Annotated in this window: 49 protein-coding genes, 1 tRNA gene and 1 pseudogene (1 of these 51 running past the window's edge); 27 read left to right on the top strand and 24 right to left on the bottom strand. The window is 39.3% G+C overall.

Annotated features, from left to right (window positions below; translation table 11 throughout):
- Positions 1-111, top strand: partial view of a Dps family protein gene (locus tag BKL51_RS09610; protein WP_077466466.1) — the 3' end only. 372 nt of this gene lie to the left of the window's left edge; 111 of the gene's 483 nt are visible here — the last part of the coding sequence; its start codon lies beyond the left edge, outside the window; the stop codon is at positions 109-111.
- Between the two features lie 47 nt (positions 112-158).
- Here the strand turns inward: BKL51_RS09610 and BKL51_RS09605 are convergent, their stop codons facing one another.
- Genes BKL51_RS09605 through recB form a run of 3 tightly spaced genes read right to left on the bottom strand, consistent with a single transcriptional unit; the run spans position 159 to position 6,398 of the window.
- Entirely contained in the window at positions 159-806 is a 648-nt protein-coding gene (locus BKL51_RS09605) for a GrxB family glutaredoxin (RefSeq protein WP_077466465.1), read from the bottom strand.
- A 1-nt stretch (position 807) separates the two neighbouring features.
- Positions 808-2,766: an exodeoxyribonuclease V subunit alpha gene (recD, locus tag BKL51_RS09600; protein ID WP_077466464.1), complete on the bottom strand. Its 1,959-nt coding sequence runs from the start codon at positions 2,764-2,766 to the stop codon at positions 808-810.
- Positions 2,766-6,398, bottom strand: coding sequence for an exodeoxyribonuclease V subunit beta (recB, locus tag BKL51_RS09595; protein ID WP_077466470.1), 3,633 nt, complete (start codon positions 6,396-6,398; stop codon positions 2,766-2,768). Before recB ends, recD begins: the two co-directional genes overlap by 1 nt.
- 135 nt (positions 6,399-6,533) lie before the next feature.
- Between recB and BKL51_RS09590 the strand changes: the two genes are divergently transcribed.
- Both BKL51_RS09590 and BKL51_RS09585 read left to right on the top strand, forming a co-directional pair.
- A complete protein-coding gene (locus tag BKL51_RS09590; protein ID WP_077466463.1) occupies positions 6,534-9,269 on the top strand; it encodes a YdbH family protein in 2,736 nt (911 codons plus the stop codon).
- A complete protein-coding gene (locus BKL51_RS09585; protein ID WP_077466462.1) occupies positions 9,253-9,456 on the top strand; it encodes a YnbE family lipoprotein in 204 nt (67 codons plus the stop codon). The genes BKL51_RS09590 and BKL51_RS09585 overlap by 17 nt, the downstream gene beginning before the upstream one ends.
- Positions 9,457-9,485: 29 nt before the next feature.
- On the opposite strand, the gene BKL51_RS09580 is transcribed toward BKL51_RS09585, so the two are convergent.
- Genes BKL51_RS09580 through BKL51_RS09570 form a run of 3 tightly spaced genes read right to left on the bottom strand, consistent with a single transcriptional unit; the run spans position 9,486 to position 12,167 of the window.
- A complete protein-coding gene (locus tag BKL51_RS09580) occupies positions 9,486-9,842 on the bottom strand; it encodes a DsrE/DsrF/TusD sulfur relay family protein (RefSeq protein ID WP_077466461.1) in 357 nt (118 codons plus the stop codon).
- A gap of 60 nt (positions 9,843-9,902) precedes the next feature.
- Positions 9,903-11,198 carry an NCS2 family permease gene (locus tag BKL51_RS09575; protein ID WP_077466460.1) on the bottom strand — a complete coding sequence of 432 codons (1,296 nt, stop codon included), beginning with the start codon at positions 11,196-11,198 and terminating at the stop codon, positions 9,903-9,905.
- Positions 11,199-11,213: 15 nt separating this feature from the next.
- Positions 11,214-12,167, bottom strand: a complete 954-nt coding sequence (locus BKL51_RS09570) for an oxidoreductase (RefSeq protein ID WP_077466459.1) — start codon at positions 12,165-12,167, stop codon at positions 11,214-11,216.
- 57 nt (positions 12,168-12,224) lie between these two features.
- On the opposite strand from BKL51_RS09570, the gene ybaK reads away from it, so the two are divergent.
- Entirely contained in the window at positions 12,225-12,704 is a 480-nt protein-coding gene (ybaK, locus tag BKL51_RS09565; RefSeq protein WP_077466458.1) for a Cys-tRNA(Pro) deacylase, read from the top strand.
- Positions 12,705-12,816: 112 nt separating this feature from the next.
- Here the strand turns inward: ybaK and fabA are convergent, their stop codons facing one another.
- The gene (gene fabA, locus BKL51_RS09560) at positions 12,817-13,350 is read right to left on the bottom strand and encodes a bifunctional 3-hydroxydecanoyl-ACP dehydratase/trans-2-decenoyl-ACP isomerase (RefSeq protein WP_077466457.1); all 534 of its coding nucleotides are present in this window, start codon (positions 13,348-13,350) and stop codon (positions 12,817-12,819) included.
- Positions 13,351-13,532: 182 nt separating this feature from the next.
- Entirely contained in the window at positions 13,533-15,296 is a 1,764-nt protein-coding gene (locus BKL51_RS09555; protein WP_077466456.1) for a Lon protease family protein, read from the bottom strand.
- A gap of 128 nt (positions 15,297-15,424) precedes the next feature.
- On the opposite strand from BKL51_RS09555, the gene matP reads away from it, so the two are divergent.
- Positions 15,425-15,874, top strand: a complete 450-nt coding sequence (gene matP, locus BKL51_RS09550; RefSeq protein WP_077466455.1) for a macrodomain Ter protein MatP — start codon at positions 15,425-15,427, stop codon at positions 15,872-15,874.
- A gap of 85 nt (positions 15,875-15,959) precedes the next feature.
- On the opposite strand, the gene cspD is transcribed toward matP, so the two are convergent.
- The 6 genes from cspD to BKL51_RS09520 form a co-directional block, all read right to left on the bottom strand.
- Positions 15,960-16,169, bottom strand: a complete 210-nt coding sequence (gene cspD, locus BKL51_RS09545) for a cold shock domain-containing protein CspD (RefSeq protein ID WP_018355702.1) — start codon at positions 16,167-16,169, stop codon at positions 15,960-15,962.
- A gap of 144 nt (positions 16,170-16,313) precedes the next feature.
- Positions 16,314-16,472, bottom strand: a complete 159-nt coding sequence (locus tag BKL51_RS09540) for a YoaH family protein (RefSeq protein ID WP_077466454.1) — start codon at positions 16,470-16,472, stop codon at positions 16,314-16,316.
- Positions 16,473-16,476: 4 nt separating this feature from the next.
- Entirely contained in the window at positions 16,477-17,187 is a 711-nt protein-coding gene (truC, locus tag BKL51_RS09535) for a tRNA pseudouridine(65) synthase TruC (RefSeq protein ID WP_077466469.1), read from the bottom strand.
- Positions 17,187-17,501, bottom strand: a complete 315-nt coding sequence (locus tag BKL51_RS09530; RefSeq protein WP_077466453.1) for a YqcC family protein — start codon at positions 17,499-17,501, stop codon at positions 17,187-17,189. The genes truC and BKL51_RS09530 overlap by 1 nt, the downstream gene beginning before the upstream one ends.
- Before the next feature lie 93 nt (positions 17,502-17,594).
- The gene (locus BKL51_RS09525; protein ID WP_077466452.1) at positions 17,595-17,864 is read right to left on the bottom strand and encodes an acylphosphatase; all 270 of its coding nucleotides are present in this window, start codon (positions 17,862-17,864) and stop codon (positions 17,595-17,597) included.
- 239 nt (positions 17,865-18,103) lie between these two features.
- Positions 18,104-18,835, bottom strand: a complete 732-nt coding sequence (locus tag BKL51_RS09520) for a GntR family transcriptional regulator (protein ID WP_077466451.1) — start codon at positions 18,833-18,835, stop codon at positions 18,104-18,106.
- 196 nt (positions 18,836-19,031) lie between these two features.
- Between BKL51_RS09520 and malQ the strand changes: the two genes are divergently transcribed.
- From malQ to BKL51_RS09455, 13 genes are all read left to right on the top strand, one after another.
- Positions 19,032-22,805: a 4-alpha-glucanotransferase gene (malQ, locus tag BKL51_RS09515; protein ID WP_077466450.1), complete on the top strand. Its 3,774-nt coding sequence runs from the start codon at positions 19,032-19,034 to the stop codon at positions 22,803-22,805.
- 11 nt (positions 22,806-22,816) lie between these two features.
- Positions 22,817-23,608, top strand: a complete 792-nt coding sequence (locus BKL51_RS09510; RefSeq protein WP_077466449.1) for an endonuclease/exonuclease/phosphatase family protein — start codon at positions 22,817-22,819, stop codon at positions 23,606-23,608.
- Between the two features lie 10 nt (positions 23,609-23,618).
- On the top strand, positions 23,619-25,283 hold the full coding sequence (locus BKL51_RS09505) for a PTS transporter subunit IIBC (RefSeq protein ID WP_077466448.1): 1,665 nt from the start codon (positions 23,619-23,621) through the stop codon (positions 25,281-25,283).
- Between the two features lie 286 nt (positions 25,284-25,569).
- Complete coding sequence (locus BKL51_RS09500) at positions 25,570-26,238, top strand: DUF2057 domain-containing protein (protein ID WP_077466447.1); 669 nt, start codon at positions 25,570-25,572, stop codon at positions 26,236-26,238.
- A 65-nt stretch (positions 26,239-26,303) separates the two neighbouring features.
- A complete protein-coding gene (gene yccS, locus BKL51_RS09495; RefSeq protein WP_077466446.1) occupies positions 26,304-28,451 on the top strand; it encodes a YccS family putative transporter in 2,148 nt (715 codons plus the stop codon).
- A gap of 215 nt (positions 28,452-28,666) precedes the next feature.
- Complete coding sequence (gene rsxA, locus BKL51_RS09490) at positions 28,667-29,245, top strand: electron transport complex subunit RsxA (RefSeq protein ID WP_077466445.1); 579 nt, start codon at positions 28,667-28,669, stop codon at positions 29,243-29,245.
- A 98-nt stretch (positions 29,246-29,343) separates the two neighbouring features.
- Positions 29,344-29,928 (top strand): electron transport complex subunit RsxB, encoded by a 585-nt coding sequence (rsxB, locus tag BKL51_RS09485; RefSeq protein WP_077466444.1) that lies wholly within the window; start codon positions 29,344-29,346, stop codon positions 29,926-29,928.
- Positions 29,929-31,854: an electron transport complex subunit RsxC gene (rsxC, locus tag BKL51_RS09480; protein ID WP_077466443.1), complete on the top strand. Its 1,926-nt coding sequence runs from the start codon at positions 29,929-29,931 to the stop codon at positions 31,852-31,854.
- A 3-nt stretch (positions 31,855-31,857) separates the two neighbouring features.
- Positions 31,858-32,937: an electron transport complex subunit RsxD gene (gene rsxD, locus BKL51_RS09475; RefSeq protein WP_077466442.1), complete on the top strand. Its 1,080-nt coding sequence runs from the start codon at positions 31,858-31,860 to the stop codon at positions 32,935-32,937.
- Positions 32,937-33,563, top strand: coding sequence for an electron transport complex subunit RsxG (gene rsxG / locus BKL51_RS09470; protein ID WP_077466441.1), 627 nt, complete (start codon positions 32,937-32,939; stop codon positions 33,561-33,563). The genes rsxD and rsxG overlap by 1 nt, the downstream gene beginning before the upstream one ends.
- Position 33,564: 1 nt before the next feature.
- Complete coding sequence (locus BKL51_RS09465) at positions 33,565-34,278, top strand: electron transport complex subunit E (RefSeq protein WP_077466440.1); 714 nt, start codon at positions 33,565-33,567, stop codon at positions 34,276-34,278.
- A 201-nt stretch (positions 34,279-34,479) separates the two neighbouring features.
- Positions 34,480-35,115 carry an endonuclease III gene (gene nth, locus BKL51_RS09460; RefSeq protein WP_077466439.1) on the top strand — a complete coding sequence of 212 codons (636 nt, stop codon included), beginning with the start codon at positions 34,480-34,482 and terminating at the stop codon, positions 35,113-35,115.
- Positions 35,116-35,159: 44 nt separating this feature from the next.
- The gene (locus BKL51_RS09455) at positions 35,160-36,533 is read left to right on the top strand and encodes a sodium-dependent transporter (RefSeq protein WP_077466438.1); all 1,374 of its coding nucleotides are present in this window, start codon (positions 35,160-35,162) and stop codon (positions 36,531-36,533) included.
- A 38-nt stretch (positions 36,534-36,571) separates the two neighbouring features.
- Here the strand turns inward: BKL51_RS09455 and BKL51_RS09450 are convergent, their stop codons facing one another.
- From BKL51_RS09450 to ppk1, 5 genes are all read right to left on the bottom strand, one after another.
- Positions 36,572-38,509: an ABC transporter ATP-binding protein gene (locus tag BKL51_RS09450; RefSeq protein ID WP_077466437.1), complete on the bottom strand. Its 1,938-nt coding sequence runs from the start codon at positions 38,507-38,509 to the stop codon at positions 36,572-36,574.
- Positions 38,510-38,642: 133 nt separating this feature from the next.
- Positions 38,643-38,996 carry a 50S ribosomal protein L20 gene (gene rplT, locus BKL51_RS09445; protein ID WP_005596075.1) on the bottom strand — a complete coding sequence of 118 codons (354 nt, stop codon included), beginning with the start codon at positions 38,994-38,996 and terminating at the stop codon, positions 38,643-38,645.
- Between the two features lie 65 nt (positions 38,997-39,061).
- Positions 39,062-39,259 carry a 50S ribosomal protein L35 gene (gene rpmI / locus BKL51_RS09440; protein WP_034613912.1) on the bottom strand — a complete coding sequence of 66 codons (198 nt, stop codon included), beginning with the start codon at positions 39,257-39,259 and terminating at the stop codon, positions 39,062-39,064.
- A gap of 202 nt (positions 39,260-39,461) precedes the next feature.
- Positions 39,462-40,004, bottom strand: coding sequence for a translation initiation factor IF-3 (infC, locus tag BKL51_RS09435; RefSeq protein ID WP_143530589.1), 543 nt, complete (start codon positions 40,002-40,004; stop codon positions 39,462-39,464).
- A 653-nt stretch (positions 40,005-40,657) separates the two neighbouring features.
- A complete protein-coding gene (gene ppk1, locus BKL51_RS09430; RefSeq protein WP_077466435.1) occupies positions 40,658-42,727 on the bottom strand; it encodes a polyphosphate kinase 1 in 2,070 nt (689 codons plus the stop codon).
- Positions 42,728-42,937: 210 nt separating this feature from the next.
- Here ppk1 and yedE point away from each other — a divergent pair, with 210 nt between their 5' ends.
- Complete coding sequence (yedE, locus tag BKL51_RS09425) at positions 42,938-44,206, top strand: selenium metabolism membrane protein YedE/FdhT (RefSeq protein ID WP_369801915.1); 1,269 nt, start codon at positions 42,938-42,940, stop codon at positions 44,204-44,206.
- Between the two features lie 28 nt (positions 44,207-44,234).
- A complete protein-coding gene (yedF, locus tag BKL51_RS09420) occupies positions 44,235-44,504 on the top strand; it encodes a sulfurtransferase-like selenium metabolism protein YedF (RefSeq protein WP_077466433.1) in 270 nt (89 codons plus the stop codon).
- 53 nt (positions 44,505-44,557) lie between these two features.
- On the opposite strand, the gene BKL51_RS09415 is transcribed toward yedF, so the two are convergent.
- Entirely contained in the window at positions 44,558-46,696 is a 2,139-nt protein-coding gene (locus tag BKL51_RS09415; RefSeq protein ID WP_077466432.1) for an alpha-galactosidase, read from the bottom strand.
- A gap of 12 nt (positions 46,697-46,708) precedes the next feature.
- Entirely contained in the window at positions 46,709-48,076 is a 1,368-nt protein-coding gene (gene melB, locus BKL51_RS09410) for a melibiose:sodium transporter MelB (protein ID WP_233127116.1), read from the bottom strand.
- A 234-nt stretch (positions 48,077-48,310) separates the two neighbouring features.
- On the opposite strand from melB, the gene melR reads away from it, so the two are divergent.
- The 6 genes from melR (at position 48,311) to BKL51_RS09380 (ending at position 53,240) form a co-directional block, all read left to right on the top strand.
- On the top strand, positions 48,311-49,246 hold the full coding sequence (melR, locus tag BKL51_RS09405; protein ID WP_077466430.1) for a transcriptional regulator MelR: 936 nt from the start codon (positions 48,311-48,313) through the stop codon (positions 49,244-49,246).
- Positions 49,247-49,287: 41 nt separating this feature from the next.
- Positions 49,288-50,004, top strand: a complete 717-nt coding sequence (sfsA, locus tag BKL51_RS09400; RefSeq protein WP_077466429.1) for a DNA/RNA nuclease SfsA — start codon at positions 49,288-49,290, stop codon at positions 50,002-50,004.
- A 302-nt stretch (positions 50,005-50,306) separates the two neighbouring features.
- Entirely contained in the window at positions 50,307-50,966 is a 660-nt protein-coding gene (locus tag BKL51_RS09395) for an amino acid ABC transporter permease (RefSeq protein WP_077466468.1), read from the top strand.
- On the top strand, positions 50,956-51,624 hold the full coding sequence (locus BKL51_RS09390; RefSeq protein ID WP_077466428.1) for an amino acid ABC transporter permease: 669 nt from the start codon (positions 50,956-50,958) through the stop codon (positions 51,622-51,624). The genes BKL51_RS09395 and BKL51_RS09390 overlap by 11 nt, the downstream gene beginning before the upstream one ends.
- Positions 51,625-51,634: 10 nt before the next feature.
- Positions 51,635-52,399, top strand: coding sequence for an amino acid ABC transporter ATP-binding protein (locus tag BKL51_RS09385; protein ID WP_077466427.1), 765 nt, complete (start codon positions 51,635-51,637; stop codon positions 52,397-52,399).
- Complete coding sequence (locus BKL51_RS09380) at positions 52,383-53,240, top strand: cysteine ABC transporter substrate-binding protein (protein ID WP_077466426.1); 858 nt, start codon at positions 52,383-52,385, stop codon at positions 53,238-53,240. The genes BKL51_RS09385 and BKL51_RS09380 overlap by 17 nt, the downstream gene beginning before the upstream one ends.
- Before the next feature lie 670 nt (positions 53,241-53,910).
- Here the strand turns inward: BKL51_RS09380 and uvrB are convergent.
- Positions 53,911-55,947 carry an excinuclease ABC subunit UvrB gene (uvrB, locus tag BKL51_RS09375; RefSeq protein ID WP_077466425.1) on the bottom strand — a complete coding sequence of 679 codons (2,037 nt, stop codon included), beginning with the start codon at positions 55,945-55,947 and terminating at the stop codon, positions 53,911-53,913.
- A 402-nt stretch (positions 55,948-56,349) separates the two neighbouring features.
- Here uvrB and BKL51_RS09370 point away from each other — a divergent pair.
- Positions 56,350-56,425, top strand: a tRNA-Asn gene (locus BKL51_RS09370).
- Between the two features lie 97 nt (positions 56,426-56,522).
- On the opposite strand, the gene zevB is transcribed toward BKL51_RS09370, so the two are convergent.
- Entirely contained in the window at positions 56,523-57,494 is a 972-nt protein-coding gene (gene zevB, locus BKL51_RS09365) for a zinc transporter permease subunit ZevB (RefSeq protein ID WP_077466424.1), read from the bottom strand.
- Between the two features lie 3 nt (positions 57,495-57,497).
- Positions 57,498-57,671: pseudogene (gene zevA, locus BKL51_RS09360) on the bottom strand (zinc transporter binding subunit ZevA); the annotation flags it as partial.

The following is a 57,671-nucleotide window of genomic DNA, read 5'->3' as shown; positions in this document are numbered from 1 at the left end:
GCAGGTGATGCGGATGATGAAGGTACCGCCTCTCAAATGAGCGACTACATCAAAGAGCAAGAAAAACTTGTCTGGATGTTCCAAGCGGCTTGTCAAACTTGCCATGCATAATTGATAAACTATGAAAAAAACCTGCCGACTGGCAGGTTTTTTGTTTATTAAATTGCCCTATCAAAATACAATGCTATGCAACTCTGTTCGGACATTTTCTCCAAATATGTCGTAACTTCAGCTGGAAATTGAATATCACGTACACAGGTTAAATTACGCAACATTGGGAAAACTATAATATCTTCCAATGAAAGTTCCCCATTCAATGCAGAAGTGGATTTAATCAGTGGCTCAAGATTTTCCAAATCCTGATGTAAGCGAACAAGATAGTTTGCCGTTTCATCTAAATTCTGTTGAAAATCCCCGATTGATTCGGTTTTCTTTTTAGTAAAATAATTCACCGCGCTTTGAGTTTTAAATTCCGGCAAGCCGATTTTCACAAAGCGCGGACTTAGCAAATGATTGTAATAACTACCGACCGTTTTCGTCCAAGTATCAATTTCAGGACGAAGTTGTTCGGAAAGCATTTTTTCACCGACATTCTCATCCACATAACGGACAATATCTAAACTTTCCGGCATTGCCGTTCCATCCTCTTTAATTAAAATCGGTACTACTTTTTTACCCACTAAACCGACCGGAGTCGTTTCATCATCATTGGCTAAAATAACCAATTCAAAAGGGATATTTTTCAAGCCGAAAATCATTCTTGCACGCACACAAAATGGGCAATGATCATAAGCATATAATTTCATATTAATCTCCTGTTTGAATGAAATTTTCTAACAGTTTACCTAATCCACTCTGCCGTTTTACTGTTTCGCGTACTGCCATTTTCCAAATTTTTTCATCGGCAAAAACCCTGAGTGATTGCTTGGCTCGGGTCACAGCGGTAAATACCAATTCACGGGAAAGCACAGGGTTAGGCTTTGTCGGTAGTACCATCAGCGTGTGATCAAATTCCGAACCTTGAGATTTATGGATCGTCATCATAAATGCCGGCTCATGAGCAGGAATACGGCTGGTTAGTACTTCACGATCGCCAAACCAGACCTTCCCCTTTGCCAAACATAATCCAATATCGCCATTATACAGGCGTACATTATGATCGTTTTCGGTAATCATAATCGGCTTGCCGATATACCAATCTTGCTCATTGTGAAACCAAATAAGATTTGCCCGACGTAGGGCTAACGCTATTTCTTTATTTAGATTTTCTACGCCCAATGCACTGTTACGAAGTGCGGTCAAAAATCGGGTTGAATTAAAAAGGGATTGGATCATCTCCGCATAAGTTTTGCCGTCTCCAAGACGACTATTAAAATCTTTATTCTGTCCCCGTAACTCATGTAATGCCGTTAGATAAACACGATAATTTTCTACCGCACTTTGTACTACTTGCTGCACAAATACCGAATCATCTTGTTCGACATCAAAACAATCAAAACACAATTCCCGAGGATATTCCGAGAATAATGCCAGACTTTCTTCCCCTCTACCCAGCTTAATTTGTTCGGCAAGTTTACCAATGCCGGAATGTTTATCAAAGCGACGACTAAAAGTAAGATGACATAAACAATCACGCATAGGATTGACAATTGCGGCACACGGCACATTATAACCTGTAGTTTGATATAAATAATCGGCTTGTTTATCGCTATAAGGCTGTGTTGCCCACTGCGCCAATTCGCCCAATACGGCACCTGCTTCCACGGAAGCAAGTTGTGCTTGATCCCCCAATAAAATCAAACGGGTTTCCGGTTTTAAAGCATTAACTAATTTTGCCATTAATGGCAAATCAATCATTGAGGTTTCATCCACCACCAATACATCCAGTTGCAAAGGATTATGTTCATTATGACAGGTATTATCGTTAAATACATTCATTCCAAGCAAGCTATGTAACGTTGTCGCTTTTTGTGGGATAGATTGTAATAAGCACTCGGATAGCGCCATAGATCCCTTTAAACGCTGTAAAGCATGCTGAATTGATTCTTCCAAACGAGAGGCGGCTTTCCCTGTCGGAGCGACTAATTTAATGTGTAATTGATACCGATATAACTCTTGCAAAACAAGCAATAAACGGGCAACCGTTGTTGTTTTTCCCGTACCGGGACCGCCGGTAATTACACTAAACACGCTTTTAATTGCAGTTGCAACGGCAACTTTTTGCCAATCAATCGCGCCAATTTTTTCTATATCCTCTACTTTAGAGGGGAAATAGACCAACAATTTTTGGCGGATATCATCATAAGAAAAAGCTAAAGTGCGGTTATTTTTCAATGTATTTTTAATATATTGCGCCACACGATATTCATCTTGCCAGATACGATAAAAATATAAGGCGTTAAATTGAAATATCATAGGAGCAACTTGATTATGCGGAGTTTGGCTAAAAGCAATATGACCGCGTAATTCCGCCTGCCACTGTTCTACGGGCAAATAATTGATTTTTTGCCAAATTTCCGCCAAATAATTTTTTTCGGTAACACGATATGCCAAACCGAACAAATTTCGTTCCAATGCTTTATCTAATTCAATACAGGTATTTCCTTGCGCATAATGCCAGCTACAAAGTGCGGCAAGTAACACCGCCAAATTTTTAACCGTTTCGGGCTGATTAGCCGGCTGTTTATCCCCAATAAGTTTGGCAAAATAGTAGTCGGCTAAACTGATAATCCCCTGCTCATTAAGCATTCGTAATAAGCTCAACATCAAAAGATCTCCTCTAATTCATAAATGAGTTGCATCTCGGGGCGATCGAAAAATATGCCGGATTGGGTTTCTCCGTTCATTCCTCGTAGGAAAAGATAAAATACACCGCCAAAATGACGCTCATAATCATAGTTGCGATCCGCTGTCTTTAAATAACGATGCAATGCCAATGTATAAAGTAAATATTGCCAATCATAATGATGATGCAACATCGTTTTTTCTAGATTGTCCGAGGCGTAATCACGTCGTTTATCACCAAGAAAATTGGATTTATAATCCAGCAAATAATACTTATCTTGATGGCGAAAAACTAAATCAATTGTCCCCCGTACCATGCCTTGAATATCCTCAAACTGTAGCGCCTCACTCGACAAATGATGATGTCGCTTTAATGCCCGATTAAAGGCGACCACATCAAAATGATCACGAATAGCCAAATAAAAAGCCATTTCTTTAATGTAATCGCTTTTGTCTAACTCATTCAGTTTCAAATTAACGGATTCGGACAACGGTGTCTGCACGATTCCTTCAAACCATTGTCGTAAGGGAGGAATAAAGGATTCGTCTAATTGTAATTCTTGGCAGAGTTTTTCTATTGTTGTCACATTATTCAGCGCATTAAATTCATTTTTTTCTAAATAACGATGGAGCAATGTCCCAACTTGTGTACCACGTGGAAAATCAGAAACAATTTGTATTTTTTCATCAGAAAGTGCGGTAAATATTTCGGAAGAATTTTCCAATGTGAGTTGTGTATCGTAATCTTTTGTTTCATCAAAAACAGCAGTATTTTTCGCCGCACTTTCATTAAGATAATTTTTCCAACGGTGTGCTTGTTCAATCCCGGTAAAACTCGTTACTCGCCAATTTTGTTCGATTTCACCGTAAAATTCCGCAACCGAAAGCTCGCCTTCGTGATGAGATAAAACTAAAGGCGGCAATTTATTTAATTTTTCTGCCGATTCAATCAATACTCCACCGGACATTTGACTGCCGAATGTTTCAAGCAACGGTGCGGTTAAATAACTTTGCGACAACACCGGATTCTCGCCGATTTCCCCTTGGGTTAGCAGATAAAGTAACGGATTCCATTTTTTATCAAACCGTGCCGGTAAAGCAAACGCCATTTGATATTTTGCCCGAGTTAATGCCACATAGAGCAAACGCAATTCTTCCGAAAAAGTTTCTTTATTTATCAATGCCGAATGCTGATTTTCCATATCCCACAAAATCGCATCTCGATCTTTTGAATAATAGAGATTAATCTCTTTTTTAGCAGATTTTGTCGGATCACGGCTCGGCACGGACAAAAACGGTAACCACACTAAATCATATTCCAATCCTTTTGATTTATGGATCGTCACAATTTTCACAAGCTGACGCTCGCTTTCCAAACGAATTTGCGCTTCTTGTCTGATTTCTTCTTGAATTTGTTTTTCAAACCAACTCAATAACGCCGACTCACTATCATTCAAAGTCGAAGCTTGCTGTAAAATTTCGCTAAGATGTAAAAAATCCGTTAAATCACGCTCGCCGCTCGCCAGCCCGAGTAAACGCTCGGCAATTTTTTGTTCGACTAAAAGTCGATGCAGCATTGGCAATACCCCTTGCTGTTTCCAAGTTTGTCGGTACTGTGCAAAACCGTCCGCCCAACGTTGCCAATCTTGTTCATTATGATGAATTTGATGAATTTCCGTTGCACTTAAACCAAAAAGTGTGGTGGCGATAGCATTTAAAATAGAACGTTCCGTTACATTCAAACAGGCTTTCAAAACAAGCACTAATTCTTTGGCGACACGGCTGTCAAAAACGCTGTTTTGATCGGATAAATAAACGGAAGCAATACCCAACTGCTGCAACTCTGTTTTAACCAGTGCGGCTTCATTTTTATCACGCACCAATACAGCAATATCCGCTGCTTGTAAAATTTTACTATCCTGTATTTCTCCTTGCGCGGCCCCTTTAAAAACAGCCTGATTTTCAACCGCACTTTTTATCCAATGTTGAATGGAAACGGCACAGGTGCGAGCAAGTGCTGTTTTATCCGTTTTTTCACTCTCATTCAAATAAAAGCGATAAGCCGGCTCTTGTTCGCCATTCAAATAAAATTGACGATGATCCGTTCTTGCACTAACCGGTGCAAATTCAATATTGTTATAAATAAACGGCGAGTGAGGAAAATCGAATAATCTGTTTATGCCTTCCACCACCCGTTGTTCAGAGCGGTAATTTTTCATTAAATTAAAACGTTCATCCGCCTGAGCGGCAGCTTTAAGATAAGTAAAAATATCCGCTCCACGGAAACGATATATCGCCTGTTTGGGATCGCCAATCATAATGAAACCGGTATTTTTAATCGGGTTTTCACGATAAATCTTTGAGAAAATAGCGTATTGTTGCGCGTCCGTATCCTGAAACTCATCAATCATGGCAAAAGGATATTGAAAACGGATCATTTCCGCTAATTGATCGCCTTGTGTTTGTTGTAGGGCTTCACAAAGTAACCGCAATAAATCATCAAAGGATTTTTCTTGATGGTTAAGTTTATATTCAAGCAGTTTCTGTTGAATACCTTGGCGATAATGGTAAAGAATAAGTTTGTACAGTAATTCGGGGGAAATAGTATGTTGAAATTCTTCAACCAGACGATCCAATTTTTCTAAAATAGGGGAACAATTGGGCTGTTTTTCCTTTGCCGCATTGGCATTCAGCGCAGATTGCGTAAAGTATTTTATAATATCTTCGCTTAATGAATGATCCGTTGTATTTTTTGCCCAAGCCGCTACCCGTGCATAATAACCCGGCAAGTTGTTAGACCTATATTTATTGCCGTTTAATCGCTTATTTTGAAGTTCTTGCGCAATGAAATCCTTAATTTCCGCCTCATTTTCTTGCCATGTTTGCTTTAATTTATCAAGGATATTGCGTTGCTCCGCCACTTTGTGAAAAAGCCTTTCAAGGGGTAAGGTTAGCAGATCGGACGCTTCCAATTCCGCATCGAAATTTTTTCCAATATCATTTTTAAGCACCGCTAATACACTATCCGGCGATATGAATTCTTGTGCAATAAAATTGGCAATCTCAAAGGGCTGCGGGTAAAAATGTTCACGCCAAAATTCATTGGCAAATTGTTTCAATAAATCCGACTGATCTTTCACCAATTTCAAATTAAAATGAACGCCGGAATGAAAAGCGTATTGCATTAATATTCGGCGACAAAAGCCATGAATGGTGAAAATCGCGGCAAGATCCATATTTTGTTCCGCTAATTTTAAACGCTGAACGGCAAGAGTAAGATCATTGATATTTTGAGAAAGTGCGATCAGAAATTCATCATTTTTAAATACGCTTTCCGCTTTTGTTTCTGCATAAGCGGACAATTTTTGAATGGCATCCGTAATGCGTTCACGGATTTTTTGCTTCAGCTCTTCCGTCGCCATTTCCGTAAACGTCACTACCAAAATTTCCTCCACATTCAACGGGCGTGAAAAATTCCGTTCTCCCGCCTGTAGCAAAAGTCTGAGGTATAAAGAACCGATAGTGTAGGTTTTTCCCGTACCGGCCGAGGCTTCGATCAAATTGACTTGGTTTAGGGGTAAAGTGACGGGGTCAAGAGGCGTTGATTTTGTCATTGCTTCGAAAAATGTGGAATTAAATGGCATTATTTTAGGCAGTAATTATCGGTTTGGCTATGTATAAATTGATTTTTTAATCGCGATTATTTCGTTACAATAAGCCGCAATAAAAAAGAGGATAATTGAAAAAATATGCGTAAGGGTCGTTGTTGTGCCTTATTGGTATTGATATTTGTAATCGGGATAATTTCTTTGCCGTGGTGGATCCCATCAAAACAACTTGAACGGACGATAAATTATTTCCTTGCGCCTGACTATTCCGTGCAATTATCCGATGAGTGGACTGTAAACAATAGAGGGTTAAAACTCCCCGCTTTGCGAATCAATGTCGGAAAATGTACGCTGGCTAATCTTCATAATCTTCAACTTAACAATTGGTTTTCACCAAATTTAATCGTTAACAAAGCCTCTGTCAATAGTGCTTGCATTCAAAATATGCCAAGTCGTAACGACAAAACACCGGTAAAATTGACCGCACTTTTTGCCACAATTCCAACCTTTGAGATCAATATTAAACAGTTTCAACTCTCAAATGCCGATGAGCTTGTTCCGCCTCTTTTTCATGATCTTCTCAATGCCGATATTTCTGCAACGGTAAATCATCAGCACGATCAGTTTCACCTAAATTTTTCCGCCCAAAATCAGAAAGGATTAATATTACAACATCAATCGACCCTTTCCCAACAGGATAACCATTTCATTTGGCAAGGTAAAACCGATTATCAACCGGAAGAAAAACAACATTATCAATCTCATTTTAACCTTCAATTAAATGATGAAATTCTACAAATACAGCCCAAAGGCGAAATAACCTTAACTTGGCAAAACCCCAATTTTGCTGTTGATCACGGGGAGGCAAAGCTTTCTTGGCAGGGAGAAAAGGGCCTGATTAAAGCACAAGATCTCACGCATAAATCACCATTGTTGGACGTGCCGTTTATTTTTACACAGAACGGGCTAGAAATTTCGTGGGGAACTTTTTATTGGATATTTGACGGTTATCAACCTATCAAAGGCTTTTTAGGATTGTCTCTACGCACTCCGCCAAAAGGTTGGCTTCCCTTTGGTATTGATACCAATATTATCGTACAAACTTTCGGTGAATATGGAAAAGGCGAGATTGTGATTTCCGGTGAAAATGGCGAAATTGGCGGTGGAGATAACCAAGATCAGATCCGTTTTAATTTAAAAACGCGAGGCGATTTACGCTATAACAATACGGTGGCGCAAACGAACTTAGCTTATCATCTGGGCGGTTCATTTGGTGATCCGTTACTTCGTTTTAACAAAGGGTCTATTTTTAAAATGGATAATCAGCAACAGGATAGCAATATTCATGTTCGTCTGCCATTAGATCATATACAAATTGGTAAATACGGCTTAAACGGTCAATTACAAGCAAGTTTAAAAGGTTTCACACCGCAATTTTCCACTATTGATTTAAAATTAGACGGAAAAGCGGACGAATTTATTGCAGGGATCAAAACCGTCTTTGAACTACGCGATCCGCAACAAAAATTACAGGATGCCGAACGGGATGCAAATAACCGTTGGGATTGGAGAATTAACGGTAGCGCTTATTGGAATACCTTAAACACACCGATAAAACTACAAGGAATCGGCTTTTGGCAAGGTGATCATATTGAATTAAATCAACTTACCGCCTATTCCGATAAAATTCGGACAAATGGTATAACAATGGCACCGCTCTCGCTGGAATTAAAGGATCGTTTGTATTGGGATTACGAAAAATCCCACATTCGCGGTTTGTTACAAGTCAAAAGCGACTGGATTAACTTTGATTACGGCGGTGCTTTCACTCAGCCTGTTTTTGGTGTCGGTATTGATGGGGAAAGTATCGAACGTTTCAATATTGCTGGTGATTTAAAAGCGGGTACGCTAGGCCCGATTGATCTGTTCGCCCATTATGAAAATCAAAGGCTAACAGGCAAAATCAGTTGGAAAAAACAATCGGTAAGCGCATTCCAATCGCTTTTCCCTCAACAGTGGGGCTGGTTAATTCACAATGGACATATTAAAGGTACGAGTAATTTCAACATTGATCATAAAGGAATTACGATAAAAGGGGATATGCGACTGTATAATCTCGGTCTTTCCTTTCCTGACGGTGAAATTAAAGATCTAGACATTCGTTTCCCACTTAATTATCAGAATAATATTTTACAAAATTCAGCGAATAATCCGATTAAAGTTTCTGTTCGCAATATGCGCAAAGGGGCATTATGGCTGAATGACGCAACATTTAATTTATTCGGTACTTATCCGAATTCTCACGCCAAACCACTTACATTGAGTAATGTAAAAATCGGTTTATTTGACGGTGAATTAACCATAGACAAACTCAATTTTCCGCAACATCAAATCGCAACGCTAACATTCCGCAATATTGCTCTCAATCAGGTCATGACAATGGCACAGTATAATCAAATTCATTTGGAAGGACGTGTGAATGCGACCTTGCCTTTTTGGCTCAATCATTCAGCCTGTTTAATTTGTGACGGCACATTACAACAAGCCGATAAAATGCGAATTAAGCTAAATGATGAGGTAGCTAACGGGTTGAAAAAAGGCGGTTTAACCGAAAGCATTTTGGTTAATTTATTAAAAGAAATGGAGCTTCAAAACGCCCATGCGAATATTCATCTTGCCCCGAACGGGCAAATGAATTTACGTGCCAGCATTAAAGGTTTCAACCTCAATAATCCAAACCATGCCCCGATTACATTAAACTATCATCACCAAGAAAATATGTTCGAATTATGGAATATGATAGACTACGGTGCGCAATTTGAACAAAATTTACAATATCGGCTTTATCAAGATTTAGAACATGAAAAAACACGTTAAAAATCGACCGCACTTTTTATTTATCTTTGTAACCCATAGCTTGCTGACGGGCTGCACCCCTACTATCCAACTTGATACCCCAAAAGAAGGCATCACGATTAATATGAATGTGGTGGTGGATCATAATATTAGTGTCACGATGGATGAAAAAACCAAAGCTGTAATGGCGGAAAGCGATAAAAAATAATGGCTTACCTCTGTAAGCCATCTTATTTCTTAAAAATTTAGTACTTTATCCGCTTCCATCGTCCAATCGGCGAGCTCTGCCAATGTACCGATTTCTACACCTTCAGCCAAAGGTAAATTTGTCATACCCCGTGCATTGGTACAGGTTTTGCAAAGTTTTACGGCTGCCCCTTGAGCGGTTAAAATTTCTAACATTTGCTGTAAATGATAGCCTTCCGCCGGATTTTGTTTTGCAAGCCCGCCGCTAACCGCATCCGACATCAAAAACAGTTTCAAATTGACCGCACTTTTATGCTGTTCTTGTAACTGTAAAGCAAGGCGCAAAGCGCTAAAAAAATGTTCGTCGCCATAAGGCGAGGAATGAATAATGAAAAGGATGTTCTGCATAATCACTCTCGTCGTTTTCCCTCAAATACAAAAAGGGCGAACTTTCGCTCGCCCATAAAATTATCCCACCCAAACAAATTTCGCCACAAATAAAAGTGAAACCACCCAAACCGGGGCATTAATCTCCTTGATGCGACCTGTGCAGGTTTTCATTATACAGTAGCTGATAAAACCAAATGCAATACCTTCCGTAATAGAGTAAGTAAAAGGCATCATGGCAGCGGTAATAAATGCCGGAGCGGCTTCGGTTAAATCATCCCATTGCACACGAATTAGGCTGGATGCCATCAAAATACCGACATAAATCAATGCCCCCGCAGTTGCATAGGCCGGCACAACGCCGGCAAGCGGTGAAAAGAAAATGGTAAGTAAAAATAACACGCCGACCGTCACAGCGGTTAATCCCGTGCGTCCCCCGACCGACACGCCCGCACCGCTTTCAATATAAGTACTAATCGCAGAAGTACCGATATAAGAACCGCCCACCGCACTGATACTATCAACCAATAGGGCTTGTTTCATTTTTGGAAAACGTCCTTTTTCATCGCTAATGCCCGCTTTGTCGGTTACACCTAATAACGTACCGGAAGAATCAAATAGGTTTATCAATAAAAATGAGAAAATAATACCCAGCAATGCGGTATCTAACGCACCGGCGATATCGACTTTGCCAACCACCGCATCTAACGCTGGCGGCATTGAAATCACACCGTGAAACATTACCGATTCATCCAACCAAAGCGCCAGCCCCGTGACGACCGCAATAGAAATCAATACACCGGAAAAAATATTGCGGGCAGCCAATACAACGATAATGAAGAAACCGAGTACACCGAGTAACACTTTATCATCATGCAAATCACCGAGTGCCACTAATGTAGCTGGATTAGCCACCACAAGCCCCATATTTTTAAACCCAATCAATGCAATGAAAAAACCGATCCCGGCCCCGATTCCTACGCGAATACTTAACGGAATGGACGCCATTAACCAATAACGAATTTGCAAAAGCGTTAGGACGAATAAACCGACGGAACCCCAAAAAATGGTTCCCATGCCGATTTCCCAAGCATAACCCAACTTCCCAACGACCACATAAGCGAAAAAGGCATTCAACCCCATTGCCGGCGCAAGTGCGATCGGCAAATTACTAAATAATCCCATTGCAATCGTACCAATACCGGCAATTAAGCAAGTGGTAACAAAGACAACTTGTTTATCCATTCCTGCATCACCTAATATCGAAGGGTTGACAAATACAATATAAACCATAGTAAAAAAGGTGGTGATACCCGCAATAATTTCAGTTTTTGTAGTTGAACCTTTTTCACGCAACTTAAAGACTCGTTCTAACATAATTGTTCCTTAAAATTAATAACCTTGATGATAAATAACTTCGAATAATTTGACTGAAAGACGAGCGAGATTAAAACGTTGGTCATCTGCCACCGTCCAAAATTCAATACCGTTTTCAACCGCACTTAACGGATTAATATGTAATTTTACCTGAGTTTCCCCGCTTTCTCTTTCACCATTTATTACCGGTGTAATACTTGTATCATGGTATTGTAAAAGTTCATTATCTTGCGGTTGAAAATCCGTCTCATAATCCCAAAGTGCGGTCACTTTTTGTGCCATACCATAAAATACCGGTACTTGCACAGCATGAAATAGCACAGAATTGCATTGAGGAAAAATCTTTTGAAATTGTTCTGACAAAGCCATTGTTTTTTGTGGATAGACATCAAACGCTAACCGCTTTTCATCGTCATCTAACGGGATACCATTCAATAAACGTGCTGTTTGTCCTGCTAATTTACTAACGGTTTCACTGTTCTGATAAGAAGCAGGAAGCAAGGAAGTAGCAAAAATTTGAGTAATATTGGTTGTTTGCAATAATGGAGAAATCGCCAAAGCAAGTTGGCTGACTTGAGGATTCGGCAAACTCACAATGTTACGTTGTCTTAATTCAACTAAATCACCCTCATTAATTGTCGGTACTACAACAGGTACATCGGAAAGTGCGGCGCATACGCCCTTCATATCAATGATAACGCAACCGCTTTCAGCTGCAATCGCAATAGAGGCTAGTTGTTCAACATCACCGGAAAAAAAGAGATAATTAATCTCAGACCAATTCATTTCTTGTGCAGAACACTGTACAACACTTTTATTGTTAAAACGCACGCCTTGTTCTTCATCAAAAGGGGAAATTTCTACAACTGATACGCTACCTATCGTCAGTTTACTTTCTTCAAGGGCTTCAGCAATTTTCTCACATAATTCAAATTCTGCCGCAATGGCAATATTTAGGCTTGCATCCATTTTTTTCTCCGCTATAAAATAAGCGACCCATTCTACAAAAAAAAGGCTAAAAATAAAATGACACCAGCAATCGATTTACTCAAAAAACAAAAAATTCCTTTTATTCTTCATATTTATGAGCACGATCCCAATAATATCCATTTCGGCGAAGAAGCTGCGGAAAAATTAGGTATCGATCCCCATCGTTCTTTCAAAACCTTACTTGTGGCTGAAAACGGAGATCAAAAAAAGCTTGCCTGTTTTGTTTTACCCACATCAGATATGCTAAATTTAAAAAAAGCAGCCAAAGCAATTAATGTCAAAAAACTAGAAATGGCAGACAAAGATATTGCTCAAAAAAGCAGCGGATATTTATTGGGAGGAATTAGCCCTATCGCACAAAAGAAACGTTTGAAAACAGTCATAAATTCAACCGCGCTTGAATTTGAGACCATTTATGTTTCTGGAGGAAAACGAGGATTAAGTGTAGAGCTTACCCCGAGCGATTTAGCCAATTTATTGGATGCTAAGTTTGTGAGTATAATTGATGAAGAATAAGAATTGGGAATAATGAAAAAGGGACAAGCCATCAGCTTGTCCCCAAAAATAAATTAAGCGTATCCTTCGCTTTAAATTGCTACGACCAATATTTTTTATCGTTTCCTGACCATTAAAAAGTAGAGGTATCTTGAAACAACCCGACTTTCAGATCCGTAGCGGTATAAATAACGCGTCCATCGACTTCGACTTCCCCATCAGCCATTCCCATGACTAATTTACGGTTAATCACCCGTTTTATATTAATACGGTAAATCACTTTTTTTGCTGTAGGTAAAATCTGACCAGTGAATTTAACTTCCCCAACACCTAGCGCGCGCCCTTTCCCTTTGCCGCCGATCCAACCTAGAAAAAAACCTACCAATTGCCACATAGCATCTAAACCTAAACATCCCGGCATTACCGGATCGCCAATAAAATGGCAACTAAAAAAAGGTAAATTCGGATGTATATCCAATTCTGCCTCAATATAGCCTTTTCCAAAAGAACCGCCCTTTTCCTCCATTTTTACAATACGATCCATCATTAACATCGTTGGGGCGGGAAGTTGCGGCCCTTCATCACCAAATAATTCACCACGACCGGATGCAAGTAAATCTTCATAGCTATAACTTTCTTTTTTATTTAGTGTACAACTGTTTTGCATTTCTCTTCCTTTAATTTATTTTGTTCCAACAAACCTTGATATTAAGCATTCTAAAAGGAATAAGAAAGACTGTAAATAGATAACACTTGTTAGCTGAACTTGTCCGATCAGTTTTGTACAGAATGAATAATAGACATTATATAAAAAATAAGAGCGAACACTTGTTCGCTCTCAATATATAATCACCGAAAAAAATTAAATAAACTTTTTTTGGGCGGTTCCGCACGAAAATCAATTCGCCGCTGGATAAGGCGGGAAATCGGTGTTTTACGATCTTCGTAAATTTTATTTTCCTCTTGCAATAGATCACGTTGAAAGATTAATTCACAGGTTTGATAAATATCTTCCACCGGAAAAATAAAAAACTCGCCATTTTTGACCGCACTTACCACTTCATCGGAAAGACTCAGTTGCTGAATGGTTGTTGCCGGAATAATTACCCCTTGCTTTCCGCTAAGTCCTCGTCGTTGACAAATCGTGAAAAATCCCTCAATTTTGTCGTTTACCCCCCCTACCGCATGAACAAGTCCAAACTGATCAATTGAACCGGTTACCGCAATATGCTGCGGCAAAGGTAATTCAGCTAAGGCACTGACAAGCACGCAAAAAATTGCCAACGATGCACTGTCTCCATCAATTTCACCATAGGATTGTTCAAAAACAAGAGAGGCGGAAAATGGTAGCTGAGAGGGTAATTCTAAAATATTCGACAAACAGGCTTGTGCAATCATCATTCCTTTACCGTGTAAATTTCCGGCAAGTTCATTTTTACGTTCGACATCTACCACTTCCCCTTCGCCAAATTGCACGACACAGCTAATACGTGACGGCTCGCCAAATACTACCGGTGTACCGGGATATTCAATCACTGATAAACCATTAATCTGCCCGACAATCTCCCCTTCTGTTTCTACATAAACCTGTTCATTGAGAATATCGGCATAGGTTTGCTCTTTTAAAAAGCTGTGTTGTACCCTTTGCTGTTGAAAAAATGCTTCAAAATCAACCGCACTTAGTGAGTTTTTTTGTGCAAGTGTCGCTGTATTAAGTAATATATTCTTCAAGATTGCAGGCGAAACATTAATTAAAAATCGATTTTCACTTTCCCTTACAAGGAATTGATACAATTTATTCAATGCTGAAAAATCCAAAACTAACTGATTTTCTTCCGCTATACAATGAACATAGCCGACCCAATTTTTTTGTTCACTGATATCCGTTACCGAAAGATAACTTTCAATTTCGGCATAATCTGTAAAATTGTATAAATTTTCTTCCAGCTCCCCTAATGTGGCAAGCTCCATGCGATTGCCTAATACAATGACTTTGGTTTCAAGCGGATAACTTGGAATTTCACAAGGTAGTGTTTTAAAAGGATGCGCAGAATACCAATCGAAACGTTTGGTTTGTAAAATATGTTTTAAACGTTGCCATAAATCAAATTGTGCCAACAATGTCGACGCACTCAAAATCAGTATGCCTCCATTTGCACGGTGAATTAAGCCCGGATGAAGTTGAATATCTTGTGAACCGGGATGCACTCTGACACTGCCAAAGAGCCGAAACTGATCATAATGCAATGCGCTTAGCACTTCACCTGAAGCGGCAAAATTATCTTCCAAAGATTGTGCCGGCTCAATTTCAATACGGGGAAATGAGAAAGAATCCCCTTGTTCCACTATGTAACGTACCCCAAAAATCGACCGCTCTTTAGGCAACATTTGCCGTATTAACGGCATAAGCAAAGAAGTATAATCTACCTGATCATCTGCTTTTAATACCATAAGGGAACGGTTTGGATTACGCAAAAACAAAGAAAGGGCGTTTTTGATATTTGGCTGTAAAGCCCAAAAATCAAGGGGTTGAGTAGGGTGTTCAGTATAGGCTAACAGGGGTTGTAGAGATTCCCAATTAAGGGATTGTTCTTGAAAGAAAGATGAACTCACTGGCAATTTCTCATTAGTAAAATTAGTCGCATTATCGCACATTTACGTATATTGTAAAAATCAGCTGGAAAAATTAATTTAAAACACGTATATTAGACGAGTTACCACGTCACTAAATATTACATATTATGAAATATCAAAAATTAGAAAATCAAGAAGCCAACTGGAAATGGATTTACTTGATTAGAAAATATCGTGAAGGTGAAAATATCACGCGCTACAAAGAAAAAAGTTTACAAGAATCTGTTGTAGCAGAATTATTGGAAAGTCAGAATTATCCGGAAAAGATTGAAAATTGGATCAAGCAGCATCTTTCTACGGCACTACCGATTAAACTGGATCAGGCTATTCGAGCAAGACGAAAACGTTTTTTCAATGCAGAAAAACAATCTACAAAAAAGAAATCCATTGATTTGGAATATGCGGTTTGGTTACGCCTTTCAAAATATTCACGTAAAATGAATATGACCCTTTCAGAAACGATTACTTATATGATTGACGAACGTGAAAGTAAAGCCCTATATGAAAGCCAAATGTCAGCAATGAAAAATAGCCTTAAAAATTTATTAAACCAATAAAAAAGACAGGGTGGTAAACCTTGTCTTTTGAGTTAAACTAAATAGAGGAGTTTAAGAGCGCAGTTTAATTCACGCTCCCGTTTTTTTATTCCACAATTGGAATAATCTTTGTGGCATGAGATCCTTTATCGCCGTGAATCACTTCAAACTGCACTTTTTGCCCCGCTTTTAATGAACGGTAACCGTCCATTTCAATCACAGAATAATGTGCAAAAATATCAGCTTCTACGCCTTCTGCGGAAATAAAACCAAATCCTTTTGCGTTATTAAACCACTTAACAATACCAATTTCCATTGTTGACCTCTTAGGCTTCGCCTATACAATCATAAAACAAATAAGACGTGCGCCTTATCACCCTATTGCGCGCTATCTTCAAATATTTTGATTTTTTACGCAACAAACAATATTAAAAAGTGTTATGGAGATCACAAAATATTTTTATTTTTCAGTATGTTTCGCCGATTTTTCATATAATTCACGTAATTCTCTCGCTACAATTTGAATTGCTTCGCCACTATTTATTCCTTTTGCCATTAATTCTTGAATTTTTTCAACCGCTTTTTGTTGTTCTTCGTGTGTTAATTGAATATCTAACATAAGTTTACCAACCAAATTTTATTATTAAATTTTGCCATTGCTCATCCAATGGTGCATGAATCGTGATTTTTTCCTGCGAAATAGGATGAATAAAACATAATGTCTCCGAATGCAACAACAAACGTTTACAGCCCGTATTTTCCGTCAAAGCCCGATTTTGATGCAAATCACCATATTGAGTATCGCCTAAGATAGGATGAAAAATATGCTTACAATGTCGTCGCAGCTGATGCTTTCTTCCCGTATGCGGAATTAAGCGTACCAAAGAATAGCGCGAAGTCTTATAACGCCCTGCCGGATAAGGCATTTCTATAATCTTTAGACATTCATAATCCGTTACCGCCTCTTGTGCAACTTTGTCTTCCTTTGCAAACTTATCGGCAATTTTATCAAGTTGAATTTTCAACGGATAATCAATTCTATTCGCCCCTACTAAATAACCACGCAACACCGCTAAATAGGATTTTTTCACCTTTTTTTGTTCAAATTGCTGACACATCAAATTTGCAATTTCACTATTTAAGGCAAACAGCAACACACCGGATGTCGGGCGATCCAAGCGATGAATAGGAAATACGTGACATCCGATTTGATCACGTAATGTTTGCATAACAAATTGTGTTTCATGAGGATCTAACCAGCTACGGTGTACTAACATCCCGGCAGGTTTATTTACAGCAACCAACCATTCATCTTGATATAAAATCTCTAGGATCATTGGTTCTGCAATAATTTTTCTAATTCCAATAAAGGGGCTAGTAACAACGTAAGCCCATCGAATTCTTTTAATGCTTCCTCAATGTAAGGTGAAATAGCAATTTGGCTCGGTAGTGGCGCACCACTCTCCAACAAAGCATACATACGTGGAATAAACACCCATTGCAACCATTCTTCCGGAGCCATCATATCAAGCGAAAAAGGTTCTTCGCTCAAAAAAGCTTCCCGTGCAGGTGGCGAAGATTGCCACAAATTCAAGCTTTGCATGGTTTGTTGGAGCAGATCAAGATGAAGTTTGGTTTGATTACGCATAATCGTCCTTATAATAAATAATGGAATCTGTTGCTTAAAAAGCGGTGTATTCTACGTAAAATCACGTTGTTAGGCAAAAAAGTGCGGTCATTTTTAATCGCGAATCACTGAAAAATCTTCATCTGAGATTTCTTTATGTGCATTCACTATCACTCGCTCAATTTTTGCCGTTATAGGACCTAATCTCAACCATTGTTCAAAAGCCGCCAACTGTTCTTCACTACCCTGCGCAATGGCTTCTACCGAACCATCATGACGATTTCGTACAGAACCTTTAATCCCTAATTTTCTTGCTTCTTTCCAAGTAAAATAACGAAATCCGACACCTTGCACACGGCCATAAACAAAAAATTGTTTTGTCATATTATCAATTCTCCCAACCTAACATAAAATACGATAAATAAAACAAAATGCGCTCAAAACTATCGCTGTTATGTAGCTGTTGTACAAAGATTTAACCGATTGAAAACAACAAAATACCTATTGAAATTTTAATTTAATAGGGATTTTTTATGACAAAAGTCATTTGATCCCCCAACCGGCTAAATATCTCGTTTCCTCAAAATTTATAAGACGCAAATAAAACGGTCAGATCAATCATATCATTCTGATGATGAATGTTTTACATTCCGTTTCGCCATGGTAGCAAAAATAATTTTATCAGGACGATAACTAATACTACCATACTGAAACGGACGGCCATCCGCCAAATAAGTCGTACTGGTTACACTAACAACCATCTCGTATTCACCAAGATCCAAGGTACTTTTTTCTTCTTCATTAGCATAACGAAAGATAATTTTTCGTTGCGAGTGACTAATTTTTAAACCTAATTCGCTTTCTAGATAGTGATAAATAGATTGCTCCGCAATGTCACGGTTAATAAAAGGCACGATACGGCGATCAAAATAAGAAAGTTCATATTCCACATTTTCCCCATCAATTTCACGTATTCGGCCTATACGGTAAAAATCAATTTGATCATTTACGTTAAAGATATGCATTAGTTGCTCTTCCCCTTGCACAATATACAAGCTCGTTAACGTTGTTTTCACTTGATGGGTCGAAGAGTAATTCAATTCTCTCAGTGTTTTAATTTCGGAAAGCACCTGAGGTTTTAATAGTTCTTGCTCTAAAACAATGGAATTTCTGCCCTGTTGCTTTTGAATATAACCGTCCATTTCGAGTAATGAAAGGGCTTTTCGAATAGTGTCTTTAGAAAAACCATAGCTTTGCATTAACTCATTTTCACTGGGTAGTTCCTGGTTTTTTGTGAAAACCCCTTTGTTGATTTTACTTTTTATATCATCGTAGACTTTTTTATATTTGCTCATTTTTACGTTTGCTTATTCTTCATTCTATGTTGCCTATTTAGAGGATAGGATAGCATAAATCACTTAAATTTATGCGTATAAATCATGATCTAAATCACACTTTTCCGTTAATGATCTAACTTTTACGTAAAAGATGTTGCGTAACACAAAATTTTAGCTAAAATTGGCAGCACTCTAGCTTCCATAAGGAAAAACTATGCTTACTCGTTCAAGTGGCATTTTAATGCACATCACCTCGTTACCTAATTCATTTGGTATTGGCAGTTTCGGGCAATCCGCCTATGATTTTGTCGATTTTTTGGTTGAAACCAAGCAGACCTACTGGCAAATCCTTCCATTGACAACAACAAGCTACGGCGACTCCCCCTATCAATCTTTTTCAGCCATTGCCGGTAATCCTCATTTAATTGACTTTGATTTATTGACGCAAATGGGGCTTTTAACAGAAAAAGACTACCATTCCGTTAATTTTGGTGATGAGCCGACACAAATTGATTATGAGCGTATATCTTGTGCAAGACGCCCTATCTTAGAGATAGCGGTAAAAAATTTTATAGCGAATGATAAATTCCGCCTCTCATTTGAAAACTTTGAAAAAAACAACCGCACTTGGTTATCGGACTATGCGGAATTTATGGCGATTAAAGAATATTTTGGCAATCGTGCATTACAAGAATGGGATGATAAACAAGCTATTGCTCGAGAACCTAAGGCGTTGAAAAAATACCGCACAATGCTTGCCCCACAGATTCAATATTTTAAGGTGACACAGTATTTTTTCTTTCAACAGTGGCAAGCATTGAAAAACTATGCTAACCAAAAAGGCATTAAAATTATCGGTGATATGCCTATTTATGTCTCCGCAGATAGTGTTGAAGTGTGGACAAAACCGGAGCTTTTTCAATTAGATGCAGAACGTAACCCACTTTTTGTAGCAGGCGTTCCCGCAGATCAATTCAGCGCAACAGGACAGCTTTGGGGCAATCCGCTTTATGATTGGGACGAACATAAAAAACAAGGCTATGCTTGGTGGATTTATCGTATTGAAGAAAGTTTTAAAATCTACGATGTATTGCGTATCGACCATTTCAAAGGTTTCTCAGATTATTGGCAAGTTGACGGCAAAGCAGAAATTGCAAAGTACGGTAGCTGGCAACCGGGTCCCGGTTATGAACTATTCGAAGCCGTAAAACAACAATTGGGCGACTTACCGATTATAGCTGAAGATCTTGGTAATATTGATGATAAAGCAAAGAAATTGTTAGCCGATTGCGGTTATCCCGGCATGAAAATTTTACAATTCGGGTTTGAAGATATTACCGGGGAAAGTTTTGATAGCCCACACTATTGTGTGCCTCATTGCATTGCCTACACAGGTACGCACGATAACGATGTACTCAATGGTTGGTATGACAGTTTAACCTCGGCTCAACAGCAATACATGAATGATTATACCCATCGCAGTGCAGATGAATCCGTTTGTCAGGCGGTTGTCCGTCAATTATTTGCAACAGTAAGTAATACGGCGATTGCAACCATGCAAGATATTTTAGATTTGCCAACCTGCTCAAGAATGAATATCCCCTCTACTATTGGCGGAAACTGGCAATGGCGAATGCAAAAAACCGATTTAACTCAAGATAAAAAAGATTTCTTAACTAAAATAACCACGTTATATCAAAGAGCGAATAAGGAAAAAGCAATGATTAAATTTAGTGATTTTGTGCAAACCAGTATAAATAAACCTCTTGAAGAATTAAACGATCAAGCTATTTATGCACAGTTATTAAACTATGTAAAAACGCTTTCGGCAGATAAACCTAAAAATGCAGGAAAACGAAAAGTTTATTATATTTCTGCTGAATTCTTGATTGGTAAATTATTATCTAACAATCTCATTAACCTTGGGGTGTATCAAGACGTTAAAGATGAATTGGCTCGTGCTGGAAAATCACTAAGTCATATTGAAGATATTGAACCTGAACCCTCTTTAGGAAATGGCGGTCTAGGGCGTTTAGCCTCTTGTTTTATCGACTCAATGGCAACACTTGGTTTAAATGCGGAAGGTGTAGGTTTAAATTATCATTGCGGATTGTTTAAGCAAGTTTTTAAACAAAATGAACAAAAAACTGAACCGAATTATTGGATCGAAAAGAATTCTTGGTTAATCCCAACGGAAGTTAGCTATGAAGTACCATTTAAATCCTTTACTTTGACCTCAAAATTAGATCGTATTGATATTCTGGGTTATAAAAAATCAACTAAAAATTATCTCAATTTATTTGATATTGAATCAGTGAATTATCACTTAATTAAAGATGGGATTGAGTTCGATAAAACGAACATTAAAGAAAATTTAACCTTATTTCTTTATCCGGATGATTCTGATAAAAATGGAGAATTGTTACGTATTTATCAACAATATTTTATGGTATCCAATGCGGCACAATTATTAATTGATGAAGCCATTGAACGTGGGAGTAACATACGAGATCTTGCGGATTATGCTTATGTGCAAATTAATGATACTCACCCTTCAATGGTGATTCCCGAATTAATTCGCCTACTCACCGAAAAACATCATCTTGAATTTTTAGAAGCGGTGAACATCGTGCGTAATATGGTGGGTTATACTAATCATACTATTCTTGCTGAAGCCTTAGAAAAATGGCCGCTTAGTTATTTAAACAAAGTCGTGCCGCATTTAGTCGTTATCATTAAAAAATTGGATAAATTAGTGCGTGCAGAATATAAAGATCCTGCGGTACGAATTATTGATAAACGTAATTGTGTACATATGGCTAATATGGATATCCATTTTTCAAACTCAGTAAATGGCGTTGCGGCATTACATACCGAAATTTTGAAAAATGCCGAACTTAAAGCATTTTATACCATCTATCCTGAAAAATTTAATAATAAAACAAACGGTATTACTTTCCGCCGTTGGCTAGAATTTTCCAACCAAGAGTTAGCGGCTTATCTAAAACAGCTTATTGGGGATAGTTATCTACAAGATGCAACACAGTTAGAAAAATTACTTGCCCTTGCAGATGACAAACAAGTTCATCAAAAACTCGCTGAAATTAAATTTAACAATAAGTTAGCCTTAAAAACGTATCTTAAAGAAAACAAAGGCATTGAATTAGACGAAAATTCAATTATTGATACGCAAATTAAACGTTTCCATGAATACAAACGTCAACAAATGAATGCACTTTATGTGATTCATAAATATCTTGAGATCAAAGCAGGCAAATTACCTCAACGTAAAATCAGCGTTATATTTGGAGGCAAAGCGGCCCCAGCCTATGTGATTGCACAAGATATTATTCATCTAATTCTTTGTTTATCCGAACTCATCAATAACGATCCGGCAGTAAACAAATATTTAAATGTTTATTTAGTGGAAAACTATAATGTGAGTGTGGCTGAAAAACTAATTCCGGCGACGGATATTTCAGAGCAAATCTCCCTTGCCTCCAAAGAAGCCTCCGGTACAGGTAATATGAAATTTATGCTCAATGGTGCATTAACACTGGGTACCATGGACGGCGCGAATGTTGAGATCGCAGAGCTTGCGGGAGCAGAAAACATTTATACCTTTGGTAAAGATTCACAAAGTATCATTAAACTTTATGAAACCGCCGGCTATGTTTCAAAAGATTACTATACCAATGATAAGTATATTAAACGCGCGGTAGATTTTATTATCAATCCGACATTGGTGAAACTCGGTAATTCAGTGCGTTTAAAGCGCCTCTATAACGAATTATTGAATAAAGACTGGTTTATGACCTTAATTGACTTCAACGCTTACGTAAAAGCTAAAGAGCAAATTTTGGCGGATTATAAAGATCAAGATAGTTGGAATAAAAAAGTCGTTCAAAATATCGCAAAAGCGGGTTTCTTCTCGTCAGATCGAACTATTGCACAATACAACGCCGATATCTGGCACTGTGAGGACTAAAGGGGGGGGCAATGAAATTACTTACCCTAAACGTACACGCTTGGTTAGAAGATAACCAAGCGGAGAAAATAGCCATTCTTGCTCAAATTATCGTAGAAAAGGGCTATGACATCATTGCATTACAAGAAGTCAATCAACTGATGACAGCGCCACCGATTAGCCAAGCCTTAAAACGGGATAACTATGGCGTAATACTATTACGCCAAATTAACCAACAAGCCGAGCAAAAATATTCGCTGTTTTGGAGTAATTCACACATTGGCTATGATAAATATGATGAAGGTGTCGCATTCTTAACCCGACTCCCCGTTTATGAAGTTGATCCTTTTTATTGCAGCCGCCATCAACGCCTTGATTCCATTCTCTCACGCAAAATTCTGGGTTTAACCGTGGAGTATCAAGAGCAGCTCATAGACTGCTACTCCTGCCACATCAATTTGCCGAATTCGAAAGGCGAAGATCAACTCGACAATATTCGCACCATCATTAAGCGTAGTCAGAGCAATAATCTAAAAATCCTAATGGGTGATTTCAACACCGATGCCATCACTAATCCGCAAGCTTATCAACAAATCAAAGCATTAGGTTTGCTTGATAGCTATGAAATAGCGGAACAAAAAGATTCGGGGATCACTGTGGCAAAAGCCATTGATGGTTGGCATAGCCATAGCGAAGAAAAACGTTTGGATTATATTTTTTTAAATCAAGCAAAAAGGGTTTTATCTAGTCAGGTTATTTTTAATGGTAAAAATAAACCTGTGATTTCCGATCATTTTGGCTTGGAAGTGGATGTCATTCTTTAGGAGAAAACAAATGAAAAAATTGCTAAGTTTTGAATTTTGGCAAAAATTCGGCAAATGCCTTATGGTGGTAATTGCCGTTATGCCGGCTGCCGGATTAATGGTGAGTATTGGTAACTCATTGCCTTTGTTGAGTGATGCCGAATGGGTCGCCCGCATTGGTAATATCATTGCTCAAATCGGTTGGGGGATCATCGGTAATCTCCATCTCTTATTTGCCTTAGCCATTGGCGGCAGTTGGGCAAATGAGCGTGCAGGCGGAGCGTTTGCAGCAGGATTAGCCTTTATCTTAATCAACCTTGTTACCGGACATATTTTCGGTGTAAAAATTGAAATGCTGGCAGATCCCAACGCGCATGTAGGCACCCTACTTGCCGGTGAAATTCCCGTCGCAAACTACTTCATCAATATACTCGGACAACCAGCATTGAATATGGGGGTCTTTGTAGGGATCATCGCCGGTTTTGTAGGGGCAACCACATTCAATCGTTACTACAACTTCCGTAAGCTACCTGAGGTTCTCACCTTCTTTAACGGCAAACGCTTCGTTCCTTTTGTTGTGATTTATCGCTCCGTATTAGTCGCATTACTTCTTGCTTTATTTTGGCCTTTAGTACAATCGGGAATCAACCATTTCGGTCAGTGGATCGCCAGTTCACAAAATAGCGCCCCAATCCTTGCACCGTTTATCTACGGCACATTAGAACGTCTTTTATTGCCTTTCGGTTTACACCATATGCTCACAATCCCAATGAACTATACATCATTAGGCGGAACCTATGAGTTCTTAACTGGCGCTCAAAAAGGCGTGCAAGTCTTTGGACAAGACCCATTGTGGCTAGCGTGGATCTCCGACTTAATTAATTTAAAAGATACGGGTAATTTAGCGCAATATAACGAACTGCTCTCAAGCGTCACGCCGGCTCGTTTTAAAGTCGGGCAAATGATTGGCTCAAGCGGTATTTTGATGGGAATTACCCTAGCAATGTATGTAAATGTCGATGCAGATAAGAAAAAAATCTATAAAGGGATTTTCCTCTCATCCGCCCTTGCGGTTTTCCTTACCGGAGTAACAGAACCGATTGAATATATGTTTATGTTCGCCGCCATGCCACTTTATATTGTGTATGCTTTAGTTCAAGGTGCGGCGTTTGCAATGGCGGATATTGTGAATTTACGAATGCATTCATTCGGTAATATTGAGTTTTTAACCCGTACGCCAATGGCAATTAAAGCCGGCATTGGCATGGATGTCATCAACTTTATTTGGGTTTCTATTCTCTTTGCATTAGCCATGTTCCTTGTTGCGAATTTTATGATTAAAAAATTCAACCTGGCAACGGCAGGACGCAATGGTAACTACGATGCGAAAAATGCCGATGAAAATACTTCTAACGAACCAAAAGTCGCTAACGCAAGCGTACAAGTCGTGCAAATTGTAAACTTACTTGGCGGACGCAATAATATTGCCGATGTCGATGCCTGTATGACACGCTTACGTATTACAGTGCATAATGCCGATTTGGTTGGTGATGAGGCAGGTTGGAAACAAGCCGGCGCGATGGGGATTATTATCAAAGGAACCGGCATTCAAGCCATCTACGGGCCAAAAGCCGATGTGCTGAAATCCGATATTCAAGATCTGCTAGCCTCCGGTGCCAAAATTCCGAAAGTTTAAGCCATATTCAAGCAACCAAAAAGTGCGGTTAAAATTAACCGCACTTTTTTATCATTCCGATGTGATATAAGTTAGCTTTATACAAAATGTGAAGATGTACTGTATGCGCGCTTGGAGCGTTAATGCAGCGTGTCCCTATAATCCGCTAAAATGTCGGTTTTATGCAACTGCGATATAATATCGAAAAACTTTTTCATTTTTGACCGCACTTTTTTATTTCCATTTCATAGAAATTAGCATAGCATAGGCAGCGAAACTTATTTTCACCATAATAAAAGGAGTAATCATGAAATTACGCACGTTTGCCTTTAGTATCGCAACACTATTAGCCAGTACGGCAAGTTTTGCCGGTATGGTTTCCAGTTCATCAAATATTGATTTTCTAGCTATTGACGGTCAAAAAGCAAGTAAATCCCTTCTAAGCAAAAATAATTCATTCAGCATAAATGATACCAACACCCATCAAGTAGTCGTGCGTGTGGGCGAAATTGTTGGTAGCGGTTCAAGCCAATCTCTGTTTGAATCCAACCCACTTATTGTCACATTTCAAGGTTCAACCGAAGATATTGTGATTTCCACTCCTAGCATTCGCACTAAAGCGGAAGCAGAAAAATTCAACGGGGCTCCGATCATTAGCGTGAAAACAACCTCTGGCCAGGAAATTTCGGCCAAAATAGATACTTTAAAGCAAGAAGGTCTATTTCCATCGGCGAATATTATTAGTGATCTAGCAACCTATAACGCTTCGGGCGCAACTGCTGCCGTTCCGACATTAGCGACGGCAAATGTGCAACCAATGATGGGCATCACACCTGCCACAAACAGCAAAGCAACCAAAGGTAAAGTCGTTGTTCAAGGTGAAAATGTCGCTGAACAACAATTGCAATATTGGTTCCAACAAGCGGATAAAAAAACTCAGACCCGTTTCCTAAACTGGGCAAAATCCCATAAATAATGACCGCACTTTATAACGGAGAGTGAGCTATCAAGCTCACTTTTCTATTTTGATAAGGATTCAAAATGAATAACTGGTTAAACGCAAAAGTCATCGCATCCATTCCAATATTTATTAGCGTGAATCTCGCTGCTTTCGGTGTTTGGTTCTTTGATATTTCCAGTCAATCCATGCCATTAATTTTAGGGATTATTGCAGGTGGATTAGTGGACTTGGATAATCGTTTAACCGGTCGTTTAAAAAATATTTTTTACACATTAATTGCTTTTGCCATTTCTTCTTTTGTGGTGCAACTAAATATCGGCAAACCGATTCAATACATTGCATTGATTACTTCGCTTACCTTCATTTTTACCATGATAGGGGCTGTTGGACAACGTTACAGCACGATTGCTTTCGGTTCACTTGTTGTCGCACTCTATACAACGCTCACTCATGATCCAAACGACACAGAAAGTTGGTTTATTAAAACAACACTGATTTTACTCGGTACGCTACTTTATAGTGTAGTCACCCTAATCGTTCATCTTTTTTTCCCTAATCGCCCCGTACAAGAAAGTGTAGCTAAAGCCTTTTGTGCCTTAGGGGAATATTTAGATGCCAAATCAATGTTTTTTGATCCCGATGAAATTGATGAAATTGAGAAAAAACACCTCAATTTCGCCCTTAAAAATGCCAACGTCATTAATGCTTTTAACCTTGCCCGAACTGCACTTTTCTATCGTATTCGAGGACAACACCGACATATCCGCACACAAAAAATGGTTCGCTATTATTTTGCCGCACAAGAAATCCATGAGCGTGCCAATTCCACCCATTTTGATTATCAACAAATTGCTGAAAAACTCAAAAATACGGATCTGATTTTCCGCATTCAACGATTATTAGAATTACAAGCCCAATCCTGTCAAGAAATTAAGCAAAGCCTACGCCATAACCGCCCTTACCATTATAATCAACGGGTAGAAAAAGCCCTACTCGGTACTTTACAATCTTTTGAGCTGTATCGTCAAAAACACCCCGATGACAAAGATCTGATTATCCACATTCAGGGTTTATTGGATAATTTGCAAAATATTAATTGGCAAATGAATCAATTAGAACAAGAATCCAACATCAATGAGCCGCTCGCACAAATTCATACCGTGCAAGTAACGGGGCTAAAGAATATTCTCTCCACCATTGCCGGACACTTTACCTTTGAATCGCAATTATTCCGTCATGCCGTGCGCTTATCTATTGTCGTTTTCCTTTGCTGTGTCATTGTGGATTTTTTCCAATTCAATCTAGGTTATTGGATCTTACTCACCGCAATTTTTGTTTGCCAGCCCAATTACTCTGCGACTAAAACCCGATTACGCCAACGTATTATCGGCACAATCTTAGGCGTAATTGTGGGGCTGTTATTACCTTATTTAAATCCGACCCTAGAATTAAAACTCGGCCTAATTGTGCTAACCAGTACATTATTTTTCTTCTTTCGCAGTAATAATTACAGTTTTTCAACTTTTTTCATTACCCTGCAAGTATTATTAGGTTTTGATATTATGGGCTTTAGTACGGAAACAGCACTTATTCCCCGTGTACTCGATACCCTACTCGGTTCGGCTATCGCTTGGTTTGGCGTCTCTTATTTATGGCCGGATTGGAAATACTTACAACTTGATAAAGTCAGCCGACTTGCTATTAAAAGCGATGCGCAATACTTGTTGCATATCACCAGTCAATTACAATTTAGCAAAAGCGATGATCTCAAATATCGCATCGCCCGCCGTAATGCACACGAATACAACGCCGCACTGAGCACAACTATTTCAAATATGAACAGTGAACCGATGAAATATCAGGCGCATTTGCAAGAAGGCTTTGATTTACTCAAAATCAATTATTCTTTACTAAGCTACATCTCTGCACTTGGTTCGTACCGCTACAAAATGCGCGAATTACAACAAACCACCGGTTTTCTATCCGGCTTTTATCCGACAGCTAAAAAAATTATTTACGCCCTTGAAAACATCGAAAAACTCACGCCTGAGGTTTTTGCTAAATTATTTGAAAATATTGAATCCAGTTTGAAAGAGATTCACGTATCTGAAAATACGGCGTTTGTACTCCCATATCAGCAGTTAAATCTAATAGCACAACTATTGCCGCAAATTTATAGCTACTTTCATAAAACATCCAATCATGGCTTAAACCATGGAGATGAATAAAAAATAGAAATTTTTGACCGCACTTTGTGGTAAAAGTCGACTATTACACAAAATGGCATTAATTGTCAGTTTATGTAATAAATTTAAAGGCATTGAAATCATACCTTTCTAAAATTAACCGCACTTATTTTGGGGTAGTGATCTACCTTAAATTTCCTATTGTTCTTCCGTCCATAAATAGGGATAATAACGCCCTATTCAAAAGGCAGGCAGTGATGACTCATTATATTTTATTAATTATTGGTACCGCATTGATTAACAACTTCGTATTAGTAAAGTTTCTTGGGCTTTGTCCCTTTATGGGCGTATCAAAGAAAATTGAAACCGCAATCGGTATGGGCTTAGCGACCATGTTCGTTTTAACCGTTGCGTCACTTTCCGCCTATTTGGTCGATCACTATATTTTATTACCTTTAAATGCAACTTTTTTACGAACCTTGGTGTTTATTCTGGTGATTGCCGTTGTGGTTCAATTTACCGAAATGGCTATCAATAAAACCAGCCCGACACTTTATCGCTTACTTGGTATTTTTTTGCCGTTAATCACAACAAACTGTGCCGTTCTTGGTGTGGCATTACTCAATGTCAATCTTGCCCATAACTTAACCGAATCCGTCCTCTATGGCTTTGGTGCATCACTGGGCTTTTCCTTAGTATTAGTTTTATTTGCCGCATTACGTGAACGCTTAGTTGCGGCTGATGTACCCAATACGTTTCAAGGCGCATCCATTGCGTTAATCACGGCGGGTTTAATGTCACTTGCCTTTATGGGATTCGCAGGACTCGTTAAGTAACGCGACTCATTAATTATGATCTACTTTTTAATGGCAATTACCGTGTTAATTTTACTTATCGGACTCTATCAAAAATTTTCAGGGAAAATGAAGAAATAATGGCTATTCTACTCATTGTCATCAGTCTGCTTGCGCTCATTTTTGGTGCAATTTTGGGATTTGCCTCCTTAAAACTAAAAGTGGAAGCCGATCCCCTTGTAGAAAAAATTGATGCCATATTACCACAAAGCCAATGCGGTCAATGCGGTTATCCCGGCTGCAAACCCTATGCAGAAGCGATTTTTTGCAACGGCGATTCTATTACAAAATGTGTTCCGGGCGGACGAGATACCATAGTAAAAATTGCGGAGATTCTAGGTGTTGAGGTGCCGGCAGTTGACGGCATGGAAGAACCCGTCGAAACGGTAGCGTTTATTGATGAAAATATGTGTATTGGTTGTACAAAATGCATTCAAGCCTGTCCGGTAGATGCCATTATTGGGACAAATAAAATGATGCACACGATTATCCCTGATCTTTGCACCGGCTGTGAACTTTGTGTCGCACCTTGCCCGACAGATTGCATCTCAATGATTCCGGTCAAAAAAGGGATTGATAGTTGGGATTGGAAATTTGACGCAAAACTGGTTATTCCTGTGGCGAATGTGAACGGTAGCGAAAAAAAATCGGTTATGGGGGAATAAATGGCGGACGTTTTATCTCGTTTTAATTCCGGTAAACTATGGGATTTCAAAGGGGGAATTCATCCTCCGGAAATGAAAGATCAATCTAACCATCAACCGCTCAGAACACTTCCTTTAAGCAAGGATTTTTATATTCCGCTCAAACAACACTCCGGTCAGGCGGGTAATGTTTTAGTGAAAGCCGGTGATTATGTTTTAAAAGGACAAGCTTTAACGCAAGGTGACGGTTTACGCGCACTCCCCGTTCACGCACCGACATCCGGCACAATTAAAAATATTATCCCCTATGTCGCCGCACATCCTTCCGGGCTTGATGAAATGACTATTCATTTACAAGCTGACGGTTTGGATCGAAGTATTGAGCAACACCCTATTGAAGATTTTCTTAGCCTTACAGCGGAACAACTGATCGAAAAAATTTATCTTGCCGGTGTTGCGGGTTTGGGGGGCGCCGTATTCCCTACTGCCGCTAAGATCCAATCAGCGGATAAAAAAGTCAAATTATTGATTATTAACGGTGCGGAATGTGAACCTTACATCACTTGTGATGATCGCCTGATGCGCGAACACGCCGATGAAATTATTGAAGGCGTGCGTATTTTACGCTATATCCTGCGCCCGGAAAAAGTTGTTATCGCCATTGAAGATAACAAGCCTCAAGCCATCGAAGCGATCAATACGGCATTACACGGTGCAAATGATATCGATGTACGCGTAATCCCAACAAAATACCCTTCCGGGGCGGCGAAACAACTCATTTATTTACTCACAGGTATGGAAGTGCCAAGCGGTTCACGCTCCTCCGGTATTGGCATTTTAATGCATAACGTGGGAACGGCTTTTGCGATAAAAAGAGCGGTCATAAATGACGAACCTTTAATTGAACGGGTCGTAACGTTAACCGGCGATAAAATTCAAGAAAAAGGAAATTACCGGGTACGTCTCGGCACCCCAATTTATCACGTATTAACTCATACGGGCTATCAATTTGACGAACGTTTTCCTGTATTTGTCGGCGGTCCAATGATGGGCATGGAATTGCCAAATTTAAATGCACCGGTGACCAAAATCGTCAACTGCTTGCTTGCCCCGGATCATTTTGAATATACCGAACCGAAACCGGAACAAGCCTGTATTCGCTGCTCAAGCTGCTCGGATGCTTGTCCGGTAAATTTAATGCCACAGCAACTTTATTGGTTCGCACGCAATGAGGATCACAAAAAATCGGAAGAATATGCTTTAAACGATTGTATTGAATGCGGCGTATGTGCTTATGTTTGCCCGAGCCATATCCCGCTTATTCAATATTTCCGCCAAGAAAAAGCGAAAATTTGGCAAATAAAAGAGAAACAGAAAAAAGCGGAAGAAGCAAAAATTCGATTTGAAGCGAAACAAGCACGCATGGAACGTGAAGAACAGGAACGTAAAGCGCGTTCTCAACGAGCTGCAGAAGTCCGTCGCGAAGAATTAGCCAAAACAAAAGGCGAAGATCCTGTAAAAGCGGCATTAGCACGCCTCAAAGCGAAAAAAACCGGTTCGGAGCAAACAACTCAGAAAACATTAACAACAGAAAAAGGCGAAATTTTACCGGATAATAGCGATATGACGGCATTGCGTAAAGCACGTCGTCTAGCCCGCCAACAAACGGAAATAAAAACAGAAAATCTTGAAAATGATGTAGAAAAGACAGTATCAGTAGATCCGAAAAAAGCTGCCGTAGCTGCCGCTATTGCCCGTGCGAAGGCAAAAAAATTGGCTCAAACTAACAACGATAGCGATATAACAACGAAAAATTCGGAACAAAAAACAGATGAAAAACCAACCGCACTTGATCCGAAAAAAGCTGCCGTAGCTGCCGCTATTGCCCGTGCAAAAGCCAAGAAATTGGCTCAGGCCCAACAGAAACCAGATAATGCTCAGGAATAAACAATGTTTAAAATGGTCAGTTCTCCCCATACACATTCAGGGAAGTTAACAGCTCGTATTATGCTTTGGGTCATCTTAGCCATGATACCGGCTCTATTTACACAAATTTATTATTTTGGTTTCGGTGTACTCATTCAATCGGCATTGGCAATCATTGTTGCGTTACTTGCCGAATTTTTAGCAATGAAATTACGTGCTAAGAAGCCTTTATCTTATCTTTCCGATTTCAGCGTAGTATTAACCGCCTTGATTTTAGCCATGGCGATTCCTCCCTATGCCCCTTATTGGGTTATTATTATCGGTACACTTTGTGCGGTAGTACTGGGTAAACACGTGTATGGCGGATTAGGACAAAATCCGTTTAATCCGGCAATGATTGGCTATGTCGTATTATTGATTTCGTTTCCATTACAAATGACCGCTTGGATACCGCCAATTCATTTATTGCAAGAACCCCCTACATTTTCCGATGCTATCGCACTAATTTTTTCCGGCTTAACTACCGATGGATTTACCTTGCCACAACTTACACACAGTATTGACGGCATCACACAAGCAACACCGTTAGATAGTGCAAAAATCTTTTATTCCAGTCACAAAGAATTAACGGATTTCTACGAACTGATTAAAATGCCAATTTTTATAGGAAACGGTACGGACTTTGCACAGGGGTGGTGGCAAGTCAATCTCGCTTTTTTACTCGGCGGCGTATTTTTAATCTTAAAACGCACGATTCATTGGCAAATCCCCGTAGCAATGCTCGTCACTTTTTTTTGCTTGGCAACTATTAACGCCATAACGGGAGGCATACACTTAAGTGCGGTAAGCCAGATGTTCAGCGGTGCAATGATGTTCGGCGCATTTTTTATTGCAACCGATCCGGTTACCGCCTCCATCACGCCGCGTGGAAAAATCGTATTCGGCGCATTAGTAGGGGTTCTGACCTATCTTATCCGTTATCATGGAAATTTCCCGGACGGCGTTGCATTTGCTATTTTATTAAGCAATATCTGTGTTCCCCTCATCGACCATTACACTCGTCCTCGTGTTGCGGGCTACGGCATAAAAGGGAGAAAAAACTAATGAGCATTTTTAAAACCACTTCTCGATATGGCGTGATTTTAGGCTTTATTGCACTACTTTGTAGTGCGATTTCATCCGGCATTTTTTTCCTGACAAAAGGTAAAATTGATGAAGCTATAGCCGCACAACAACGGGAACTCCTACTACAAGTTATCCCACAAAGCTATTTTGATAATAATTTGCTAGAAAGTGCGGTGATTCCAAAGGCGGAAAACTTAGCCGGTATTCAGAAAGTTTATTTCGCTAGGAAAAATAATCACCTTTCAGCCTATGTCTATGAAACGATTGCACCGGACGGCTATTCCGGCGATATTCGCTTACTTGTCGGTTTAACGCCTGAGGGCAAAGTGTTAGGTGTGCGAGTGATTGAACACCATGAAACACCGGGTTTAGGCGATAAAATCGAACTACGTATTTCCAAATGGATTTTATCTTTCGATCATCAGTCTATTAATGAAAATAATTTAACCGATTGGGCGGTCAAAAAAGACGGGGGAAAATTTGACCAGTTTTCCGGTGCAACCATTACCCCACGAGCTATTGTAAACCAAGTAAAACGTTCAGCCCTAACTATGCTTAACAATCAGGCAACACTGTTACAGCTTGCAATTCAAGAAAAGGAATAATATGACAAATTTAACGGAAAAAACGACCTCACTTGAAGAAGAGCTACCTCAAAACAACGTTAAGGATCATACGGAAAAATCCGTATGGCAGGAAATTTTCATACAAGGCATTTGGAAAAATAATCCGGCAATTGTGCAGTTATTAGGGCTTTGTCCTTTATTGGCTGTTTCCAGTACTGCGACCAATGCGCTCGGTTTAGGGCTTGCAACCATGTTGGTTTTAATCTGCACCAATACGGTAATTTCTCTCTTTCGCAAGCAAATTCCTCACGAAATTCGTATTCCTATTTATGTGATGATCATCGCCACGACAGTCACCATCGTACAATTATTGATGAATGCTTATACCTACGGATTATATCAATCTCTTGGAATTTTTATTCCGCTGATTGTAACAAACTGTATCGTAATTGGTCGAGCCGAAGCCTTTGCCTCCAAAAATAACCTTTTGCATTCTATTTGGGACGGTTTCTCGATGGGATTCGGTATGGCTTTAAGCCTTACTATGCTTGGCGCACTCCGTGAAATTCTTGGGCAAGGAACGATTTTTGAAGGTATCGAAAATCTTTTTGGCGAACAAGCGACATTTCTCACACTCCATATTTACCATACCGATAGCAGTTTCTTACTTTTCATCCTGCCGCCGGGTGCGTTTATTGGATTAGGACTACTCCTTGCCCTAAAAAATAGAATTGATAACCGAAGAAAAATATAGATTGAACACACACTTAATCTTCCCCGTGTAAATCGCCCGACCGACTTGGCATTTTTAGGAAAATTTGTACTGTTTGAGCCAAAGGCGAGTTTACAAATTTTCCGTAAAGAAAATGACAACAAAGGTCGGAAAAGCGATTTAATCGGGGTGTGTTCTTTGCTACTTTCTTGCACAAGCAAGAAAGTAGAAGGAAATAAAATTATGAACCAGAAAAAAAGAATCGAAATATTAACCCGACTACGGGATCAAAATCCCCACCCGACTACCGAATTGCAGTATAATTCGCCCTTTGAATTATTAATCGCAGTGATTTTGTCGGCACAAGCCACTGATAAAGGGGTAAATAAAGCGACAGAAAAACTTTTTCCCGTTGCCAATACTCCACAAGCGATTTTAGATCTAGGCTTGGATGGCTTAAAAAGCTACATTAAAACGATCGGACTTTATAATAGTAAAGCGGAAAACATCATTAAAACCTGCCGTGATCTCCTCGAAAAACACAACAGTGAAATCCCGGAAAATAGTGAAGCCTTAGAAGCACTTGCCGGCGTTGGACGGAAAACAGCTAATGTGGTATTAAATACTGCCTTTGGTCATCCTACTATTGCGGTCGATACCCATATATTTCGCGTATGTAATCGCACTAATTTTGCACCGGGTAAAGATGTTGTTAAAGTAGAAGAAAAACTCTTAAAAGTGGTACCCGATGAATTTAAAGTAGATGTGCATCATTGGCTGATCTTACACGGTCGTTATACTTGTGTTGCAAGAAAGCCCCGTTGCGGTTCCTGTATTATTGAGGATCTCTGCGAATATAAAGAAAAAACCGAATATTAAGAACAATTTATTTTTTGACCGCACTTTTATTAATAGGAAAGACAATGACAACAAATAAACAACAACGTCAAACTTGGTCTAGCCGGCTGACTTATGTAATGACCGTTGCCGGTGCAACCGTTGGTTTCGGTGCAACTTGGCGATTCCCTTATCTTGTCGGTGAACATGGCGGCGGCGCTTATGTACTGCTTTTTTGCCTTGCCATGATTGTTATCGGAATTCCAATGATTTTAGTGGAAAATGTGATTGGTCGCCGTTTACGGGTAAACTCCATTGATGCTTTTGGCGATAAAATTCTAGATAAAGGTAAACACATTTCAAAATATTGGAAGATCATCGGTTATATGGGGTTACTCGGTGCATTTGGTATTATGGCTTATTACATGGTACTGGGCGGCTGGGTTATTTCTTATATTGTAAACTTAATCAGCGGTACCCTTGATATTTCAACACCAATTACAAAAGATATAGCAAAAAACTTCTATGATCTTCACATCGGCAATAGCCCTTATGAAATTATGTTTTATACCTTCCTTTTTGTCATTGTCAATTACATTATTTTGGCAAAAGGCATCATTGGCGGTATTGAACGTTCGGTCAAATATTTAATGCCGTTACTGTTTATTTTCTTAATCGGCATGGTGATCCGTAATATTACCTTGCCGGGTGCAATGGAAGGGGTTACTTTCTATTTAAAACCTGACTTTAGTAAAATTACCCCTCAACTTTTCATTTTTGTATTAGGGCAAGTGTTCTTTGCGTTAAGCCTTGGCTTTGGTGTTTTAATTACACTTTCAAGTTATCTTGATAAAGAAGAAAACCTCATTCACACAGCCGTAATTACCGGTTTTACCAATACCATCATTGCGGTACTTGCCGGTTTTATGATCTTTCCTTCATTATTCACTTTTGGTATCGAACCCAATGCCGGCCCAACTCTAGTTTTCCAAAGCTTACCGATTGTTTTTTCCCATTTATGGGCGGGAAAATTCTTTGCCGTCATTTTCTTTAGCTTATTATTAATCGCCGCTCTCACGACGTCTATTACCATTTACGAAGTCATTATTACCGCATTACAGGAAAAACTTCGTATGCGCCGTAGCAAAGCGATCATTTTAACCTTAGGCGGAATTTTTCTCGCGGGCAACATTCCGGCCATTCTGGGTGATAATCTTTGGAAGGACGTTACTATTTTCGGTAAAAGTATTTTTGATTTCTATGATTATGCAAGTGGCAATATTTTATTTATGCTCACCGCATTAGGTTGTGCAATTTTCGTTGGTTTTGTATTAAAAGATGAAGCCAGAAAAGAACTCTCTCAAACACCTGATTCGACTTTCAGCAAAATTTGGTTTAACTATGTAAAATTTGTTGTACCTGTGATTATTATCGTAATTTTCATCAGTAACTTATTTTAATCCACAAAAAAACCGAGCCAATGCTCGGTTTTTCTTTGTTACTTGCTTTCTGCAATCGCTTTTTTCTCTTCCAATTCTTCCCAACGCAAGAATGTTTGCTCAAGCAGGGATTCAATATCAGCCAACTCCTTTAGTTTGGCATCGGTAATTTCATGTGATTGTTGGAAAAACGTAGATTCGCCGACCTCCGCTTGAAGTGCGGTCAATTTTTCCTCTAATTCTTCCAATTGCTGCGGTAGTTGTTCTAATTCCCGCTGTTCCTTATAGGATAATTTAACGGACTTTGACTTATTAGAAGTGCGGTCGGTTTTGACGGTATTTTCTTGTGGCTTAGCTGACAATTTCTTCGTCATCTCTTGTTCGGCTTTAGCTGCCCAAAAATTTGCTTGCTGCAGTTTTGCATCAAAGAAACCGCCTACATATTTATTGACTACGCCATCTCCTTCAAACAAATAGCATTCGGTAGCGGTATTATCAATAAATTGACGGTCGTGGCTCACGATCAATAATGTGCCCTGATAATCCGTCAAAATTTCTTCGAGTAATTCTAAGGTTTCCACATCTAAATCATTGGTAGGTTCATCAAGAATCAGCAAATTATTCGGTTTAAGCAACAGTTTCGCCAATAATAAGCGATTACGCTCCCCACCTGATAAGGCTTTCACCGGTGTCATTGCCCGTTTAGGCGGAAATAAGAAATCTTGTAAATAACCCAGTACATGGCGTTTTACACCGTTCACTTCAATATCTTGCTTACCGTCGGCAACGTTATCCATGACCGTTTTTTCCAGATCAAGATCCGAACGGTATTGGTCAAAATAGGCTATCTCTAATTTTGTCCCCGTACGAATTTTTCCACCTGTCGGTTGAATTTCACCGAGTAGTAATTTAATAAAAGTGGTTTTACCACAGCCATTTGCCCCCACTAATGCAATCTTATCGCCTCTCAAAATGGTTGTGCTGAAATCCTTTAATAATGTCTTACCCGCCACCTCATAACTCACGTTTTCCATTTCAAACACGATTTTTCCGGAACGACTTGAAGTATCAAGTTGTAATTTTGCCGTTCCCAGCACCTCGCGGCGTTGGCGGCGCTCTTCACGCATTGCTTTTAATGCTCTCACTCGTCCTTCATTACGTGTACGGCGTGCTTTTATCCCCTGGCGAATCCATACTTCTTCTTGCGCTAATCTTTTATCGAATAATTCATTTTGAAGTGCTTCTACACGTAAATTTTCTTCTTTTGTAGTGAGATATAAATCATAATTCCCCGGATAAGAAACCAGCTGTCCGCGATCTAAATCAACAATACGGGTCGCCATTTTGCGAATAAAAGAACGATCATGGGAAATAAAAACAATACTACCGTTAAACTCTAAGAGGAAATTTTCCAGCCATTCAATCGCTTCCACATCCAAGTGGTTGGTCGGTTCGTCAAGTAACAACACATCCGGAGCGCATACTAAAGCACGAGCTAAAGCCGCTTTACGCAACCAACCGCCAGAAAGTGCGGTCAATTTTGTGTTAGGATCTAATCCCAGTTTGAGCAGAACTTCTTTGATTTTATTTTCAAACCGCCAGCCGTCGGCGTGCTCTAACTTTGCCTGAATTTGTTCAAATTGATTCAAAATTTGATCGCTATAATTTTCTTCCAATTGAATGGAAATACGGTGATATTCTTTTAATAAATCCGTTATATGATCGATACCTTCCGCCACATAATCAAACACGTTACCTTCCGCATTACGAGGCGGATCCTGTTCAAGACGGGATATCACTAAATCTTTTTCATATTGAATATTGCCATCATCCAACAAGACATCACCTGCAATAATTTTGAGTAATGTTGATTTACCAGCGCCATTTCGCCCGACCAAACAAACACGCTCGTTAGGCTCAATATGGAGCTCGCTATGATCCAACAGTGGAACATCACTAAAAGAAAGATAGCCATTCGTTAAGCTAATTAATGCCACAATAACCTCGTAAAAATTTAACTAAAACTGACCGCACTATTTTATACGGTTTGCAGGGAAAAGCGAAAAGATGAAAATGAATATAAGAAAAAAGGACGCTTTTCAGCGCCCTCATTATCTAAACTTTAAAAAATTAAAGTGCAGATTTTGCTTTCTCAACTAATGCAGCGAAAGCCACTTTGTCAAATACCGCGATATCGGCAAGGATCTTACGGTCGATTTCAACAGACGCTTTTTTCAAGCCGTTGATAAATTTGCTGTAAGATAAACCGTTTTGGCGAGCCGCCGCATTGATACGTGCAATCCATAATTGACGGAATTGACGTTTACGTTGACGACGGTCACGATATGCGTATTGACCGGCTTTGATCACCGCTTGGAAAGCAACGCGATACACGCGTGAACGTGCACCATAATAACCTTTAGCAGCCTTAAGAACTTTCTTATGGCGTGCTCTTGCAATAACACCACGTTTTACACGAGCCATTATTTAATCTCCTATGTATATTTTTCTAAAATGAACTAAATCGTACGTTTTGCTTAAATAACGGCTTATGCGTATGGTAAGCAAGCCACGACTAAAACTTGGTCTGCTTTCGCAACCATGGATTTATGACGTAAATGACGTTTACGTTTAGTTGATTTTTTAGTCAAAATATGACGTAAGTGAGATTGTTTACGCTTGAAACCGCCGGAAGCAGTTTTTTTGAAGCGCTTAGCTGCGCCGCGTACTGTTTTGATTTTAGGCATTGTTAAAATAACTCCGCATTTTTCGTTTAAAACAACATAATCAGGCGAACTAAAAAGTTACTTGGAGGCACTGATTATTTCCTCTATTAAGGCAAATTGCCTTTTTCCAAAGTAGTTAGGCTGCGTAGTGTGCCCAACATACAGTGACTTTTCACCTAAGTGAAAAGATTTTTATTGAAATGAACATCTCAATAAAAAATTCTTATTTTTTCTTCGGTGCCAACACCATCACGGCTTGACGACCTTCCAACTTACCCGGTGCCGATTCCACAACAGAAATGTCAGCCAAATCATTTTTCACACGTTCCAACACATCTAACCCGATCTCTTGATGTGCCATTTCACGCCCACGGAAACGCACGGTAATTTTGGCTTTATCGCCATCTTCTAAAAAGCGAATAAGGCTACGTAATTTAACTTGATAATCGCCTTCGTCAGTACCGGGACGGAATTTAATTTCCTTAACTTGGACGACTTTTTGTTTTTTCTTTTGCTCTTTTGCGGTTTTACTCTTTTCGTAAAGGAATTTACCGTAATTCATAATACGGCAAACCGGCGGCTCTGCATTCGGACTGATTTCAACGAGATCAAGCTCCACCTGCTCCGCCATTTCTAAGGCTTGTTGAATAGGAACTATCCCTAGTTGTTCACCATCTTGGTCAATTAAACGAACTTCTTTTACGCGAATTTCATCATTAATGCGATTCGGGCGATTTACTGCCGGTGCTTTTCTCACAGTTTTAATAATCGTATTCCTTCTATTGATTTATGCAAAAATCCTCTGTAAGACACAAAAGATTCCAAATTTTATTACCCGAGTAAAACGAGCAAAAACGCACGGATTCTATAGTATCTGCACATTTTATGCAACAAAATTTAGCCATTTACACGAATTTCCACACCAATACTTTTACCATAGGCAAATAAGAGATTACTCCTTACGTTTTCTAAACAAAGTATATCTTGATAAGCACCTTCCGCCACAGAACTTATCGGTTTATATCAAAGACTCCAAAGCATGAACCGAGTAGCATTATGATGATCTTATTGGGTAGTACGATTTAATACTCGATCAATAATTTGGTTTTGTATTTCTCCGTCGAATTAGGCATATTTCATTTTCAGACCAATACCTGCATTTTGATAAAATTATTTTTAAAATACACAATACTTTATAAATCTAGCCTTACTAAAATGAAAGTAAAAAATACCTTTTTATGAAGATGGTTTTTAGTTGGCAATAAAAAACTCGCATAAAATTAACCTCACTTTATATCTGCCGTCATTAAAACTAAAAATCCACTTTCGCAGAAGGTGGATTTTTACTTACTAGCAAGATATGTTTGAAAGATAAATTATTCGCTACCTATACTTTCATGAGACAAGGGGATTTTGAATCTATAAAGCTTGCCCGTATTTTTCCCATAAAGCATTTTGTAAGCTAAAAGGTGCTTCGTTTTCTGCCGGAACAATTTGTTTATAACTGCCATCAGGCAACATTTCCCATGCTTTCGTATTATCTTTTAACGCCATGGTGAGACTTTCTTCAATAACACGGGCTTTAACTCCTGAAGATTCAATCGGCGTTGCCGTTTCAATACGGCGGAAAAAATTACGCCCCATCCAGTCGGCACTTGAAATATAAGTATTTTCCGCACCATTGTTATAGAAGTAATAAACTCGAGAGTGTTCAAGTTGACGACCCACAATAGATCGTACGCGAATATTCTCAGAAAGCCCTTCTACACCGGGACGCAATGTACACATTCCTCGAACAATTAAATCAATTTGCACACCGGCCTGACTGGCTTCGTATAAAGCCTCAATAACACCGGTATCGACCAATGAATTCATTTTTGCGATAATTCGCCCCGTTCGGCCCTCTTGTGCATTCCGAGTTTCTTGCTTGATATGGGACAAAACTGATTGATGTAAAGTGAAGGGACTTTGATAAAGTTTGTTTAATTTTACCGGCCGACCTAATCCTGTAATTTCCATAAATAAGGTGTTAACGTCATCGGTGATTTGTTCATCGGCGGTGATTAAACCAAAATCCGTATAAATACGGGATGTTCCTTGATGGTAATTCCCTGTGCCTAAATGGGCATAACGTTTAAGTAAACCTTTTTCACGCCGGATAATTAATACCATTTTGGCATGTACTTTATAACCAAAAACACCATAAACAACGTGAGCTCCTGCATTTTCAAGTTGCTGCGCCCAGTTAACATTATTAGCTTCATCAAAACGCGCCATTAATTCAACAACAACAGTAACCTGTTTGCCTGAAAGTGCGGCCTTCATCAAGGCATTAACTAGTTCTGAACGACTACCCGTGCGATAAATCGTCATCTTAATTGCCAATACCGCCGGATCATTTGCGGCTTCGCTAATCATTTGAACCACCGGCTCAAACGACTGATAAGGGTGATGCAATAAGATAGGGGCTTGCCTGACATGATTCAAAATCGAATCAATTTTTGTTTTCTTGAATAGAGGGCTAGGAGTAACCGGAGGAAATTTTAAATCAGGTCTGTCGACTAAATCGGGAATAGCATTCAAACGAATAAGATTAACCGGACCTTTCACGCGATAAAGTTCATTCGTGCCGAGCTTAAATTGTGCCAGTAAAAAATCGTAAATATGTGCCGGACAAAGATCCGCAACTTCTAAACGTACGCCGTCACCGTATTCGCGATAATGTAACTCACTTTGTATTGCAGTGCGTAAGTTGTCCAGCTGATCTCTATCCGATTCCACACTCAGATCACTGTCTCGGGTAAGGCGAAATTGATGACAGCCTTTAACCGTCATTCCTAAAAATAATTTATGTACGTTAAAATGCAAAATAGAAGAAAGAAAAACAAAACCGTTCTCTCCTTGGCAAATATCTGACGGCATTTTTACCACTCGGGGCAAAATTCGTGGAGCTTGTACGATTGCCATACTGGAAGGTCTGCCAAAAGCATCATTGCCGTCAAGTTCCACTGCAAAATTAAGTGATTTATTCAATAAACGTGGAAAAGGATGAGAAGGATCAAGCCCTATAGGCGTTAATATAGGTAATAATTCACGATCAAAGTATTGACTGACCCATTCACGTTGTGCCTCTGTCCAACTGGAACGGCGATAAAAATGAATTCCTTCTTTTGCCAACGCTGGCTCAAGCACATTATTAAATAAAGCATATTGCTCACTAATTAAAGCACGGGCTTCTTTTGAAGCAAAAGCTATTGCTTCTTCTGCCGTTCTGCCACTGTCTAATAGTGTATAAGGACTCAATTTGCTTTCACGTTTTAAACTTGCAATCCGAACTTCAAAGAATTCATCTAAATTTGATGAAACAATACAAAGAAAACGTAATCTTTCCAATAATGGCGTATTCGGATCTTGCGCCTGTGCTAGAACCCGACGATTAAAGGCTAGTAAACTCATTTCTCGACAAAGAAAACGATTGTTATCAGTCATTGTCATTACCCCTATTTTCATTGTTGCATTTTGAATGCAAAAAATAACCGATAAAAATGACAAGAACGTGACAAAAATATTAATTCCCTTTGTTTCTACCATATTTTTGTTTATACTCTAACCGCTTTAACCGCATATTCATTCATATATCGCAAGTTTGTGTATAGGAAATGAACAAATCTGATTGTATACTCAATTCTATTTTTCATCATATACCTTTGCTTGCAAATCATTAACTTTCTTAGAGGTTTAAGAGCTATGTTAGAGATTTGGCAACAATTCAAACAAAACTATCTGATTAAATATTGGAATCCTATTACTGCGGTAATCGCAGCAGGTTTGCTTTCCGCTTATTATTTCGGCGTAACCGGTACTTATTGGGCCGTAACGGGAGAATTTACCCGTTGGGGAGGGCACGCCTTACAAACATTTGGTGTGGATCTGAGCGAATGGAGCTATTATAAAATCATTGGAATGGAAGGAAGCATTTTTACCCGTATTGACGGTGTGATGATTTTAGGAATGTTCGCCGGCTGTATTTCCGCAGCACTTTGGACAAATAACATCAAATGGCGCAATCAACCGTACAAACGCCGTATTGCTCAAGCCTTAATTGGCGGAGCATTAGCCGGTTTCGGCGCTCGCCTCGCCATGGGGTGTAACCTTGCCTCGCTTTTCACCGGTATTCCGCAATTCTCTGTCCACGCTTGGTTCTTTACCATTGCTACCGCACTTGGGACTTATATCGGAGTAAAAGTGACCTTACTCCCAATATTCCGCGTGAAATTAGCATTAAAAAAAGGGGCGGCAAAATTAAAAGAAACCGATCCTAAACAAGCCTCCCGCCGTTTTTGGATCGGTATGCTGATTTTCTTTGCCTATCTCATTACATCACTTTATGTGATGACATATTCCATTAAACTGGGGTTCGCTATGTTTTGCGGCTTAGTATTCGGTTTATTAATCGAACGCGCGCAAATTTGCTTTACCTCCGCTTTCCGTGATCTCTGGGTAACCGGTCGTGCTTATATGGCAAAAGCCATTATTTTCGGAATTATTGTGGGAACTATCGGTGTTTTCTCCTACATTCAATTGGGCATTTCGCCAAAAATTATGTGGGCGGGTCCAAACGCGATTATCGGCGGATTATTATTCGGCTTTGGTATCGTGTTGGCCGGCGGCTGTGAAACCGGTTGGATGTATCGCGCCATGGAGGGGCAAGTTCATTTTATGTGGGTCGGATTAGGTAATGTCATCGGTTCTACTTATCTTGCTTACGTTTGGGACGACATCGCCCCTGCTCTCGCCTTAGATTACGAAAAATTGAACCTACTTAAATCTTTCGGCCCGGTAGGCGGTTTATTAGTAAATTACGGTTTATTAATTGTCTGTTTAGTTACGGTGGTTTGGTGGGAGCGTCAGTTCCTTGCAAAAGCCAAAGCAAAAATTACAGCGACACAACCATCTTGCGGTTGTTAATTCTTATTCATTACAAAAGGAAATCATTATGGCATTTATCGTTGTTCAAAAATTAGATAAAGATCCGAAATACATCACCCCGGATTATACATTAGATACCTTAGGCGAACCTTGTCCTTATCCGGCGATTGCAATGCTTGAAACCATGCCACAATTACAAAAAGGTGAGATTCTGGAATTATTAAGTGATTGCGCTCAATCCATCAATAATATTCCCGTAGATACCAAAAACCACGGTTATACGCTCCTTAGCGTTGAACAAGATGGAACGAAGTTGAGATATTTGATTCAACGATAAAAATTCTTTCAGGATAAAAAAGTGCGGTCAAAATTGACCGCACTTTTCATTATCTATAATTTTCTAAATTCAAGTAACATCGCACTTTGCGGATCTAACACAGGAATAGTTAAACCTGCATTAGCAAGCCATTCGCCACGGATAGAGACTATTTTTCCATCAAAGCAATCACGCAACCATTGTGGGAAAACTTTCATTAAATGCCCCGCTCGCCCTTCAACAATATAATTCGGAATAGAAAGTACACTGACTTGATAATTACCATTGGCTTGCAAGTAAGGCAATCGGAGTTTCCCCATTTGCTTGTAATCAGGCATATCAAGTTGGCTCACAAGCACTACGGCTTGCGATTTATCTTTTGCCACTACGCCGTGAAGAAGCGTTTTATCATCGTGATAATCAAGACGGAATACATCACCGCCGTGCAATAATGGACGAAGTTGTTTGTGCAAGGCGATATATTTTGCAAAACCGCTACATTCCGCCTCACTTTCTTTCACCGGATCAAGCTCTACTCCCATATGCCCGAATAATGCGGTTAACCCCCGATAATCAATGGAAAAGCGACGCTGCGTAGTTTGACAAGGCGAACCGCCAATGTGCGCCCCCATTACTTCAGGCGGATAAAAATAACTCATCCCGCGGTGAATTTGTTGGCGGGTGTAAGCATCAATATTATCCGATGCCCAAAAACGCTGCGAACGTTTCAAAATCTCATAGTCGATACGCGCACCACCTGATGAACAACTTTCAATTTCAACATGCGGATACCGTTTTTGCAATTCATCAAATAGACGATAAGCTGCTTGAGTTTGTTCCACTACGGCAGCACGTCCTCGGCTCCCCGGTTGGACAAGACGACGATTGTGATCCCATTTAATATAATCAATCGCGTGACTACCAAGTAACCAATTCATACGCTCTAACAAATAATCAAATACTTCCCGTTTAGTGAGATCCAATGCATATTGATGGCGTTCTTCCGGTTGATCATAGCCCTCTAATTGTAATAACCAATCGGGGTGGGTTTGATACAACTTGGTTGGTTTATTGATCATTTCCAATTCTACCCAAATACCAAATTGCATACCCAGTTTTTTCACAGCGTTAATGACTTCATTTAAACCGTTCGGGTATTTTTCTTCATCCAAATACCAATCGCCTAAACCGCCAAAATCGTCATTACGTCCAATGAACCAACCATCATCAATGATAAAGCGCTCCACGCCCATTTCCGCCGCTTTCTCCGCCATCGCAATGATATGTTGAGGATGATGATCAAAAGTAACGCCTTCCCAAATATTTAAATGCACCGGACGCACAGGATAAGCAAAATGTAAAATATGTTGGCGAACATGGGCGTGAAATTGGTGCGACATTCCGTTTAGTCCGTCTTCCGAATACACCGCATAAACCCAAGGTGTGCTATGGCTTTCGCCTTGTTTAAGTTGAATTTCTCCCGGTAAATAAAGATTTTCTAATTGGGCGAAACGGCGGCCATCAATCAATACATCCGCACGAATACGGTGATTTCCCGACCATGCCAAGTGAAATCCCCACACTTTACCCTGTTGCTGACTAAAATGAGGCATCCCTAAAACCAGATTAGGGGCATATTCGTGAGATGTACGTCCATGGCGATTTTCTTGGATAAATGCACCGTGTTTAAGTGATACTCGATTTTCGTGCAATTCACGACACCAGCGCCCGTAGAAACTTAATACTTCATCTGCATACTCCGGCACCGGCAAGGTAACAGCGAGACGATTTACGGTAAATTCGCCTTTGCCTAAGTTGGTTAAAGTATGACGGAATTTAAACACTCCATTTTCATCGGTTTCAATTTCTGCCTTAAAAGCCAGTTTAGCGATGCTGTCTTCCATTTCTAACACTAAAGTGCGGTTGGTTTGCGTCACGTTTTTGGTAATAAATACCGGTGCCCAATCATAGCCATTGCGATGCCCTTCTACGCTTGAAACACCAAAATAGCCTCTACCGTTCTCGGCTGCGAGGGTAATTGGCGTATCCACATCAAGACTGCCGTTTGCCACACCGCGTTCAATACTCATCACATCCGCTTCGGTAATTTCATCTAATTCAAGGCGTTTACCAAAATAGAGAATCTCTGCCGGTTCCGTGCGTAAAATTAAATCAGTCTCTTTGCTTTGTAAGCGAACTAATTGTGAACTCATAAAACTCTCCTCTTAGTATTTTGTTTCAACTTTACGATATTTATCTAATAAGGTGATGTTGACTTTGGCAAGTAAATCACCGTGAAGTTTGTAATAACGGAAATAGACAAACAATTTCACGGCATAGAAGAAAATCGGTAAGCCTAGCATGATCACTTTCATATAAAACAAGGTACTTTCACTTTGTGCTACATTAGGTACATAATCAATGGCGGTTAATAATACTCCGATTAAAAACGCAGAAACGGCGGAACCGGCTTTTACTACCATAGTTTGTACCGCATAGGCGATACTTTCGGAACGAATACCGAGCTTGTATTCGCCGTAATCTACGGTATCCGCCACCATGATAACCTGTAATGTCCAGAACAATGCGCTACCGATCTGCATAAAAATACCGGCAAGAATAATTAGGAAAATACTGTGATGTTCGGTAATACCGGTATAAGCCAAGATTGCACAACTAACAATGGAGCTGACAGAAATACTAATCCACAACATACGGCGTGAGAAAAGTTTTGCCAAACGGGCGAATAAAATAATGACGGCAAGATTGGCAATACCTGCATAAGACATATAGTATGGGAACATTTCTTTATCACCCACCACATAGGTGAAATAATAAATGGCGAAACCTGAAATGATATTGCCTGCAATGTTGTAACAAAGTGCCATTACAAGCAAACTTGAAAGCTGATCGTTACGTGGAATAAGCGATATGAGGGTTTTTAACGGTACCTTTTTCTGTGCTTCACCGCTTTCAATCGCATCTAAAGAATATTTTTCTTTGACATTAATTAAAGTGATAATCGTCGAAGCCACGAAGAAAGCGATAATCACTAATGTAAATATTCTGAAACCAAAACCTTTATCATCACCGCCTACTGCATCGACAAACGGCATACACACACCGGCAGTCACAAAACCGGCAAGACTGGCAAAGAAACGGGGATAGGGCACAAGTTCTTCACGTTCCCGTTGGTCAAGGGTTAACGTCGGTGTAAGCGACCAAAACGGTATATCCATTAAGGTATAGGTCATCCCCCAGAGGATATAGGTAACCGCAATGTACACGACAAGTGCAGTGCCGGAAAAATAATCCGCGCAAAAAAGAGAAAAAAGTGAAATTGAGTTAAGAATCGTGCCAATCAAAATCCAGGGTTTAAATTTTCCCCAGCGAGATCGTGTATTATTGACAATCCACCCCATAATAGGATCGTTTAATGCATCCCACACACGGGCAACCATAAAAATAGTGCCGACAATCGCACCAGATACGCCCAACACATCTGTGTAATAATACATTAAATACATATACACAATACCGATGGCAAAATCTTTACCGTAAGCACCCAATCCAAAGCTGATCTTGGTTTTCATTGATAAACTCATAATGAGTACCTCCTTTCAGTGAGTTTAATAGCCTCATCATGACAAAATGAAAATGGCTTTTCTATACCATTTCTTTATACAAAATTCCTAAAAACTCACTTTATGAGATCGCTATGTTAAAAAATGAATTTTCAGGAAAAATTTCTAGGAAAATAGGAATTTATAAAAAAATTCGTTATAATTTGACCGCTCTTTTAGTTGGTAAGATTTCGTAGGTAATGAATGCAATCTGAAGATATAATGTTGGATTATTTTGATCCGGAAAACGCCCTTGGTAGTAAAACAACCAGCCCTCTCTCCTTACCTTTAAAAAAACAATCACTACGTGTAAAACTTTGGCGACCGCCCTTGAATATGCCGGCCCATCATTGGCACGGGCATATTGAAATCAACATCCCCTTTAACGGCGACATAACATATTTCTACAACGGTTCACAAATTACTATTAAAAAAAATCACATTGCTGTTTTCTGGGCCGCCATTCCTCATAGTTTGGTGAATCGTAAAAACTGTACTGAAATGGCGGTGATTGATATTCCTGTTCATCAGTTTCTTTCTTGGCAATTAACCGATAAGTTGGTCACTCACATCACTCATGGGATCGTCATTCAATCGAAAAACCCGGCACTCGCCGGCACGTTTGAAATTATGCGCTGGGAGAACGAGCTGACAAAAGATGACAAGAATCGTAACCAATTAGTCTATAGTGAAGTGCAATTACTGTTAAAACGCCTAGAACTTGACGGTTGGGAGCTTTTATTAAAGACAAATTATGAAAATCACATGAACGGTAAATCCTCACGCCATACCCAATATTATGTGATTCAAATGCTTAACTATATCGGTAGTCACTTTAATCAAGCCCTCACCGTATCCCAAGTCGCCGATGCGGTCGGGTTGAATACCAACTATGCCATGGGATTATTTCAACGCGTAATGCAACTAACTATCAAGCAGTATATTACAATGATGAGGATTAACCACGCCAAGGCATTACTAACCGATACCGATAAAACTATGCTCGATATTTCACTCACAGCAGGTTTTAATTCTTTAAGTCGTTTTTACGAAAATTTTCAAAAATATACCGGACTTTCCCCAGTGAACTATCGTAAACAAATGCGTGGAAATCTTCCAATTCATCATCTCATTCGATAAAAAAACAATTAAATTTCAACCGCACTTTAATAAGGAATATTATGAAACTTCCCGCGCTCCAATCTGCAAAACTAATCCGCCGCTACAAACGTTTTCTCGCCGATATTGAATTACCTGACGGCAAAATAATGACTATTCACTGCGCTAACACCGGTGCGATGACAGGCTGCGGAGAAAAAGGCGATACCGTCTGGTACTCTCATTCCGATAGCCAAACAAGGAAATATCCCAACTCATGGGAACTTACCCAACTTGCCAACGGACAACTTTGCTGTATTAACACCCATCGCTCCAATCAACTTGTATTTGAAGCATTAAAAAACAAGCAAATCAAAGAATTAGCGATGTATGATGAAATCTATCCGGAAGTCAAATACGGTGAAGAAAATAGCCGTATTGATTTTTTGCTAAAAAGCGAAGGACTTCCCGATTGCTATGTGGAAGTAAAATCTATCACTTTGGTAAAAGGCAATCTCGGTATGTTTCCTGATGCCGTCACGACACGAGGGCAAAAACACGTGCGAGAATTATTGGCAATGAAAAAACAAGGACATCGTGCCGTAGTATTATTTGCAGGTCTGCACAATGGGTTTGATCGTTTTAAAATTGCCGAATATATCGATCCTGACTATGATCGATTATTAAAAGACGCAATAGAACAAGGTGTTGAAGCCTATGCTTACGCCGGTGAATTTGAAATTTTAAGGGAAGTTCCTACCGCACTTTCATTGACTAAATCCGTAGCTTATATCAAATAAAAAATTTGAGAATTATTTTCATTTATTTGTTGACAGGTTTTTTGAGAACAATTATCATGTAGCCATTCTAACAACAACCGGTTGTATCTCTAGCTAGATACACCTTCATGATAATCACTCCACATTCCGCCTATTTCCCCACAAATAGGCGTTTTTTTTATTCAAAATAACTAACATTTAATCTCAATATCAAGAATTCATTTATTCCATTCCATTATAACTAATTCGTTTCAATTCTTTCCCGATAAGAAAAATCTTCTCTACCATATGGTCATGAAAACAATTATATGATGAAAGAAGAAATGAATTGGGATTACATTATCAGCGTGTTACCACGCTTTGTCGATGCAACATTGATAACGCTTGCCCTCTCATTTTGGGGGATTTTATTCTCATTTATTATTGGGACAATTTGTGCAGTCATCAACAGTTATAACTTTAAGGCATTAAATTGGTTGGTAAAAAGTTATATTGAACTTTCACGCAATACCCCATTATTGATTCAAGTTTTCTTCCTTTACTTTGGGCTTTCAAAAGTTGGCATTAAATTAGACGGTTTTACTTGTGGTGTAATTGGCTTAACCTTTTTGGGCGGAAGCTATATGGCAGAAGCGGTTCGTGGCGGTTTAGAGGCTGTTTCCAAAGGTCAGATCGAGTCTGCGCTCAGTATTGGTTTAACACCGTTTCAAGCTTTTCGTTATGTCATTTTTCCACAGGCATTAGCGATTTCTATACCTGCAATAGGAGCAAATTGTCTGTTTTTAATGAAAGAAACCTCTGTCATTAGTGCCGTTGCGGTGGCAGAACTGATGTTTATGGCAAAAGAAATTATCGGAATGGACTATAAAACTAACGAAGCCTTATTTTTATTAGTGGTGTTTTATTTAATTATTTTGCTACCTATTTCAATTTTTACTCGTTATTTAGAACAGCGCACTCGGAGAGCAAAATATGGGGTTTGAATTATTATTCCAAGGCAATAATCTCAGCAGACTTTTAAACGGCCTTTGGGTAACGGCTGAAATTGCTTTCATTTCCGTCTTTTTTGCCTGTCTTTTGGGAGTAATTTTAGGTGTGGTGATGATAAGTAAAAATGTTGTAATTAAAGCTATTTGCCAAGTTTATTTAGAATTTGTCCGCATCATCCCTTTGCTCGTTCTACTATTTATCACCTATTTTGGATTGGCAAAATGGTTTGGTATACATTTAGACGCCATAACTGTCTGTATTTGGGTGTTTATTTTTTGGGGTAGTGCAGAAATGGGCGATCTCGTGCGTGGCGCGTTAACCTCCATTGAAAAACATCAGGTTGAATCCGCTTACGCTTTAGGTTTAACGCCTTTTCAAACCTTCATTTATGTTTTGCTACCACAAAGTCTAAAACGTGTGACCCCAAGTGCTATTAACCTTTTCACCAGAATGGTAAAAACCAGTTCCCTTGCGATGTTAATCGGTGTAATAGAAGTGATTAAAGTGGGTCAGCAAATTATTGAACATTCACTTTTTAGCAATCAATCGGCGGCACTTTGGATCTATGGGATCATTTTCTTTCTCTATTTTATGATCTGTTATCCGCTCTCATTATTTTCCCGTTATTTAGAAACTCGTTGGGAAAGCTAAAGGAATACCTATGGCATTATTAGAAATAAAAAATCTTGTTAAAAACTATGGTGAAGTTGAAGCATTAAAGGGTATTAATCTTTCCATAGAAAAAGGCGAAGTGGTGGTGATTTTAGGCCCGTCCGGCTGTGGGAAAAGCACATTACTTCGCACATTAAACGGTTTAGAGCCCATAAAGAGCGGTCAATTATTGCTCCAAAATGTCGGCGAGCTTGGCAAAGAAATAAGTTGGATCAATGCACGTCAACGTATTGGGATGGTATTCCAAAGCTATGAATTATTTGCCCATTTATCCGTGATAGACAATATTTTACTCGGGCCTTTAAAGGTTCAAAAACGTGATCGGGCGGAAGCCGAAAAACAAGCGGATAAATTATTAAAACGCGTAGGATTATTTGATCGAAAAAACGCCTACCCTCGTGAGCTTTCTGGCGGGCAAAAACAGCGGATCGCTATTGTGCGTGCGCTTTGTATGAATCCTGAGATTATGCTGTTTGACGAAGTTACGGCAGCTCTCGATCCAGAAATGGTACGCGAAGTACTTGATGTGATTTTAGGGCTTGCCAAAGAAGGCATGACCATGTTGATCGTGACCCACGAAATGGGTTTCGCCCGCCAAGTGGCAAATCGCATTGTTTTTATGGATAAAGGGCAAATTATCGAGCAAGCCAAACCGGAAGATTTTTTCACCAATCCTACCACAGATCGGGCGAAAACATTTTTAAACATCTTAAACTATGAACCGAGAGGAATAAACTATGAAGAAAACATTTAAAAATTTAACCGCACTTTTTGCCACTGCGACCTTAGCTCTGGGGCTTGCCGCCTGCAATGACAATACACCAAATAAAGAGGATTCACAACCAGCCTCAACCATTGAGCGGTTGAAACAAGCCGACAAAATCCGTATTGGTGTATTCAGCGATAAACCGCCTTTCGGCTATGTAGATGCCCAAGGTAAAAGCCAAGGTTTCGATGTGGAAATCGGCAAAGCCATCACCAAAGATCTCTTAGGTGATGAAAATAAAGCTGAATTTGTATTGGTGGATGCTGCAAACCGTGCGGAATATTTACTTTCCCAAAAAGTGGATATTATCCTTGCCAATTTCACCGTAACCGCAGCACGAAAAGAAGTCGTCGATTTTGCTAATCCTTATATGAAAGTGGCTCTTGGCGTAGTTTCAAAAAATGGTGAAGTCATTACGGATCTTGAGCAATTAAAAGACAAAACACTCATCGTTGATAAAGGCACCACGGCGGATATTTTCTTCACAAAAAATTATCCGAATATCAAATTATTGAAATTTGAACAAAACACGGAAACTTTTGAGGCTTTACGAGACGGTAGAGGGGATGCGCTATCAAATGACAATACCTTCTTATTCGCTTGGGTAAAACAAAATCCGGGCTATACCGTGGGAGTGAAAAGTTTCGGCGATCAAGATGTCATAGCCCCAGCCGTTCGTAAAGATGCACCGGATTTATTAAATTGGCTCAACGCTGAAATTGAAAAACTTTCAAAAGAAGGCGTATTAAAACAGGCCTACGAAAAAACCTTATTACCGGTTTACGGTGATAGCGTGACCGAAAGTGATATTTTGGTAGAGTATAAATAGTTTCATACATAATAAGGGCGAGTTTACTTGCCCTTTTGTCATATAACTATTTGGAGAGTACGGTCAAAAGTATTGGAGATTTTTTGTATTATGTGTTAGTTGAATAGTGATTCTATAATTCCCATTTATAAAATCCCACATCATATTCATCACATAAAAAGCAAATTCCGTACTTAAAATCTTTACTATGGAATATAATATCTCTGTCTATGTTAAATAATGTACTAATAATCTTATCTTTACACCTAAAGAAAATATCCCCTGGTAAAACCATTTGAATCCTTTCCTTAAAGAAAACAAAAAATGTTATTTCTTTTACATTCCAATCAATATTCTTGGTTAAATTTAACACATCATCAAGTCCAAAGTTTTTTATGTCAAAAACTTTTATTTTATGTTTTTCAGAACATTCATATAATTCTCTTCAATTATCTAATGTAATCTGATCATCCTCAATACATGTAATCTTCTCGCTATACTTATTTAAACCAAGTAAAGATATTATTTCTTTTATTAAAATCTTTCTTTTTAAAACAGTAATTCTACTTTTTATTTGTTGCCTTCTTTCACCTTTTAAAAGGTCTTTTATATTTCTTCGAAATACGTCTTATATTAACTGTATGTATTTTATTGCTAACGAAAAAAATCAGTAATTCTAACCGCACTTTTCTTACTCATTCATCACAAATTGCTCTCTTAATTGATGAAGTTGATCCCGAATGGCAGCGGCTTTTTCAAATTCCAGATCCTGCGCAAATTTGTACATTTGCTGTTCCAGTTTTTTGACCTGTTGCTGATATTCTTTGGCATTTTTCGGTACGTTATAAAGTGCGGTCGGTTCTGCCGCTGTTTTTCCACGAGATTTACCTTTCCCTTTATTCGTTACACCCTGACCAATATCCAGTAATTCACCGACTTTTTTGTTCAACGCTTGCGGAGTAATGCCGTGATCTTCATTATATTTCATTTGTTTCTCACGGCGACGGTTGGTTTCCGTGATAGCTTTTTCCATAGATTTCGTAATGCTGTCGGCATATAAAATCGCTTTTCCTTTCAGATTACGAGCGGCACGACCAATCGTTTGAATAAGCGAACGTTCGGAACGCAGAAAACCTTCTTTATCCGCATCTAAAATTGCCACCAGTGAAACTTCCGGAATATCTAATCCTTCACGCAATAGGTTGATACCGACCAACACATCAAATTCACCTAAACGCAAGTCGCGAATAATTTCCACCCGTTCAACGGTATCAATATCTGAGTGGAGATAACGCACTCGAATGCCGTGCTCATCCAAATAATCCGTGAGATCTTCCGCCATTTTTTTGGTGAGAGTCGTCACTAAAACACGCTCATTTCTGTCCGCTCTTTGGCGTGCTTCGGAAAGCAAATCGTCCACCTGAATAGCAACCGGGCGAATTTCAATTTCCGGATCAAGCAAGCCTGTCGGGCGCACCACTTGATCGATAATTTCATCACCGGATTTTTCTAATTCATAAGGCCCCGGTGTGGCGGAAACATAAATAGTTTGCGGTGCAAGGCGTTCAAATTCTTCAAAGCGTAACGGGCGGTTGTCTAAAGCGGAAGGCAAACGGAAACCGTACTCTACCAAAGTTTCTTTGCGCGAACGGTCACCACGGTACATCCCGCCGATTTGTGGGACGGTAACGTGAGATTCATCAATAATCAAAATGGCATCAGAGGGCATATAGTCAAATAAAGTTGGCGGCGGCTCCCCTTCATTTCGACCGGAAAGATAGCGCGAGTAATTTTCAATGCCGGAGCAATAGCCCAATTCGTTCATCATTTCAATGTCGAACATGGTACGTTGGCTAATGCGTTGTTCTTCCAATAATTTATTCTCTTTGATGAAATATTCACGGCGTTGCACTAACTCCGCTTTGATTTTTTCAATGGCATCTAAAATGCGTTCACGCGGTGTCACATAATGGGTTTTCGGATAAACCGTGTAACGAGGCACGCTGCCTAAATGATGCCCGGTCAACGGATCAAACAAACCTAGACGCTCAATTTCATTATCAAATAGTTCAATACGTATAGCAATGTCGTCAGATTCAGCCGGGAAAATATCAATAATTTCACCACGTACACGGAAAGTTCCCCGTTGGAAAGCTTGATCGTTACGTGTATATTGTAATTCTGCCAATTTCGCCAGAATTTGGCGTTGATCGATAATCGCCCCCTGTTGCAAATGCAACATCATTTTCAAATAACTATCCGGATCACCTAAGCCGTAAATAGCGGAAACCGACGCCACCACAATCGTATCACGGCGTTCCAAAAAAGATTTGGTTGCAGAAAGACGCATTTGTTCAATTTGATCGTTAATGGAAGCATCTTTTTCAATAAAAGTATCGCTACTTGGTACATAGGCTTCAGGTTGATAATAATCATAGTAGGATACAAAATATTCCACGGCATTTTCGGGAAAAAAAGCCTTCATTTCCGCATAAAGCTGGGCGGCAAGAGTTTTGTTTGGCGCAAGCAACATTGCAGGACGGTTAAGCTTAGCAATCACATTGGCGATAGTAAAAGTTTTACCCGATCCCGTTACCCCAAGAAGTGTTTGATGGGCAAGCCCGTCATCTAAATTTTCAGCGAGTTTTTCAATGGCTTGAGGTTGATCGCCTGAAGGGTTGAAATCGGAATGAAGAATAAAAGGTTTACTGTTAATTTTTTCTGCCATAAAAGTGCGGTTAGAATTGAATGAGTTTTTATTGGCGTCATTCTAGCATATTTCTTACTCCATATAGAGTGAAAAAGGTAAGTTTTACACAGTGTTAGCGATGTCAAGAGAAAAACTTCACAAAATTGAAAACTTTTTTATATTTTTTGCTGGACTTTATATAACCAATTGATAAATAAAGAAATGTTATTTTACAATCAATTACTAGCCTGCATTGTACAATCCCAGTATTTATCGGCATTACAGGATCTTATTTTATTTCAATCCACAAAGTTATCCACAGTCTTTGTGGATAGAAAAATACATTAAAATTTTTTTGAATTTTTTATTTTACCCGTTGACAAACCATTACTTGATCATTAAAATGCGCGACCGATTGATTCACTCTAATACAGAATTTATTCCTCCTTAGTTCAGTCGGTAGAACGGTGGACTGTTAATCCATATGTCGCTGGTTCAAGTCCAGCAGGAGGAGCCAATTTCTCTTTTGGTTTAGAATTCGTTTGTCTCCTTTTACGAGTTCTAAATTAGCAGCCAAAAGATGTTCAACCCATCGTTTTGATGGGTTTTATTTTTTATCTTCCAAACAACACTGCTCCACCAATCGATTCAAAGGTTGTGCTGTAAAGTAAAGTTAATGCAAAGAAAATCATAATACTACCCGCAAGGATTTTTACTATCTGTCCGCTATATCGATTTAATGCTTTCGTCCCATACCACTTCCCTAATTGTATTGCTATATTCTTAGCATAACGCACCAAAATAGCAAAAAGGGAAAGCGTTAACCCTGTGCCGATTGACATCGCCAACGTAGCAAAAATCCCCCAAATGAAAAGATCCGTCATATATGCAAGAAAAAGCACAAAAATTGCCCCGGTACAAGGGCGTAAACCAATACTCATAATCACAAGAAATTGGCTTTTCCTGGTATTGGCTTGTTTTAATTGAACAGCGTTAGGTAAATGTTGATGCCCGCAGCCACAATCCTTCTTAAAAGTGCGGTTAATTTTGACCGCGCTTTGTAACGGCAAATTAGTCAGCTGAACAGATTTAATACGAAAGGCTTTTGTTGATTTTCTCGTTCCTTGATAAATCCAGTAAATTCCAAGCCCGAGTAATAAAATTAATGCACTACGTTCCAACCATAGTTGGCTTAATTTGAAATAGCGAGAAGAGAGATTTAGAATCACCACAATAATAGAAGTTGCGGTAATTGCCACAATACCCTGCATAAGTGAGGAAAGTAAACTTAATTTCACACTTTGTTTCAATTCACTTTCGTGCGTAGATAAATAGCTTGCAATAATAAATTTGCCATGGCCCGGTCCAAGCGCATGCAATACACCATATAGAAAACTCACCATAATTAATAACATACCTGCCGAAACAGAATGTTGCTGAATAGCATGAAGGTTTTCAGAAATCAGTTGGTTAAATATCTGTTGCCACATAACAGTTTTTACAAAAAGCCAAGGAAAAAACCAAAAAATACCAACCAGTACCCCAAAGAAGGCTATGAGCCATTTGAATGGAAAAATAGGTTTCATTATTTACTCACATTGAATTTTTATTTTTTGTGCAAACATTACGCCTAAAGAATTATCTTCGTCTTTTTGTGTTTTATCTAAAGAAGCGGCGTAAGATCGTATTTTTTCATCTATTATATTAGGGGCCTCAATACACCCCTTACAGTTTGTCGGAAGTCCGGAAAAATCGACCGCACT

The organism is Rodentibacter sp. Ppn85, assembly GCF_001999335.1.
Lineage (GTDB): Bacteria > Pseudomonadota > Gammaproteobacteria > Enterobacterales > Pasteurellaceae > Rodentibacter.
Note: the sequence above shows the minus strand (reverse complement) of the source record. Positions and strands in the feature narration are given on the sequence as shown.

Excerpts from the sequence above, each read along its gene's own strand:
- BKL51_RS09505 (WP_077466448.1), top strand. The coding sequence starts at position 23,619 with ATGAAAAAATTGCTAAGTTTTGAATTTTGGCAAAAATTCGGCAAATGC.
- recD (WP_077466464.1), bottom strand. The coding sequence starts at position 2,766 with ATGTTGAGCTTATTACGAATGCTTAATGAGCAGGGGATTATCAGTTTA.
- BKL51_RS09390 (WP_077466428.1), top strand. The coding sequence starts at position 50,956 with ATGGGGTTTGAATTATTATTCCAAGGCAATAATCTCAGCAGACTTTTA.
- BKL51_RS09455 (WP_077466438.1), top strand. The coding sequence starts at position 35,160 with ATGACAACAAATAAACAACAACGTCAAACTTGGTCTAGCCGGCTGACT.
- matP (WP_077466455.1), top strand. The coding sequence starts at position 15,425 with ATGAAATATCAAAAATTAGAAAATCAAGAAGCCAACTGGAAATGGATT.
- BKL51_RS09395 (WP_077466468.1), top strand. The coding sequence starts at position 50,307 with ATGAATTGGGATTACATTATCAGCGTGTTACCACGCTTTGTCGATGCA.
- zevB (WP_077466424.1), bottom strand. The coding sequence starts at position 57,494 with ATGAAACCTATTTTTCCATTCAAATGGCTCATAGCCTTCTTTGGGGTA.
- recB (WP_077466470.1), bottom strand. The coding sequence starts at position 6,398 with ATGACAAAATCAACGCCTCTTGACCCCGTCACTTTACCCCTAAACCAA.
- BKL51_RS09415 (WP_077466432.1), bottom strand. The coding sequence starts at position 46,696 with ATGAGTTCACAATTAGTTCGCTTACAAAGCAAAGAGACTGATTTAATT.
- nth (WP_077466439.1), top strand. The coding sequence starts at position 34,480 with ATGAACCAGAAAAAAAGAATCGAAATATTAACCCGACTACGGGATCAA.
- ybaK (WP_077466458.1), top strand. The coding sequence starts at position 12,225 with ATGACACCAGCAATCGATTTACTCAAAAAACAAAAAATTCCTTTTATT.
- yccS (WP_077466446.1), top strand. The coding sequence starts at position 26,304 with ATGAATAACTGGTTAAACGCAAAAGTCATCGCATCCATTCCAATATTT.
- BKL51_RS09380 (WP_077466426.1), top strand. The coding sequence starts at position 52,383 with ATGAAGAAAACATTTAAAAATTTAACCGCACTTTTTGCCACTGCGACC.
- BKL51_RS09525 (WP_077466452.1), bottom strand. The coding sequence starts at position 17,864 with ATGACAAAACAATTTTTTGTTTATGGCCGTGTGCAAGGTGTCGGATTT.
- BKL51_RS09590 (WP_077466463.1), top strand. The coding sequence starts at position 6,534 with ATGCGTAAGGGTCGTTGTTGTGCCTTATTGGTATTGATATTTGTAATC.
- rsxC (WP_077466443.1), top strand. The coding sequence starts at position 29,929 with ATGGCGGACGTTTTATCTCGTTTTAATTCCGGTAAACTATGGGATTTC.
- melB (WP_233127116.1), bottom strand. The coding sequence starts at position 48,076 with ATGAAAACCAAGATCAGCTTTGGATTGGGTGCTTACGGTAAAGATTTT.
- malQ (WP_077466450.1), top strand. The coding sequence starts at position 19,032 with ATGCTTACTCGTTCAAGTGGCATTTTAATGCACATCACCTCGTTACCT.
- rsxA (WP_077466445.1), top strand. The coding sequence starts at position 28,667 with ATGACTCATTATATTTTATTAATTATTGGTACCGCATTGATTAACAAC.
- BKL51_RS09585 (WP_077466462.1), top strand. The coding sequence starts at position 9,253 with ATGAAAAAACACGTTAAAAATCGACCGCACTTTTTATTTATCTTTGTA.
- sfsA (WP_077466429.1), top strand. The coding sequence starts at position 49,288 with ATGAAACTTCCCGCGCTCCAATCTGCAAAACTAATCCGCCGCTACAAA.
- BKL51_RS09540 (WP_077466454.1), bottom strand. The coding sequence starts at position 16,472 with ATGTTAGATATTCAATTAACACACGAAGAACAACAAAAAGCGGTTGAA.
- rpmI (WP_034613912.1), bottom strand. The coding sequence starts at position 39,259 with ATGCCTAAAATCAAAACAGTACGCGGCGCAGCTAAGCGCTTCAAAAAA.
- BKL51_RS09570 (WP_077466459.1), bottom strand. The coding sequence starts at position 12,167 with ATGGATGCAAGCCTAAATATTGCCATTGCGGCAGAATTTGAATTATGT.
- BKL51_RS09580 (WP_077466461.1), bottom strand. The coding sequence starts at position 9,842 with ATGCAGAACATCCTTTTCATTATTCATTCCTCGCCTTATGGCGACGAA.
- BKL51_RS09510 (WP_077466449.1), top strand. The coding sequence starts at position 22,817 with ATGAAATTACTTACCCTAAACGTACACGCTTGGTTAGAAGATAACCAA.
- ppk1 (WP_077466435.1), bottom strand. The coding sequence starts at position 42,727 with ATGACTGATAACAATCGTTTTCTTTGTCGAGAAATGAGTTTACTAGCC.
- BKL51_RS09605 (WP_077466465.1), bottom strand. The coding sequence starts at position 806 with ATGAAATTATATGCTTATGATCATTGCCCATTTTGTGTGCGTGCAAGA.
- rsxD (WP_077466442.1), top strand. The coding sequence starts at position 31,858 with ATGTTTAAAATGGTCAGTTCTCCCCATACACATTCAGGGAAGTTAACA.
- BKL51_RS09530 (WP_077466453.1), bottom strand. The coding sequence starts at position 17,501 with ATGCGTAATCAAACCAAACTTCATCTTGATCTGCTCCAACAAACCATG.
- rplT (WP_005596075.1), bottom strand. The coding sequence starts at position 38,996 with ATGGCTCGTGTAAAACGTGGTGTTATTGCAAGAGCACGCCATAAGAAA.
- rsxB (WP_077466444.1), top strand. The coding sequence starts at position 29,344 with ATGGCTATTCTACTCATTGTCATCAGTCTGCTTGCGCTCATTTTTGGT.
- BKL51_RS09520 (WP_077466451.1), bottom strand. The coding sequence starts at position 18,835 with ATGAGCAAATATAAAAAAGTCTACGATGATATAAAAAGTAAAATCAAC.
- melR (WP_077466430.1), top strand. The coding sequence starts at position 48,311 with ATGCAATCTGAAGATATAATGTTGGATTATTTTGATCCGGAAAACGCC.
- cspD (WP_018355702.1), bottom strand. The coding sequence starts at position 16,169 with ATGGAAATTGGTATTGTTAAGTGGTTTAATAACGCAAAAGGATTTGGT.
- BKL51_RS09500 (WP_077466447.1), top strand. The coding sequence starts at position 25,570 with ATGAAATTACGCACGTTTGCCTTTAGTATCGCAACACTATTAGCCAGT.
- BKL51_RS09465 (WP_077466440.1), top strand. The coding sequence starts at position 33,565 with ATGACAAATTTAACGGAAAAAACGACCTCACTTGAAGAAGAGCTACCT.
- fabA (WP_077466457.1), bottom strand. The coding sequence starts at position 13,350 with ATGCAAAACAGTTGTACACTAAATAAAAAAGAAAGTTATAGCTATGAA.
- yedF (WP_077466433.1), top strand. The coding sequence starts at position 44,235 with ATGGCATTTATCGTTGTTCAAAAATTAGATAAAGATCCGAAATACATC.
- BKL51_RS09575 (WP_077466460.1), bottom strand. The coding sequence starts at position 11,198 with ATGTTAGAACGAGTCTTTAAGTTGCGTGAAAAAGGTTCAACTACAAAA.
- BKL51_RS09385 (WP_077466427.1), top strand. The coding sequence starts at position 51,635 with ATGGCATTATTAGAAATAAAAAATCTTGTTAAAAACTATGGTGAAGTT.
- rsxG (WP_077466441.1), top strand. The coding sequence starts at position 32,937 with ATGAGCATTTTTAAAACCACTTCTCGATATGGCGTGATTTTAGGCTTT.
- uvrB (WP_077466425.1), bottom strand. The coding sequence starts at position 55,947 with ATGGCAGAAAAAATTAACAGTAAACCTTTTATTCTTCATTCCGATTTC.